The organism is Streptomyces sp. NPDC002926, from assembly GCF_053591755.1.
In genome coordinates this window covers 283046-338281 of the sequence record NZ_JBSFUK010000003.1, presented here as the reverse complement: position 1 = coordinate 338281, position 55236 = coordinate 283046, and the positions used below count along the sequence as shown (strand labels likewise).

The window sequence follows — 55236 nt, the reverse complement described above, 5'->3', positions numbered from 1 at the left end:
GCGCCACCTTCAGCAGCAGATCGTGCGCCTGCTGCCAGTTGCCCGCCGTGAACGCCTCCTCGCCGATCTCCTCGCGGATCGCGGCCAGTTCCTCCGCCGCGACCTTGCGCACCAGGTCCGCGGTGGCGAGCTCGCCGTTCTCGAAGACGACGCCCGCGTTGATCCACTGCCAGATCTGGGAGCGGGAGATCTCCGCGGTGGCCGCGTCCTCCATGAGGTTGAAGATCGCGACCGCGCCGAGGCCGCGTAGCCACGCCTCGATGTAACGGGTACCGACCTGGACGGCGTTGCGCAGACCGTCGTACGTGGGCTTGGCGTCCAGCGAGTCGATGGCGATCAGGTCGCCGGGCGCCACCGAGACGTCCTCTCGGAGGCGGTCCTTCTGGTTGGGCCTGGAACCCAGCACCGCGTCGAACGACGCCATCGCGATGGGGACCAGGTCCGGGTGCGCGACCCAGGAGCCGTCGAAGCCGTCGCCCGCCTCGCGGTCCTTGTCCGCCTTGACCTTCTCGAAGGCGACCTTGTTGACCTCGGCGTCGCGGCGGGACGGGATGAAGGCCGCCATGCCTCCGATGGCGTGGGCTCCGCGCTTGTGGCAGGTGCGGACCAGCAGTTCGGTGTACGCGCGCATGAACGGCGCTGTCATCGTTACCGCGTTGCGGTCCGGGAGCACGAACTTCGCGCCGCCGTCACGGAAGTTCTTGACGATCGAGAAGAGATAGTCCCAGCGGCCCGCGTTCAGGCCGGCCGCGTGGTCGCGGAGCTCGTAGAGGATCTCCTCCATCTCGTACGCCGCGGTGATCGTCTCGATCAGGACGGTCGCGCGGACGGTGCCCTGCGGGATGCCGACGTACTCCTGCGAGAAGACGAAGATGTCGTTCCAGAGACGGGCCTCCAGGTGCGACTCCGTCTTCGGCAGGTAGAAGTACGGGCCCTTGCCGAGCTCGATCAGACGCTTGGCGTTGTGGAAGAAGTAGAGGCCGAAGTCGACCAGCGCACCCGGGACCGGGCTGCCGTCGAGCTGCAGGTGACGCTCCTCCAGGTGCCAGCCGCGCGGGCGCATGACGACCGTCGCGAGCTCGTCGGCGGCCTTGAGGGCGTACGACTTGCCGGAGCGCGGGTCGGTGAAGTCGATCCGGCGCTCGTAGGCGTCGATCAGATTGAGCTGGCCGAGGACAACGTTCTCCCAGGTGGGAGCCGAGGCGTCCTCGAAGTCCGCGAGCCAGACCTTGGCGCCCGAGTTCAGGGCGTTGATGGTCATCTTGCGGTCGGTCGGTCCGGTGATCTCCACGCGGCGGTCGTTGAGCGCCGCCGGGGCCGGGGCCACTTTCCAGGAGTCGTCCGCGCGGATCGCGGCGGTCTCGGGGAGGAAGTCCAGTGTGGACGTGCGGGCGATCTCGGCACGGCGCTCACCGCGGCGGGCGAGCAGCTCATCACGCCGCGGTGTGAACCGCCGGTGCAGCTCGGCCACAAAGGCGAGGGCCTCGTCGGTCAGGACCTCTTCCTGCCGGGGCAGGGGCTCGGCTTCGACGATGGCCAGCGGGGACGGCGCTGGTGCGGACATGAGCTGTCACTTCCTTCAGCGGGCGGTGCCTGGCGGCCGCCGGGCGTACAGATACGGCACTCGGTGCCGCAGGAGCCGAGGTACGGTCGCGGGCGCCGTCTGGGGGTCGGGCGCTTCTGACCAGTGGATAGTAGTTTCCTCATGGTGGAAGTTCAATGGTTTGTTGATATCGAGATTCTCCGAGTCGACAGATCATGGCGCTGAGTGCCACGCCGTTCACTCAAGGTGTGCCAGATCCTCCGCCGTGTCGATGTCGTACGCCTCGGCGATGTCGCCGCACTCGATCAGCGCGAGCGAGGACTCGTGCGCCTTCAGATACGCGCGTGCGCCGCGGTCGCCGACCGCGCTCGCCGCGATGTCCTTCCAGCGGTGCGCGCCGAAGAGGACCGGGTGCCCCCGCTCACCCCTGTACGCCGCCGCCGCGAGCGAGTCCCGGGAGTGGTACGCGGCGCGGACGCGGGCCACCGCCGCCGCGCCGATTCCCGGCTGGTCCACGAGAGAGACGAGCGCCGCGTCCGCCGCCGTGGTCGCCAGCGACTCCAGTCCCGCTCGCAGCGAGGAGCCCATGCCCTCCTCCCACTCGGGGTTGTCGACCAGTACGCAGCCGGAGAGGTCGGCCTCCTTCCGTACCCGGTCGGCCGCCGCCCCGAGCACCACATGCACCGGACCACAGCCGCCCTCGCGCAGCGCGCGTACCGCATGCTCGACCAGCGGCCTGCCGCGGTGCTCGAGCAGCGCCTTCGGGCGTCCGCCCAGCCGCCGCCCGCCGCCCGCCGCGAGCAGCAATCCGGCGACGGCCGGTTCTTTCGGTGGTTGTGCCATAAGGACTCCTTACCTCATTTGCGGGCGAAGCGCCGCGCGGTGCTCGGGTCCGCGCACGGGTCAGGAACCGCCCGTACCGCTCGGGTCGTCTGACGTTGGGAGCGCGGGGTGACCTTGGATAAGGTGCACCTCCGACACCGAAGTTCGCCATGGGGGACGAGAGTTGATGAGTGGGCGCGCACACGGAAGAACGGTCTTCCAGCCGTTGGGCGAAGAGGATCCGCACAACGTCGCCGGGTACAGGATCGCCGCTCGCCTCGGCGCCGGCGGCATGGGCAAGGTCTACCTCTCGTACACGCCGGGCGGCCGCCCCATCGCCATCAAGGTGATCAGGCCGGACTTCGGTCAGGACCCCGAATTCCGCCGCCGCTTCGCTCAGGAGGTGCAGGCCGCGCAGCGCGTGCAGGGCCTGTACACCGCGCCGGTCATCGACGCCGACGCCGATGCCGAGCAGCCCTGGCTCGCCACGGCGTACGTCCCCGGACCCTCCCTCGCCGACGCGGTCAGTGAGCACGGCAAGCTGCCGGTGGAGACCGTGCTGCTGCTGGTCGCCGGAATCGCCGAGGCGCTGCACATCATCCACGGCGCGGGCATCGTCCACCGCGACCTCAAGCCGGCGAACGTCCTGCTCGCCTCGGACGGGCCGCGCGTCATCGACTTCGGCATCGCCCGGGCCGCCGACGCGACCTCGCTCACCAGCAGCGGCGTCACCATCGGCACCCCGTCCTTCATGGCCCCGGAGCAGGCGGCAGGCAGCCATGTCACCCCGGCCACCGACATCTTCGCGCTCGGCCAGGTCGCGGCGTACGCGGCGACCGGCAGCCCGGCCTTCGGCGAGGGCACCTCGCACGGCGTGCTCTACCGGATCGTGCACGAGGAGCCGGACCTCTCCGAACTGCCCGAGCAACTGCGCGAGTTGGTGACCCGCTGCCTCGCCAAGGACCCGGAGGCACGTCCGTCGGTCGCCGACCTGCTCGCCATCTGCCAGACCGCCAACGCGGAAACGGTGCTGCGCCGTCCGGAGGAGTGGCTGCCGGGTGCGGTCGCCGCCGAGATCACCACGCGCAAGGCGGCCCCCGCGCCGCCCGCGACCCCGCCGCCCGCGACCCCGTCGGCCGGGCAGCCGCCGGCCGCCGCTCCGCCCGCCGCCGCTCCGATGGCGAGCCAGGCAGCCGCACCGATGCAGGCGCCGGCCCCCGGCGCCGCACCGGCGACCCCGCCGCCGGTCCCCGCGCCCACCGAGGCCTCCGCCCCGGCCACTCCGCCGCCCGGCTTCGGCCCTCCGCCGCAGACGCAGACGCCGATGTACGGCTACCCGCACGCGCAGGCCGCCCCTCCGCAAACCCAGTCGGCGCCTCCGCAGTACCACCACCAGCCGGTGCAGCCGTACGGGACCGTCGCCGCGCCCGCCGCACCTGCCGCGCCCAAGAAGAAGACCGCCCGCAATCTGGCCATCGCCGTCGTCGCCACGCTGGTGCTCGGCGCGCTGGCGGGCGGCGGTGTGTACTTCGCCCTGTCCGGCAAGGAGAAGGACAAGGGCAAGGACAATCAGTCGCAGGGCCAGGACAAGGGCCAGGCCTCGCCGGACGCGACCCCGCAGGCGGACGCCACCTCGTCGGAGGCACCGGGGCAGGATCAGTCCACGCCGCCCGCGGAGCCGGTGGCCGACCCGACGCCGAAGACCTACACGGGCCTCAATGTGGTGGACGACTACCACATCACGCTCGGCGACGAGCCGGTCAAGCCGGTCGGGGAGGACTCCTCCAACGCCGATCTCTCGTACAACTGGGACCTCGGCTGGATGGACGTCGAGAACGCGAAGCTGATTCTGCTGCGCACCGGTCAGAGCGCCGATCTGAACACCTGCCGCACCGAGACCCGGTACGCGGCCCGGCTCGAGCTCCAGAACCTCTCCAAGGGCGCAAAGTTCTGCGTACTGACCAACTCCGGGAACGTGGGCCTGGTGACCTACCAGGGGCAGTCGCCCGCATCGGATCCCAGCAGGTTCGTCACCCTCGACGTGACCGTGTGGCGCGGCGCCCTCTACCCCGTACAGCCGTCGTCCTGAATTACGTCCGCGGAGTGGCGCGCACCGCGTCGCATGGCGTTAACTGGCCCGCGACCCAGGGTGGCTGACCGACACCCCTGGGTCACCGGCGGCACAACGACGTGCGAGGGGAAGACTTTGTTGCGGAGCGTGGGGCAGACGCGGGTGACCGGGAGCGGCGAGGACCCGAGGGCGACGGAGCTGCGTCTTGCGGTCTCCCGGCTCCACCGTGAACTCGCCGGTCATCCCGCGGAGTTCCCTGACCGCGGCATCGCCGAGGACGAACTGGCCGTGCTGGCAGCGATGGTGGCCGGCGGTGCCCCGGAAATCCCGCGTATGCGCCGCTCGCTTCTGCTGATCGCGGGCGCGATCGGCTCGGTCAGCGCGCTGGCGCCGGCGCTGATGGAGGTACGGAACGCGGTCGACCTCTTCGGCGGGGTGCCGCCGCGGCGGCGCGCATGAGGGCGGGGTCCGTCCGGCCGCCGTTCGTCCTCGATGCCCCCTGAGTCCCGACTCTCAGAGCGCGATGCGGCGTTCGTCCGCGGCGATCGGGAAGTCGTTGATGCTCGCGTACCGGCGTCGCATCAGACCGTGCTCGTCGAACTCCCAGTTCTCGTTGCCGTAGCTGCGGAACCACCTGTCGTCCTCGTTGCGCCACTCGTATTCGAAGCGGACCGCGATGCGGTTGTCGGTGTACGCCCACAGCTCCTTGCGCAGCCGGTAGTCGAGCTCGTACTGCCACTTGTCGCGCAGGAACTCCACGATCTCCGCGCGCCCGCACAGGAACACATCGCGATTGCGCCACTCGGAGTCCTCGGTGTAGCCGAGCACGACCCGCTCGGGGTCACGGCTGTTCCAGGCGTCCTCTGCCGCCCTGACCTTCTGCAGTGCGGTCTCGGCGGTGAACGGCGGGAACGGCGGCCTGTTCGCGGTCATGGCACTCCCCTTCGAAACCGGGAGAACGTGCGTTCTCCCGTCCGTGCCGTAGCCTAGGAGAACGGTGATTCTCACGCAAGGCGGGGGTTGGCATGGAAGCCGCAGCACTCGAGGCCCGCGTCCTCGACGCAGCCGAGACGCTCTTGTACGGGCGGGGGCTGCAGACGGTCGGCATGGATGAGATCCGCGGCGCCTCGGGGGTGTCCCTCAAACGCCTCTACCAGCTCTTCCCCTCCAAGGAGCGCCTGGTGGAGGCCTATCTGCGCCGACGTGACGGGCGGTGGCGCGCGGCGTTGGCGGGCTATGTCGATGCCAGGCCCCCGCAGGAGAACAAGATTCTGGCGGTCTTCGACTGGCTGGAGTCGTGGTTCGAGGAGCCCGGCTTCCGGGGCTGTGCCTTCGTCAACTCATTCGGAGAGCTGGGCGCCACTTCGGAAGGTGTCGCCGCCGCGGCCCGCGATCACATCGACGCGCTGCGGCGGTATCTGGCGGAGCTGGTGGCCGCCGCGGGCCGCCCCGCCCGGTTGTCGGAGCCCCTTCTGCTGCTCGTGGAGGGTGCGATCACGACAGCCGCGATCTCCGGAGGCGGCGCGACGGCAGGCCGGGCCCGGGAGGCGGCGCGCCTGCTGCTGGATGCGGATCGCTCGCAGGTCCCGGCACCGTGAACGCGACTGCGCCGGTGACTCGTGGTCGCCGGCGCAGTCGCGTTCTTCCGTGTGAGTCGTCGAGGGGCCTAGCCCTGTGCCGCCGTGCTCGCGAGCGCCACCGAGAGGTCCTGGGCGACCTCCTGAAGGATCGGGACGATCTTCTCCGTGGCCGCCTCGGTGACCCTGCCCGCCGGGCCCGAGATCGAGACCGCCGCCGCCGTCGGAGAGTTGGGCACCGGGACGGCGAGGCAGCGGACCCCGATCTCCTGCTCGTTGTCGTCCACCGCGTAGCCCGTGCGCCGTACCTGCTCGAGCGCGTCGAGGAAGGCGTCGGGCGTCGTGATCGTCTTCTCGGTGGCGGCAGGCATGCCGGTCCGGGCGAGCAGGGCCCGTACCTCCTCCGGCGGGGTGTGCGCGAGCAGCGCCTTGCCCACACCCGTCGAGTGCGGCAGAACGCGGCGGCCGACCTCGGTGAACATGCGCATGGAGTGCTTGGACGGCACCTGTGCGACATACACGATCTCGTCGCCGTCGAGCAGCGCCATGTTCGCCGTCTCGCCGGTCTCCTCGACCAGGCGGGCGAGGTAGGGGCGGGCCCAGGTGCCGAGCAGCCGGGAGGCGGACTCGCCCAGGCGGATCAGCCGGGGGCCGAGCGCATAGCGGCGATTGGGCTGCTGGCGTACATAACCGCAGTCCACCAGTGTCCGCATGAGACGGTGGATCGTGGGCAGCGGCAGGCCGCTGCTGGCGGAGAGCTCGCTCAGCCCGACCTCGCCGCCGGCGTCGGCCATTCTCTCGAGCAGGTCGAAGGCGCGCTCCAGGGACTGCACGCCACCGCTGGAAGCGGTCTTGGCGGCGTCGGTGGTGCTGGCGCTGGACGTCGGCACGTCAACGGTCCTTTCGGGCAGGCGGGCAAGTCAGCAGCCTACCGGGCGCCTCTGCCCGGCACATCGCTCTCGTCAAGGCGTCTTCGCCGGTCAGGGCCGGTTTGTCCCTGCCTCGGCGGTCACCTACGGAGATCTTCCGCCGGTCTCTTCCGTCAAATCTACCTTCTGCTTCGCGAAATCCCGGTTTCGCGTTGTGGAAACTGTCAAGTACCCGGCGCGGAGCGGGTGGGTCTTGACGGACCGGACTCCGGAGTGAAGACTTCTTCAACAGTTCGTTGAATTTCACGGCATGGCTTCGCTGTACAGAAGGGACGTGAGGGTACGGGTGTCCGACAGGGACGTGAACCTGGTACTGCGCTCGACGCGCGTCATCACCCCGGAGGGGACCCGGGCCGCATCGGTCACCGTCGCCGCCGGAAAGATCGTGGCGGTACTGCCGTACGACGCCGAGGTGCCTTCCGGGGCCCGACTGGAGGACTTCGGGGACGATGTCGTGCTCCCCGGCCTCGTCGACACCCATGTCCATGTGAACGACCCCGGCCGCACCGAGTGGGAGGGCTTCTGGACGGCCACCCGCGCGGCAGCGGCCGGCGGTATAACCACCCTGCTGGACATGCCCCTGAACTCCCTCCCGCCGACCACCACGGTCGAGAACCTCGCCGCCAAGCGGGAGGTGGCCCGCAGCAAGGCGCACATCGACGTCGGCTTCTGGGGCGGCGCGATCCCGTCCAATGTGAAGGACCTGCGGCCGCTGCACGACGCCGGAGTCTTCGGCTTCAAGAGCTTTCTGTCACCGTCGGGCGTGGAGGAGTTCCCCGAGCTCGACCAGGAGCAGCTCGCCCGTTCCATGGCCGAGATCGCCGGCTTCGGCGGGCTGCTCATCGTGCATGCCGAGGACCCGCACCACCTCGCCGCCGCGCCGCAGGAGTCCGGGCCGAAGTACGCCGACTTCCTCGCCTCCCGGCCGCGCGACGCCGAGAACACCGCGATCGAAGGCCTGATCGCGCAGGCCGAGCGGCGGGGCGCCCAGGTGCATGTACTGCACCTGTCCTCCTCCGACGCGCTGCCGATGATCGCGGCCGCCAAGCGGCGGGGCGTGAGGATCTCGGTCGAGTCCTGCCCGCACTTCCTCACCCTCACGGCGGAGGAAGTACCCGACGGGGCAACGGAGTTCAAATGCTGTCCGCCCATCCGCGAGGCAGCGAACCAGGACGCGCTGTGGGAGGGCCTGGCGGACGGGACGATCGACTGCATCGTCTCCGACCACTCGCCCTGCACCACCGATCTGAAGACCCAGGACTTCGCGTCCGCCTGGGGCGGCATCTCCTCGCTCCAGCTGGGCCTCTCGGCGATCTGGACCGAGGCCCGCAAACGCGGCCGCACACTCGAGGACGTCGTCCGCTGGATGTCGGCGGCTCCGGCAGAGCTCGCAGGCCTGAGCCAGAAGGGCGCCATCGAGGCGGGCCGTGACGCGGACTTCGCGGTCCTCGCGCCCGACGAGACCTTCACCGTCGACCCGGCCGAGCTCCACCACCGCAATCAGGTCACGGCGTACGCCGGCAAGACCCTGCACGGAGTCGTCAGGTCGACGTGGCTGCGCGGCGAACGCATCGTGGAGAACGGCACCCTGGCCGAGCCGACCGGCCGGCTGCTCGAAAGGAATATCTGATCGTGTCCATTCCTTCTTTCACCGGTGACGCCGACCCGTTCGCAGGCGGCGACCCGTACGCCGACTACCGCACGGCCGACTTTCCCTTCGCGCACCACGCCGACCTCGCCGACCGGCGGCTCGGCGCGGGCGTCATCGCCGCCAATGACGAGTTCTTCGCCGAGCGCGAGAACATGCTGAAGCCCGGGGCCGCGGAGTTCGACCCGGAGCACTTCGGCCACAAGGGCAAGATCATGGACGGCTGGGAGACCCGCCGTCGCCGCGGTGTGAGCGCCGCGCAGCCGCACCCGACCGACGAGGACCACGACTGGGCGCTGGTACGGCTCGGTGCGCCCGGCGTCGTACGCGGCATCGTCATCGACACGGCCCACTTCCGTGGCAACTACCCGCAGGCGGTGTCGGTCGAGGCCGCGGCGGTCTCCGGTTCACCCTCGCCCGAGGAGCTCCTGGCCGACGACGTGAAGTGGACGGTGCTCGTCCCCCGTACCGCCGTCGGCGGCCACGCGGCGAACGGGTTCGCGGTCGACGTGGAGCAACGCTTCACACACCTGCGTGTCAACCAGCACCCCGACGGCGGCATCGCCCGCCTGCGGGTCTACGGCGAGGTCGCGCCCGACCCGGCGTGGCTCGGCGTGCTGGGCACCTTCGACCTCGTGGCGCTGGAGAACGGCGGCGGTGTCGAGGACGCCTCCGACCGCTTCTACTCCCCGGCCACCAACACCATCCAGCCGGGCCGCTCCCGCAAGATGGACGACGGCTGGGAGACCCGCCGCCGCCGGGACAAGGGCAACGACTGGATCCGCTACCAGTTGGTGGAGCAGGCCGAGATCCGCGCGGTGGAGATCGACACGGCGTATCTGAAGGGCAACAGCGCGGGGTGGGCGGCGGTTTCGCTCCGCGACGGCGATGCGGGGGAGTGGGCGGAGATCCTCCCGCGTACGCGTCTCCAGCCGGACACGAATCACCGCTTCGTCCTGGGTGCGCCGGCGGTGGGCACCCATGTCCGGGTGGACATCTACCCCGACGGCGGCATATCGCGCCTGCGTCTCTTCGGCTCCCTGACGGAGGAGGGCGCGAACCGCCTGGCGGCGCGCCACCAGGAACTGGGGGGCTGAGCCGGGTCCTTCCCTGAACCGGGGCGCCGCCCCGGACCCCGCGCCTCAATCGCCGGCGGGGCTTGATTTCCGCCCCGGGCCCTGCGCCTCATATCCGGCGGGGCTTGATTTCCGCCCGGGATCCCGCGCCTCATTTCCGGCGGGGCTTGCTTTCCGCAGGGTGAGATTGAAGTTCCGGCCGGACGGGTGGGGGAGTCAGCCCGTCCGGCGATTGAGGACACGGCCGCAGGGTGTACGCGGGCCTGGGGCCGAGCCCCCGTCACGCCGCGTGGCCGCCGTCCACCGACAGTTCCGCGCCCGTGATGTACGCCGCCTCGTCGCTCGCCAAGTACGCAACCAGGGACGCCACTTCCTCCGCGCTGCCGAAACGGCCCAGCGCCGTGTCCGCCTTCTGCGGCTCGGCGTACGGGCCGTCGGCCGGGTTCATGTCCGTGTCGATCGGGCCCGGGTGGACCAGGTTCGCCGTGATGCCGCGCCCGCCGAGCTCCCGGGCCAGAGCCTTGGTCAGGCCGGTCAGCGCGGACTTGCTCATCGCGTAGAGCGTGCCGCCGGGACCCGGCACGTGCTGTGCCATGCAACTGCCGATGGAGACGATCCGCCCACCGCGTTCCATCCGGGCAGCCGCCGCCTGCGCGGCGAGGAACACCGCTCGTACATTCACATCGAGCACCTGGTCCACATCGCTTGCGGACAGTTGCCCGATGGGGCCGAGTACGCCGACGCCCGCGTTGTTGACCAGGATGTCGAGCCGCCCGAGCCGGTCCGCGGCCCGGGCGACGGCCGCGCCGGGTGCCTCGGCGTCCGCCGCGTCCGCCCGCAGCGCGAGACCCCGCTGCCCCGTCGCCTCGATCTTGCGGACCACCGCCTGGGCGGCGCCCTCGCCGCGCACGTACGTGATGGCCACATCGACGCCCTCCCGCGCGAGCCGCAGGGCGATCGCCGCCCCCATGCCGCGACTGCCACCGGTCACCAGAGCCGTCCTGGACATCCCGTACCCCTTTTGTCAGTGGTGGTTACGACCTCAAGGAAAGCGGCCCTGCTTCCTCGGTGCTGGCGGCAAACGGACGTTGAATCCCGGTGTGACCCTTCAGAAGAGATCCTCGGCACCGCCATGCAGCCGACTGTCGTCTCCCACGAGGGCCTCGCCACCGCCCTGAAGAAGGCCCAGGGCCGTGACAGGCAGGGCCCGATGGGCGGGCTCTTCTCCACCGACGCCGGTCAGGCTCCCCGGCCCCGCCGGCCGACCGATGAATTCCCGGCGCGGGCAGGGTCTGAGCCTTTGAACGGAACACCGCACACAGGAAGCAGGCACTTGCCATGGGACAGCTCTCCATCACCACCTTTGTCACTCTCGACGGCGTCATGCAGGCCCCCGGCGGACCGAACGAGGACCCCAGCGGCGGCTTCGAGCTCGGCGGCTGGTCCGTGCCGTACGGCGACGACGACTTCGGCCGGTTCGTGACGGAGGTCTTCGAACGGGCGGGCGCCTTCCTGCTCGGCCGCCGTACGTACGAGATCTTCGCGAGCTACTGGCCCAAGGTGACCGACCCCGGCAACCCGATCGCGTCGCGGCTCAACTCCCTGCCGAAGTACGTCGCCTCGCGTACCCTCGAAAAGGCCGACTGGGCCGGCTCCACCGTCATCGACGGTGACCTCGCGAAGGAGGTCGCGGCGCTCAAGGAGAGCACGGACGGCGAGCTTCAGGTGCACGGCAGCGGCAGCCTTGCCCACTTCCTCATGGCCCACGACCTGATCGACACGTTTCATCTGCTCCTCTTCCCCGTCGTCCTGGGCACGGGCCGCCGTCTCTTCGCCAACGGCGCGGTACCGACCGCGTTCCGGCACGTCGGGGCGCGAGTCACGGGCACGGGCGTGGCCATCCACACGTACGAGCTGGCGGGCCGCCCCGAGTACGGCACATACGAGGACCAATAAAGCGTGTAGCACTCACGGGTCCACCCGGGTACGGTGATCGCTCCGCGTGCGAGCCGCCGAAGTCTCCACCCTGCCGGAACCGCTGGAGACCCAGGTGTCGTCGATCGCCGTACCCGCTGCCGCCCTCGCGCCCCGACGCGCCTGGCTCACCGACCTGCCCGTGCTGCTTGTGGCCGTGGTGTGGGGCGCCAGCTATCTCGCGGCGAAAGGCATCACCACCACGCACACGGTCGTCGCCGTGCTGGTGCTCCGCTTCGCGCTCGTCCTGCCGGCGCTGGCCGTGGCAGGCCACCGCAAGCTGCGGGCGCTGACCGGCGCGCAGTGGAGCGGCGCCGCTCTCCTCGGGCTGGTACTGAGCGGAATCTTCCTGCTCGAGACGTACGGAGTCGTGCACACCTCCGCCACCAACGCCGGGCTCATCATCAGCCTCACCATGATCTTCACGCCGCTCGCCGAGGCCGCGGTGAGCAGGACCCGGCCGCCTCGGGCCTTTGTGGCCGCGGCCGGCCTCTCCGTCGCCGGTGTGGTGCTGCTGACCCAGGGCGGCGGCCTCACCACACCTTCGCCCGGCGATCTGCTGATGCTGCTGGCGGCGCTTGCCCGTACCGTCCATGTGCTGGCGATGGCGAGGATCAAGGCGGTGCGGGGCGCGGACTCGCTCTCGCTGACGACGGTCCAACTGGGCAGCGCGGTCGCCGTGTTCGCGCTCCTGGCGGCCGTCCCCGGTACCGGCGCCTCGCCCTGGTCGGTGGCTGCCGGCTTCGGCCCGCGCGAATGGGCCGGGCTGCTGTTTCTCTCCCTCTTCTGCACGCTGTTCGCCTTCTTCGTGCAAATGTGGGCGGTACGTCGTACGTCGCCGTCGCGCGTCAGCCTGCTGCTCGGTACCGAGCCGCTGTGGGCGGCCGCCGCCGGTACGGCGATCGCGGGCGAACACCTCGGCGCGCTGGGACTGGTGGGCGCCGGCCTGGTCCTGGCGGGCACCACCTGGGGCAGGCGCGCGGCCGACCGTGCGGATTGCTAAGTTCTGGCGCCATGCGATCACTTGTGTACGACATAGAGTTCCGGGCGCGTGCCAAGCGAGTCCAGGCCTGGGGCCTCGGGCTGCTCTCCGCTGCGGCACTGCTGTGGGTGTGGTTCGGCGTCCTGCTGCTCACGCCGTACGACGTCGATGGCAGGTACGGCTCCTCGGACTGTGAGTCGCGGTTCTTCACGGAGCGTTCCACCGCCAACGAAGGGGCGGCGAACGGCACCAAATGTGCGGCCGAGCGCGACTGGCCCGAACTGCTCGGCGTCCTCGGCCTGTCCGTCCCGCTCTCCCTCGCCGGCGCCGTGCTCTACACCAGCGGCAGCGTCAGCAATCGCATGAGCGAGCACCTCGCCGAAGTGACCCGACTGAACGAAGCCGCTGCCGCCTAAGCCTTCCGGCGCTGGTCCGCGATCATCAGCACCGCGAAGCCGACCACGGCGATCACAACGTTCGCGAAGGTCTCCCGGCCGTGCAGAAAAGCGAAGTACTCGGTGACGAAACGCGTGAACCCGAGGAAGCGGAACCAGTCCGTCAGCTCGCGGAGCACTCCACAGACACCCACAACCAGCAGCACCATGCCGATGCCTTCGAGAATCTTCCTCATCCGTTGATCGTGGTCCGGTCCGCCGGGCCGTCGCGTCGGCCCTCGGGATGTGCCGCGGCTCCGAAAGTCTGAGCCCGCGCGACTTTGGTAGCCTCCCTCGGCCGCACGGACCCATCCGGCCCCCGCCTGCGTAGCTTTGTCGATATGACGCGCACGGAGTACCCCTGGCTGCTTCCCTCGGCCATGTCCGACCCCAGGGACCCGGACCTGGCCGGCGACCGGAGCAGGGCCAGGCCGCGGCGCACCGCACGCGACTGGATCGTCGACACCTTCGTCTTCGTCATCGCCGCGGTCATCGGCCTGCTTGCCTCTGAGGAGAGCCAGCAGGCCGGTAGCTCCGAACTCGTTGTCTTCGCAGACCAGTTGGTGGGCGCGGCGGCCTGCTGCGCGCTCTGGGCGCGGCGGCGCGCACCGCTCGGGCTCGCGATCACCCTGATCGTCGTGAGCGTGGTGGTGCCGGTCGCCGCAGGAGCCTTGCTGCTGAGCCTGTTCAGCCTGGCAGTGCACCGCCCCTTCAGACCGGTCGCGGTCGTGAGCGCCCTCGCCGTAGCGAGCTCGGTCGTCTCCGCCGTCGTGCGCCCCGATCCGGGCATGTCGCTCCTGGCCTCGTTCATCACCTCGGTGGTCCTGATCCTGCTGATGACCGGCTGGGGCATGCTCGTACGGGCCCGCCGCCAGCTCGTGGTCGCGCTGCGCGAGCGGGCCAGGCGGGCCGAGACCGAGGCCGAGCTCCGGGCCGAGAACGCCCAGCGCCTGGCCCGTGAGGCGATCGCCCGAGAGATGCACGATGTGCTGGCTCACCGGCTGACACTCCTCAGCGTGCACGCGGGCGCCCTCGAATTCCGGCCGGACGCGCCCCCTGCCGAGGTCGCCCGGGCCGCCGGAGTGATCCGCGACAGCGCACACGAGGCACTCCAGGATCTGCGCGAGATCATCGGCGTGCTGCGCGCCCCGGGCGACGGGGACGGGGCGGACCGGCCGCAGCCCACACTCGCCACGCTCGACGCGCTGGTCGCCGAGTCCCGCGAGGCGGGTATGAAGGTCACCCTCGACAACCGCATCACCACCCCGGCCGCCGTCCCCGCGGCCACCGGCCGCACTGTCTACCGGATCGCCCAGGAAGGGCTGACCAACTCCCGCAAGCACGCCCCCGGCACGGAGGTCACCGTCGCCGTGAGTGGTGGCCCCGGCTGCGGTCTCACCGTCGAGGTGGCCAATCCGGCCCCTCTCGGCGAGGTCCCGAAGGTGCCCGGATCGGGCCAGGGACTGATCGGTCTGACCGAACGCGCCACCCTCGCGGGCGGCAGGCTCGAGCACGGAGCGACGGCCGACGGCGGATTCCGTGTCCATGCCTGGCTACCGTGGCCCTCATGACAATTCGGTTGATCGTCGTGGATGACGACCCGCTCGTACGGGCAGGACTGGCCTTCATGCTCGGGGGTGCGGACGACCTCGAGATCGTGGGGGAGGGGGCCGACGGCTCCGAGGTCGAGGCGCTCGTCGACCGGCTCTCGCCCGATGTGGTGCTGATGGACATCCGGATGCCGGTCGTGGACGGCCTCACCGCCACCGAGACGCTGCGCCGCCGCCCCGAGGCGCCCGAGGTCATCGTCCTGACCACCTTCCACGCCGACGAACAGGTATTGCGCGCGCTGCGGGCGGGCGCGGCCGGATTCGTACTGAAGGACACTCCGCCCACCGAGATCGTCGCGGCGGTACGACGGGTGGCCGCCGGCGATCCGGTCCTCTCCCCGGCCGTCACCCGCCAGTTGGTGACGCACGTGGCGGGGAGCACGCACGGGACCCGCAGAGCAGCGGCGACCGAGCGGCTCACCTCGCTGGCGGAACGCGAACGGGAGGTGGCGGTCGCCGTCGGCCGCGGCCGGTCCAACGCCGAGATCGCCGCGACGCTCTTCATGAGCGTGCCGACGGTCAAGACGCATGTCTCCCGCATCCTGGCCAAACTTGGCCTCAACAACCGTGTCCAGATCGCTCTGTTGGCCCATGATGCCGGTCTGCTCGACGAGGAGGAGCCGACGTAGGCTGACGCGATGACAATCGTCGATCTCGGCGAGCACGGAGCGGACTTCATCGCGAATCCGTATCCGTACTACGCCCGACTGCGCGAGTCCGGGCCCGTCCATGAGGTGCTTCTGCCGAACGGTGAGGAGATCTGGCTGATCGTCGGCCATGAGGAGGCGCGGACCGCGCTCGCCGATCCGCGGCTGTCCAAGTCGCCCGCCACGATTGGTGCGACGATGCTCGATGAACGCGTCATCGGCCCGCATCTGCTGGTCCTCGATCCGCCGGACCACACCAGGCTGCGCAAGCTCGTCGTCCGCGAATTCACCGCGCGCCGGGTGGAGAGCCTGCGCCCCCGCATTCAGCAGATCACCGACGGGCTGCTCGACGCGATGCTGCCGGCCGGGCGAGGGGATCTGGTCGACGCGCTGGCCTTCCCACTGCCGATCATTGTCATCTGCGAGCTGCTGGGCGTGCCGACCGCCGACCGAGACGTGTTCCGGAAGTGGTCCAACGAGGTGGTGGCCCCGACAGGTCCCGCGGCCGAACAGGACGCCATCCACGAACTGGCCGCCTACCTCGACGAACTCATCGAGGACAAACGCCGCGGCCGCCCCACCGACGATCTGCTGTCCGCACTCGTCCGCACCCGCGCCGAGGACGACGACCGGTTCTCGGTCGCCGAACTGCGCGCTCTCGCCTATCTCTTGCTGATCGCCGGCCATGAGACGACCGTCAATCTGATCTCCAACGGCGTACGGGCCCTGCTCGACCACCCCCGTCAGCTGGCCGCTCTGCGCGCCGACTTCGGACTCCTGGACGGCGCGGTCGAGGAAATGCTGCGCTATGACGGCCCTTTGGAGACCGGCACACTTCGCTTCACCGCCGTCCCGGTCCCGATCGGCGACACCGTGATCCCGGCCGGCGAGGCGGTGCTCGTCGGCATCGCCGCCGGCGACCACGACCCCGCCCGCTATCCCGCCCCCGACCGCTTCGACATCCGCCGCGACACCCGCGGACACCTCGCTTTCGGCCACGGCATCCATTACTGCCTGGGCGCGCCGCTGGCCCGTATGGAGGGCAGGATCGCCGTCCGTACTCTGCTGGAACGCTGCCCGGACCTGGCCATCAACCCTGCTGCCGGTCCGCTCGACTGGGTGCCAGGCATGCTGATGCGCGGGGTGCGCAGGCTCCCGGTGCGGTGGTAGCGCACGATGGGCGAGTGAGCGCTCGACCGGACTCCTCCGTCACCGACTTCCCAAGGAGCACGATGCCCGGACTTGACCTCGAAGCGGCCCGGAAGGTTCTCGAAAGCCAGCCGTTCAGCCGGCTGCTCCAGGCACGGATCACCGCTTTCGGCGGCGGCGAGGCCGTGCTCGAGGTGGACATCCGCGAAGAGCTGCACCAGCAGAACGGCTATCTGCACGGCGGAGTGCTCGCGTACGCAGCCGACAACTCCATCAGCTTTGCCGCCGGTACGACGCTCGGGCCCGCGGTGCTGACCGGCGGCTTCTCCGTCCAGTACATCCGCCCGGCGACCGGGCGCACCCTGGTGGCCCGCGCCGCCGTCGTGCACACCGGCCGCCGTCAGGCCGTCGTCCGCTGCGATCTGTCCGCGGTGAACGCGGACGGCGAAGAGACGCTCTGCGCCGTCGCTCAGGGCACCGTACTGTCCGCGCAGCAGTCCTGAGGGGGAAACCATGACCACCGAAGCCGCCGTCGTCGATCTTGCCGCGCTGGGCGAGGACTTCACCCGCGACCCCTATCCCGTCTACGCCGGGTTACGGGCGCGGGGCCCGGTCCACCGGATACAGATGCCCGAGGGCTACGCGGCCTGGCTGATCGTCGGACACGAAGCGGGGCGAGCCGCGCTCGCCGATCCGCGGCTGTCCAAGGAGTGGCGCAATGTCTCGCCGGAGCTCGGAATCCGCCAGATCTCCTCGGGTCTCACCATGCTCAGCTCCGACGCGCCGCTGCACACCCGGCTGCGCAAGCTGGTCGTACGCGAGTTCACGACGCGGCGGGTGGAGCAACTCGCCCCGCGCATCCAGGAGATCACCGACCGGCTGCTGGACGAGATGGTGCCCACCGGGCGCGCCGACCTGGTGGAAGCGCTCTCCTTCCCGCTGCCCATGGCCGTCATCTGCGAGCTGCTCGGCGTGCCGTTCCTGGACCGTGACACCTTCCGGTCCTGGTCCAACACGGTGCTCTCCGCGGCGGACCGCGACGCGCGGAGGGATGCGTCCGCGAAGATGACGCAGTACCTGACGCAGCTGCTCGCCGACAAGCGGGAGCAGCGCGGCGACGACCTGATGAGCGCGCTGATCCATACGGCGGACGAGGACGGCGACCGGCTCGGCGCAGAGGAACTGCTGGGCATGGCCTGGCTGCTGCTCGTCGCCGGGCACGAGACCACCGTCAACCTCATCTCCAACGGGGTACTCGCCCTGCTCTCCCACCCTGACCAACTGGCCGCTCTGCGTGCCGACTTCTCGCTGCTCGACGGCGCGGTCGAGGAGATGCTGCGCTACGAAGGACCGCTGGAGACGCCGACGTACCGCTTCACCACCGAGCCCCTGGAGATCGGCGGCACGACGATCCCTGGCGGTGGCGAACTGGTGCTGATCGCCCTGGCGGACGCCGACCGCGACCCGGCACGCTTCCCCGACCCGGACCGATTCGACATCCGGCGCGACAGCCGCGGACACCTCGCCTTCGGGCACGGGATCCACTACTGCCTGGGCGCCCCGCTGGCCAGGCTGGAGGCGCGGATCGCGATCCGTTCGCTGCTGGAGCGCTGTCCCGGCCTGGTGCTGGACGCGCATCCGGCGGCCCTGACCTGGCGGACCGGCATGCTGATCCGCGGGCCGGAGAGCCTGCCGGTCAGCTGGTAGCGAGGTGTAGTCGGTTGGGGTCGGCCGGTCGGCGTGCTCGGTCGGTCGGCCGGTCGGCCCATCCGGTCCGTCGGCCGGGGGGCCGGTCGTCAGCCGGAGGGGATCTCCTCGAGCCGCACCGGACGGCGCTCCCGCCGCGACAGCTCGCACGCCTCCGCGATCCGCAGCGCCGTCAGCGCCTCCCATCCGTCGCACGGGTTCTCCGCCTCGCCCTGAACCATCCGAACGAACGCGTCCAGCTCCGCCTCGTACGCCGGGGCGAACCGCTCCAGGAAGCCGGGCCACGGCTTGTCCGCCGCGGGCGGGCCCTTGGGTTCGGTCGAGCTGATAGGTGTTCGGTCGTCCAGTCCGACCGCGACCGTGTCGAGCTCGCCGGCCAGCTCCATCCGTACGTCGTAGCCCGCGCCGTTGCAGCGGGTGGCCGTGGCGGTGGCCAGTGTCCCGTCGTCCAGAGTGAGCACCGCCGCCGCCGTGTCCACGTCGCCCGCCTCGCGGAACATCGCGGGCCCGGCGTCCGAACCGGTCGCGTACACCTCCACGACCTCGCGGCCCGTCACCCAGCGCAGGATGTCGAAGTCATGGACCAAACAGTCCCGGTACAGGCCGCCGGAGAGCGGCAGATACGCGGCGGGCGGCGGCGTGGGGTCGGAGGTGATGGCCCGTACGGTGTGCAGCCTGCCGAGCGCACCCGACCGTACGACCTCGCGTGCCTTCGTGTAGCCCGCGTCGAACCGCCGCATGAAGCCCAGCTGAAGCAGGGTGCCGGCCTGCTCGACCTCACGGAGCGCGCTGAGCGTGCCAGGCAGGTCCAGGGCGATCGGCTTCTCGCAGAAGGTGGGGAGACCGGCGCGGGCGGCGCGGGCGATGAGTTCGGCGTGGGCGGCGGTCGCCGAGGCGATCACCACGGCGTCCACGCCCCAGGTGAAGATCTCATCGGCACTCGGTGCTGCGGTGGACCCGGTGCGTTCGGCGACTTCGGCCGCCCGTGCCGCGTCGGCATCAGCGACGACCAGTGAACCGACCTCTCGATGGCGGCTGAGCACGCTGGCGTGGAAGGAGCCGATACGTCCCGTACCGATAAGTCCGATGCGCATGGCCTAAAGGTGCTGCCCGGCCGACCGCCATGTCAAGACTTTGTCCTGACAACCGAACCTCACGACTTCCCGTCAACATTCACTGCGACTACGCTCACCCCGTGCCCAAGCAGCCCAGACACGTGACGGACCCGTCCCTGTCTCTCCAGCTGAGCGTGGACCGCACCAGTCCGGTCCCGCTCTACTTCCAGCTGTCGCAGCAGCTGGAAGCAGCCATCGAGAGAGGGACCCTCACCCCTGGCAGCCTGCTCGGCAACGAGATCGAGCTCGCCAACCGGCTCGGGCTGTCCCGCCCGACCGTCCGCCAGGCCATCCAGTCCCTCGTAGACAAGGGCCTGCTGGTGCGCCGCAGGGGCGTCGGCACCCAGGTCGTGCACAGCCAGGTCAAGCGCCCGCTGGAGCTCAGCAGCCTCTACGACGACCTCGAGGCGGCCGGTCAGCGCCCGGCCACCATCGTGCTGCGCAACGCCTTCGAGCCCGCGAGTGCCGAGGTCGCGGCCGCCCTCGGGGTGCCGGAGGGCAGCGACGTCCAGCTGATCGAGCGCCTGCGTTTCGCCCACGGCGAGCCCATGGCCCGCCTGCGGAACCATCTGCCGGCCGGCCTCTTCGAATGCGACACGGAGCGGCTCGAGGCAACCGGCCTGTACCGGATGATGCGGACCGCGGGGATCACCCTGCACAGCGCCCGGCAGTCGGTCGGGGCGCGGGCTGCCACAGAGCTGGAGGCCGAGCTGCTGACCGAGGAGACCGGCGCTCCGCTGCTGACCATGGAGCGGACGACCTTCGACGACACCGGCCGGGCGGTCGAGTTCGGCTCGCACATCTACCGCGCCTCGCGCTACGCCTTCGAGTTCCAGCTGCTCGTCCGGCCGTGACCCGGTCCCTGCCGTGACCCCGCCGCCGACCGCGACCCGGCCGATGGCGACACCGCCGGCCGTGGCGCCGTCCGGCCGGTTTCGGCGCCCGGCGGCGACCCGGCCCACCCGCACGATTCGGTCACGTAAGAATGTCATTCCCGTAAGAATGTTCGGACAAAGTCTTGACGGGGTCGCGGGACCGCCGTAAAAACTCACCCAGCCGCAACCGGGCGGCCGGGAGAAAAGGCGGACCCACCATGCGTACCACCCGCACGGCAGCAGCCCTGCTCGCCACATGTGCCCTGGTCGTCGTCGCAGGATGCAGCAGCTCCGGCGGCAAGGAGGCGAAGGACAGCCCCTCCAAGGGCGGCGGAGGCGGCGAGCCCGCCACCACCGGCCGGCTCAAGATCGCCATGGTGACCCACTCCGGCGAGGGCGACACCTTCTGGGACATCGTCCAGAGCGGCGCCAAGGTCGCGGCCCGCAAGGACAACGTCGAGTTCCTCTACGCCGCCAACAAGGAGGGCAAGGAGCAGGCCCAGCTCGTCCAGACCTACATCGACCAGAAGGTCGACGGCATCGTCGTCACCCTCGCCAAGCCGGAGGCGGTCAAGGAGGTCGTCAAGAAGGCCGTCGCGGCCGGCATACCCGTCGTCACGATCAACTCCGGCGCCGAGTTCTCCAAGGAGATCGGCGCGCTCAGCCACATCGGCCAGGACGAGTCCGTGGCCGGCGAGGCCGTCGGCGAGGAGCTCAACAAGCGCGGCAAGAAGAAGGCGATCTGCGTCATCCACGAGCAGGGAAATGTCTCGCTCGAGGCCCGCTGCGCAGGAGTGAAGAAGACCTTCAAGGGCACCGTCGAGAACCTCAACGTCGAGGGCACCAATATGCCCGCCTCCACCTCCTCCATCGAGGCGAAGCTGCAGAGTGCCAAGGACATCGACGCGGTCGTCACGCTCGGCGCTCCGTTCGCCGCCGCATCCGTGAAGGCCAAGGAGGGCGCGGGCTCCAGCGCCGAGGTCAACACCTTTGACCTCAACGCCGAAGTGGTCAAGCAGCTCAAGGCCAAGCAGATCGGCTTCGCCGTCGACCAGCAGCCCTACCTCCAGGGCTACCTCGCCATCGACGAACTGTGGCTCAACAAGACCAACGGCAATGTGATCGGCGGCGGCAAGCCGATCCTCACCGGTCCCGCCCTCGTCACCGAGAAGGACGTGCCGGCCCTGGAGAAGCTGACCGCCGACGGCACCCGATGACCTACCCGGCATACCCGATGCCCACCCTCCGACCTGCTGTGACACATACTTGGGCGGCCGGGGCGCGTCATCACGTCCCCCGGCCGCACCGAGAATCACAGCGAGTACGGCAAGAAGGGCACGGCGTCGTGGCTAGGGCAAGGACAGGGGTACGCGCGCTCGGCGCGGTGCTGGCGGCGGTACTCGGAGCCTCCCTCGCGGGATGCAGCAGCACCGGCGGCAAGCGTGCGGAGGACGCCCGCAAGGCACAGGCCGCCGCCGGCAGGTCCGCGGTGACCACCCCTCGCTGGACCTTCGCCATGGTGACCCACTCCGGTGACGGCGACACCTTCTGGGACATCGTCCAGAACGGCGCCGAGCAGGCCGCCGTCAAGGACAACATCAACTTCCTCTACTCGCACAGCGACGAGGGCCAGCAGCAGGCCCAGCTCGTCCAGGCGGCCATCGACAAGAGGGTCGACGGCCTCATCGTCTCGCTCGCCAAGCCCGACGCGATGAAGGACGTCATCGTCAAGGCCGAGAAGGCCGGCATCCCGGTGATCACCGTCAACTCGGGCTCCGAACAGTCCAAGGCGTACGGCGCACTCACCCATATCGGCCAGGACGAGTCGATCGCCGGCGAGGCCGTCGGCGACGAGCTCGACAGGCGCGGCAAGAAGAAGGCCCTGTGCGTGCTGCACGAGCAGGGCAATGTCGGCCATGAGCAGCGCTGCGCCGGAGCGAAGAAGACCTTCGCCGGCCAGCTGCAGAACCTGTACGTCGACGGCACCAACATGCCCGACGTCCAGGCGTCCATCGAGGCGAAGCTCCAGGCGGACCCCTCCATCGACTCCGTCGTCACCCTCGGCGCGCCGTTCGCGGATGCCGCCGTCCAGGCCAGGAAGACCGCGGAGAGCAAGGCCGAGGTCGACACCTTCGACCTCAACGCCAAGGTCGCCACCGCTCTGACGGCCGGCACGCTCGGCTTCGCCGTCGACCAGCAGCCGTACCTCCAGGGGTACGAGGCCGTGGATCTGCTGTGGCTCCACAAGTACAACGCCGATGTCCTCGGGGGCGGGCGGCCCGTCCTGACCGGACCGCAGATCATCACCAGGAACGACGCCGCCGAGCTTCAGAAATACACGGAGCGGGGGACCCGATGAGCGCTACCGCACCACCTGCCACACCGGACATGACACCGGAGAAGACCGACGAGCGGCTGCTGCGCACCTCGCCGCTGCGCAAGCTGCTGGGCCGGCCCGAGCTGGGCTCGGTCGTCGGCGCCGTGGCGGTCTTCATCTTCTTCTCGTTCGTCGCCGACTCGTTCCTGCGGGCGTCCAGCCTCTCCACCGTGCTGTACGCGGCCTCGACCCTCGGCATCATGGCCGTACCGGTCGCGCTGCTGATGATCGGCGGCGAGTTCGATCTCTCGGCCGGCGTCCTGGTGACCAGCTCCGCGCTGGTCTCCTCGATGTTCAGCTACCAGATGACGGCGAACGTCTGGGTCGGCGTGTTCGTCTCACTGCTCGTCACGCTCGCCGTCGGGGTCTTCAACGGCTTCATGCTGACCCGTACGAAACTGCCCAGCTTCATCATCACGCTCGGCACGTTCCTGATGCTGACCGGCCTCAACCTCGGTTTCACCAAGCTGATCAGCGGCACGGTCTCGACGAAGTCCATCGCCGACATGGAGGGCTTCGAGTCCGCCAAGAAGCTCTTCGCCTCACAGCTCACCCTCGGTGACGTCACGCTGAAGGTGACCATCCTGTGGTGGTTCGTGCTGGTGGCGCTGGCCACCTGGATCCTGCTGCGTACGCGCTTCGGCAACTGGATCTTCGCGGTCGGCGGCGGCGCCGACGCAGCCCGCGCGGTCGGCGTCCCGGTCAACAGGACCAAGATCGGCCTCTATATGGGCGTCGCCTTCGCCGCCTGGGTCTCCGGCCAGCATCTCCTCTTCTCGTTCGATGTGGTGCAGTCCGGTGAGGGCGTCGGCAATGAGCTGACGTACATCATCGCGGCCGTCATCGGCGGCTGTCTGATCACCGGCGGCTACGGCTCGGCGATCGGCTCCGCGGTCGGCGCGTTCATCTTCGGCATGACCAGCAAGGGCATCGTGTACGCGGAGTGGAACCCGGACTGGTTCAAGTTCTTCCTCGGAGCGATGCTCCTCCTGGCCACCCTGCTCAACGCATGGGTCCGCAAGCGTGCGGAGGCAAGCAAATGACAGCCCTCGTCGAGCTCGACAACGTCAGTAAGTACTACGGCAATATCCGCGCGCTGGAAGGCGTCTCGCTCGAGGTCCACGCCGGGGAGATCTCCTGTGTGCTCGGCGACAACGGCGCCGGCAAGTCCACCCTGATCAAGATCATCGCGGGTCTGCACCGGCACGACGCGGGCACCTTCCTGATCGAGGGGGAGCAGGCGAGCCTCGCCAGCCCGCGCGAAGCCCTGGACCGGGGCATCGCCACGGTCTACCAGGACCTCGCCGTCGTACCCCTGATGCCGGTCTGGCGGAACTTCTTCCTCGGCTCCGAGCCGACCAAGGGCGCGGGCCCCTTCAAGCGTCTCGACGTCGAGCTGATGCGTGAGACGACCCGCTCCGAGCTGCTGCGCATGGGCATCGATCTGCGCGATGTCGACCAGCCCATCGGGACGCTCTCCGGCGGTGAGCGCCAGTGCGTGGCGATCGCCCGGGCGGTCTACTTCGGCGCGAAGGTCCTGGTCCTGGACGAGCCGACCGCCGCGCTCGGCGTCAAGCAGTCCGGCGTCGTACTGAAGTATGTGGCGGCGGCACGCGACGCCGGTCTGGGCGTCGTGCTGATCACCCACAACCCGCACCATGCCTATCTGGTCGGCGACCGCTTCGTACTGCTCAAGCGCGGCACCATGTCCGCAGCCCACACCAAGGACTCGGTCACCCTCGACGAGCTCACCCGGCAGATGGCGGGCGGCAGCGAGCTCGAGGACCTCCGCCATGAGCTGGAGCGGGCGCCGGTACCCACCCACCTCGGCGGCCACCCGGTGAAGGACGAGCCCCCCACCGCGTAGTGCCCGCAGCGGGCCCGCTCCCCACCTCACCCCTGTCCGTGATCGGGGGCGTGGCCCGCGAGCCCCGCGCCTCGAACGCCGGCGAGGCCGGTTTTCGGGGCTCCCCACCGGGCTCAGCCCCCGGGCCCCGTTCCTCGATCGCCGGAGGGTTTCGAGAAATCAACCCTGTCCGGCGATTGAGGACACGCCCGAAGGACGTATCCGGAGGTCTGCGGGCTTGTCCCCGGTTCGGGAAGGGGCGGGCAGCGGGACTCGCCCGGCTCCGGGGCCACCGAACCGGAGCCGCACCCCGACCCGCCGGATGGCAGAATCGGGCCCGGTGGGCGCCGCCCACCCCGGGCCGTGACACCACCCGGCCCCCGACACTCCGCAGGGACATGAGCACGTACCGCGACTTCGCCCACCGGGGCTCCGCCCGCGCCACCGTCCTGAAGACCGTCGGCACCCGCGAGCGGCGCTCTCATCTCACCGCGCCCCGCGTTCCCACGGTCGGCATCGACATCGGCGGTACGAAGGTGATGGCGGGTGTCGTCGACGCCGACGGGGTCATCCTGGAGAAGATCCGCACCGAGACGCCGGACAAGTCCAAGAGCCCCAAGGTCGTCGAGGACACCATCTGCGAGCTGGTACTCGATCTCTCCGACCGTCACGATGTGCACGCTGTGGGTATCGGCGCGGCCGGCTGGGTCGACGCCGACCGCTCCAAGGTCCTTTTCGCGCCCCATCTGGCCTGGCGCAACGAGCCCCTGCGCGACGCCGTCGCGGCCCGGCTCGCCGTGCCCGTACTGGTCGACAACGACGCCAATACCGCCGCCTGGGCGGAGTGGCGCTTCGGCGCGGGCCGTGGCGAGGACCATCTGGTGATGATCACCCTCGGTACCGGCATCGGCGGCGCGATCCTCGAGGACGGCCAGGTCAAGCGCGGCAAGTACGGAGTCGCGGGTGAGTTCGGTCATATGCAGGTCGTGCCCGGCGGCCACCGCTGCCCCTGCGGCAACCGCGGCTGCTGGGAGCAGTACAGCTCCGGCAACGCGCTGGTGAGGGAGGCCCGCGAGCTGGCCGCCGCCGACTCCCCGGTCGCGCACAGTCTCATCGAGCGCGTCGGCGGCAACATTCACGAGATCACAGGCCCGCTCATCACCGAACTCGCCCGCGAGGGCGATGCCATGTGCATCGAGCTCTTCCAGGACATCGGGCAGTGGCTCGGCGTCGGCATCGCCAATCTCGCCGCCGCACTCGACCCCTCCTGCTTCGTCATCGGAGGCGGTGTCAGCGCCGCCGACGACCTGCTCATCGGGCCCGCCCGCGACGCCTTCCGCCGGAATCTCACCGGCCGCGGCTACCGCCCTGAGGCCCGTATCGCCAAAGCCCAGCTCGGCCCCGAGGCGGGTATGGTCGGCGCGGCCGACCTCGCGCGGCTCGTGGCGCGCCGCTTCCGCCGGGCCAACCGGCGCCGCGTGGAGCGCCATGAGCGGTACGAGCGCTATGCGCAGGTCATCCGTAACTCCAGCACCACCCGCCCCACCCAGGAACCGTAGCCATGACCGTGCCCCGACAGTCCACGTCTCCGGACGAGAACGCCCACCCTCCCGAGGACCGGCGCCACAGGCTCCGTCGCCGCTGGCTGACGGCGATCATCATCGTGCTGCTCGTCGGCGTCCCGGCCGGCTATCTGGTGATCTCCGCCGAGCAGAGTCGCGACAGCGGCCGGGACAAGGAGGCCGAGTCCTCGGCCACCAGCCTGCGGGAGACCTGGCCCTCCCAGACGAAGCGCCGCGTCTTCGAGGTGCCGATCCCGCCGAAGTCCACGGACGTCGCCTACTACGAGACGAGCAACTGGAAGACCAGCCGGCTGTTCACGCAGTTCCGCACCACCTCCGCCGGACTCGACCTGTTCCTGGAGGGCGTCGGGACGAGCCGCGCCAAGCTCCACGCCGGCACGGTCACCATCAGCGCGCGCGACGCCGAGACGGCCGGCTGGGACTTCGGCGCCGGGCACGCCGACTGGGCGGGCACCAGCCACCCGCAGAAGGACCCGCGGCCCACCCAGGACATCACCGTCGATCTGACCGATACGGCCCGCCCCAAGGTGTACGTCGTATCGACAGCGACCCCCTGACCGCACGACGAACCATTACTGGATAGCGTGGAGAGGGTGAGTGAGACGCAGACGCCCCCGAAGACCCTGCAGTACCGGATCGATGGTCCCGACGACGCCCCCGTGCTCATCCTCGGCCCCTCTCTGGGCACCACCTGGCACATGTGGGACCGGCAGATAACCGACCTCTCCAGCCGGTGGCGGGTGTTCCGCTTCGATCTGCCCGGCCACGGCGGCGCGCCCGCCCATCCCGCCACCTCCGTCGCCGAGCTCGCCGACCGGCTGCTCGCGACGCTCGACGAGCTGGGCATCCAGCGCTTCGGTTACGCGGGCTGCTCCGTCGGCGGCGCGATCGGCATCGAACTGGCACTGCGCCACCCGCATCGGCTGGCATCCCTCGCGCTGGTCGCCGCGTCGCCCCGGTTCGGCACCGCCGACGAGTTCCGCCAGCGTGGCGTGATCGTCCGCACCAACGGCCTGGACCCGGTGGCGCGCACCGCGCCCGAGCGCTGGTTCACCCAGGGCTTCGCCTCCGCCCAGCCCGCGATCGTCGAGTGGGCCGTGCAGATGGTCCGTACCACCGACCCCGGCTGCTACATCGCCGCCTGCGAAGCGCTCGCGGCCTTCGACGTCCGCGGCGAACTCGGCATGGTCGGCGTCCCCACGCTGGTCCTGGTCGGCTCCGAGGACCAGGTCACCGGTCCCGCCGAGGCCCGCACGCTGGTCGCCGGGATTCCGGACGCCCGGCTCGCGCTGGTCCCGGGAGCCTCCCACCTCGCCCCCGTCGAGCAGCCCGCCGCGGTCACCGATCTGCTCGAACGCCACTTCTCCTCAGCGTGGCAGGACACGCTGTCGGCCATTCCGGTGCCGCCGGTCGTGCCCGCGGTCTCCGCGCCCAGGGCGCCCGTCGCCGAGATCGCCGCGGCCTCGCCCGAGCAGCCCCGGGCCGTGCGGACGGGGCGCCCCGATCCGTACGTCGCCGGGATGAAGGTGCGCCGCGAGGTTCTCGGCGACGCGCATGTGGACCGTGCGACGGCCGCGGCCGACGACTTCACCGGCGACTTCCAGGAGCTGATCACCCGCTATGCCTGGGGCGAGGTCTGGACCCGCGAAGGCCTGGACAGACGCACCCGCAGCGTGGTGACGCTGACCGCACTGGTCGCGGGCGGACACCTGGACGAGCTGGCCTTCCACACCCGCGCCGCGCTGCGCAACGGACTGACCCCGGCGGAGATCCGGGAAGTCCTGATCCACGCGGCTGTGTACTGCGGCGTCCCCGCGGCGAATTCCGCCTTCAAGGTGGCGCAGGCCGTGATCCAGGAGGAGACCACCCCCAAGGCGTAGCAGGATGGGTGCATGAGGCTCACGAAGAAGACGCATGCCTGCATCCGGCTCGAGAAGGACGGGCAGACGCTCGTCATCGATCCGGGCACCTTCAGCGAACAGGACGCGGCCGTCGGCGCGGACGTCATCCTGGTCACCCACGAGCACCTCGACCACTTCAACGAGGACCGGCTGCGCGCCGCCCTCGAGGCGAATCCGGCAGCCGGGATCTGGACCCTGCGGAGCGTCGCCGAGAAGATCTCGGCGGCCTTCCCGGGCCGCGTCCACACGGTCGGCCACGGCGACACCTTCAGCGCGGCCGGTTTCGACGTACAGGTCCACGGCGAATTGCACGCCGTGATCCACCCGGACATTCCGCGGATCACCAATGTCGGCTATCTGGTCGACGGTTCGGTCTTCCACCCCGGCGACGCCCTCACCGTCCCGGACCATCCGGTCGAGACACTGATGATCCCGGTGCAGGCCCCGTGGAACAAGATCTCCGAGATCATCGACTACGTACGTGAGGTGAAGCCGCGACGCGCGATCGACATTCACGACGCCCTGCTCACCGATCTGGCGCGGCCCATCTACGACAGTCAGATCGGCTCCCTGGGCGGCGCGGAACACGGCCGGCTGACCCCGGGCGAGGCGACCGATCTGTGAAGGCCGCGCCCCTGGCTGCCCACCCCCTGGCTGCCACCCCCTGAACGCCGGACCGTCGGCTGTCATACCCCCCGGATAGGCTGTCGGACATGCGCATCGCCACCTGGAACGTCAACTCGATCACCGCTCGGCTGCCCCGGCTGCTGGCCTGGCTGGAGAGCAGCGGCACGGACGTGCTGTGCATCCAGGAGACCAAGTGCACGGAGGAGCAGTTCCCCTTTGAGGCGCTGCGAGAGCTCGGCTACGAGTCCGCGGTCAACGCCAACGGCAGGTGGAACGGCGTGGCGGTGGTCTCCCGGGCCGGCCTGGACGAGGTCGTCAGGGGCCTGCCCGGCGGACCGGATTACGAGAGCGTGCAGGAGCCGCGGGCGATCTCCGCGACCTGCGACGGAGTCCGTGTCCGGTCGGTCTATGTGCCCAACGGCCGCGAGGTCGCCCACGATCACTACGCGTACAAGCTGCGCTGGCTGGAGGCGCTGAAGGCCTCGGTCGCCGAGGACGCGGCGGGCGGGCGCCCGTTCGCGGTCCTCGGCGACTTCAATATCGCACCGACCGACGAGGACGTCTGGGATCCGGCGCTCTTCGAGGGCGCCACGCATGTCACCCCGGCCGAGCGTGCGGCGCTCACCGGGCTGCGCGAGGCCGGGCTGTCCGATGTGATGCCCCGCCCGCTGAAGTACGACCGCCCCTACACCTACTGGGACTACCGCCAGCTGTCCTTCCCCAAGAACAAGGGCATGCGCATCGACCTGGTCTACGGAAACGAAGCCTTCACCAAGGCGGTCAAGGACAGCTATGTCGACCGCGAGGAGCGCAAGGGCAAGGGCGCCTCGGATCACGCGCCTGTTGTTGTCGATCTGGACATCTGACGGAGGTTGACGCGCGCCCTGTGGTGCGTACGGCGGCGGGGATGCGAGGCTGAGCGGTATGAACATCCCTTTCTTGGACAACTGGCTCAAGCGGCACGGCGGTGACCTGGAGGAGAAGGCGCTCACCGCCGGAGCCGAGAACGACCCGGAGAGAGCGGCGGCCATCGCCGAGCTGCTCTCCGAGTGTGAGCTGCTGCGTGTCCGAGCAGGGCAGGCCGGGCTCGAACTGGACGACTCCCCGGCCTCGTTGAGCGCCCTTGACCAGTTGCCGCCACGCTGGCGCGACGACCCGGAGGAACTGCCCTGGCTGGGCAACGACGCGGGTCTCTACCTCGGCACCGTGATCGTCCGTACGGTCCCCGGCGCGACGTGGCACATCTGGCCCGCCGGTCATCCAGTGGTGCGGCTCGTCTCCGGCCGTGAGATCGGCGTGGTGGAAGCGGGTCTTGACTGGGCGGTCAACGGAGCCCCCGAGCTCTCCCAGGTCTACGCCGAAGCGGCCGAAGCCTGACGTCGCGCGGGGCTCGCCGATCCGGCGACGATCATGTACAGCCGTGATTAATACGGCTTATGCCCTATTTATGCGTGTCGACTGCGAAGTCTCTTATCGGGCTGGATAGTTTGCGCTGACCTCGACACAGCTGAGAGTGGGTGGGGCCGCGTATGGCCGTCGATCCGTTGATCGAGCTGCGTAACGTCAACAAGCACTACGGACAGTTGCACGTTCTCCAGGACATCAGTCTCACCGTCGGACGCGGCGAGGTTGTTGTGGTCATCGGCCCCTCCGGCTCCGGCAAATCGACGCTCTGCCGTACGGTCAACCGGCTCGAGACGATCGAGTCGGGTCACATCACCATCGACGGACAGCCGCTGCCCGATGAGGGCCGCGCGCTCGCCAGGCTCCGCGCCGACGTCGGCATGGTCTTCCAGTCCTTCAACCTCTTCGCCCACAAGACGGTGCTGGAGAATGTCTCGCTCGCGCCCGTCAAGGTCCGCCGCCGCAAGAAGAACGAGGCGGACAGGCGCTCCCGCGAACTCCTGGAACGCGTAGGCCTCGCCGACCAGGCTCGGAAGTACCCGGCTCAGCTCTCCGGCGGCCAGCAGCAGCGCGTGGCCATCGCCCGCGCGCTCGCCATGGATCCCAAGGTCATGCTCTTCGACGAGCCGACCTCTGCCCTCGACCCGGAAATGATCAACGAGGTGCTGGAGGTCATGCAGCAGCTCGCCCGCGAGGGAATGACCATGGTCGTCGTCACCCACGAGATGGGCTTCGCCCGCTCCGCCGCGAATCGCGTCGTCTTCATGGCGGACGGCCGCGTCGTCGAGGACCGCAGCCCGGAGGACTTCTTCACCAACCCCGAGAGCGGCCGCGCCAAGGACTTTCTCTCCAAGATCCTCAAGCACTGACGGGGGTGCAGGACTCATGACGCGTACGGGACGTATGAGACGTGCTCTCGTGGCGACGGCACTCGTACTGGCCGTCGCCGCCACCGCGGCCTGCGGAAAGGAGGGCAGCCCGCCCGCCAAGGGCCCGCGGACCGACCGGCTGCCGCAGTACACCGTCGCCACCGGCTTCAAACTGCCCGGCTCGCCGACCTGGAACAAGGCCAAGAAGCGCGGCCATCTCATTGTGGGCGCCAAGGAGGACCAGCCCTACCTGGGTGAGAAGGATCCGGCGAGCGGGCGTTACACCGGGTTCGACATCGAGATCGCCAAAATGGTCGCCGCCTCGATCGGTTTCGATCCGAACACCATTGTGTTCAAGACGATCGCCTCGGCGAACCGCGAAACCGCGCTGCAGAACGGGCAGATCGACTACTACGTCGGCACCTACACCATCAACGACAACCGCAAGAAGCTCGTCGGCTTCGCGGGCCCCTACTACCTGGCCGGCCAGTCCCTCCTCGTACGGTCCGACGAGAACGACATCAAAGGCCCCCAGGACCTGGCCGGCAAGCGCGTCTGCTCGGCCGCCGGATCGACGCCGTACCAGCGGATCGAGGCCGACTACCCGAAGGCCGACCTCGTCGCCTACGACGCCTACTCCGTCTGCGTGGACAATCTGCTGACCTACCAGGTCGACGCCGTCACCACCGACGACGCCATCCTCACCGGCTACGCGGCCAAGGTGCCCGACGAGCTCAAGGTGGTCGGCAAGCCCTTCTCGCAGGAGCCGTACGGAATCGGCGTTCCGCGCAGCGACAACGCCCTGCGCTTCGCCATCGACGACGCCCTCGAGGCCAACGAGAAGAACGGGAACTGGAAGAAGGCCTACGACGCGACACTCGGCCTCTCCGGGGTGCCGGCTCCACAGCCGCCACCGATCGACCGCTACCCGGCGAGCTGAGGACATCGTGTACGTACTGATCGACAACTTCTCCCTGTACGCCGAGGGCTTCTTCGGCACCGTCCAGCTCACGATCTACGCCTCGCTGCTCGCCCTGGTCCTCGGCTTCATCATGGCTTCCTTCCGGGTGGCCCCCGTGCGCTCCCTGCGGGTGCTGGGCACGGTGTGGGTGACCGTGCTGCGCAACACTCCGCTGACACTTCTCTTCTTCGCCGTCCTGCTCGGCCTGCCGCGCTTCGGACTTGTCCTGCCCTTCCAGCTCTTCGCGGTGATCGCGCTGGGCTGCTACACCTCCGCGTTCATCTGTGAGGCGCTGCGCGCCGGCATCAACACCGTGCACAAAGGGCAGGGCGAGGCGGCGCGCAGCCTCGGTATGAACTTCGGCCAGACCCTCAACAACGTTGTCCTGCCACAGGCATTCCGGAGCGTCATCCCGCCGATCGGCTCCACACTCATCGCGCTCGCCAAGAATTCCGCGATCGCCGGCGCGTTCAGCGTCACCGAACTGCTGGGCACGTACAAACCCCTCAGCGAGCTCGGCTACAACATCATCTGGACCTTCGTCTGGATCGCCGTCGGCTACCTGATCATCACCTTGACCATCAGTGCGCTGTTCCACGTACTGGAGAAGCGCTATGGAGTCGCCCGATGACCGATTCCACCGCCCTCTATGACATTCCGGGTCCCAACACCCGTAAGCGACACCTCACTTACGGCATCATCTCGACCGCCGTGATCGTGGCCCTGTTCGGCTGGATCCTCTATCTGCTGTTCGACACGGGACAGTTCACCGCCACCAAGTGGACTCCGTTCGAGTACAAGGGCATTCAGGAACTGCTGCTGCGGGGCCTCGGCAACACGCTCAAGGCCTTCGCCTATGCCGCGGTGTTCTCGCTCGCCCTGGGCGGTCTCCTCGCCGTCGGCCGGCTCTCGGACCACCGGCCGGTGCGCTGGGTCGCCACTGTGGTGGTGGAGTTCTTCCGCGCCATGCCCGTACTGGTGATGATCTTCTTCATCTTCGTGGCGCTGAAGGTGCAGCCGCTGCCCGCGCTGGTGGCCGGACTGACGCTCTACAACGGCTCGGTGCTCGCCGAGGTGTTCCGGGCGGGCGTCAACTCGGTCGAGCGAGGACAGCGGGAGGCCGCCTACACCCTCGGGATGCACAAGTCCCAGGTCATGTCATACGTCCTGGTGCCCCAGGCGGTCCGCGCGATGCTGCCGACGATCATCAGTCAACTGGTGGTAGCACTGAAGGACACCTCGCTCGGCTATTTGATCACCTATGAGGAGTTCCTTCACGCGGGCAAGCTCATCGCCTCGAATCTCGACTACGATTTGCCGTTCATCCCTGTGGTGATGGTGATCTCGCCTATCTACATCGGGATGTGCATGCTGCTCTCCTGGTTCGCCAACTGGATGGCCGGGTGGCAGCGGCGCAATCCGAAGACAGAGGCCGCGGATGTCGCCTCGGCCGAACCAGGGACGCTGCTGCCGGGAGTGCAGTAGCTCAGGGGCAATGGCCCGCCCGGCAGCAGCCGGTGATCACTTCTCGTGCAGCGGGACCGACAGATATGACGGGTCGGCTGCGGACGAGGAGAAGGTCAGCTGCGCGCCGGACGGGTTGTGCTCGATGTAGAGCGGGTCGACGGTGTCGACGACCACGGCGAGACGGTGGCCGGCCGGTACGTCGTAGGCCGTGGAGAACAACTCCAGGTCGACGGTGAACGGCTTTCCGGGTGTCTCGCCGTGGAAGGTGTACGGCGCGTTGCTGACCAGCTTGCCGAGGCCGAGCGGGCCCACGTCGTAGAGATACGCGACGAGGGTGCCGCTCTCCTTGGTACTGGTGACCGTGGTGTGCAGCTTCGTGGTGCCGCGCACCCGCTGCTCGGAGCCGTACCGCTCCGACTGCCAGACCGCCGCGAAGGCGCGCGGCAGCAGCGGGATCCACGCCATCGGGGGCAACTTGGCGAACTGGTCCAGGATGCTGGAGAGGAAGATGACCCCGCCGTCGGCGCCCGAGTCGATGTTGGCGAAGATCTTCTTGGTGCCGTCCAGGTTGATCTTCCGCTCCGTAGCCGCCACCGACTTCCAGTCCGGATAGCTTTCGTACGCGCCGGTGGAACGGGACTTGAGGCGGACCGGCTGCTCGCGCTCCACGCCGTTGTCGACGCCCTTGAGGTAGTGGTCCAGCCACCGGTGGGCGCTGGTCCAGGTGTCGTTGGGCAGCCCGAACAGTCCGCTTCCCTCGGCCGTGGCGTGGTCGCCGGGGCGAAACTCGAGGCGCTTGGGGCCGGTGAGCTTCTCGTAGAAGTCCGCGTACTGGTTGGGCGGGAAGATCGTGTCGCCCCAGGCGTTGCCGAGCATGATGGCGGCGCCGTTGGCGTTGATCCGGTCCACGTAGGTGCTGGGGGATCGCTTCTTCCCCCAGGCGATCAACCCCTGCTCCTTGGTGAGATCGGAGGAGAAGAAGTCCGCCGTGATCCGACGGAACTCCTCGCTCGGCCGGCCGGTGACGTACCCCGCCCCGGCGAGCAGCGCCGTGGCCTGCTGATGCTGGGTGCGGCTGCTGTAGATGGACTCGACGAGGTCGGCCCAGCCGCTGAGCGCCGCGACCGCCTTGATCCGCTTGTCGTGGCCGGCGGCCAGCAGACAGATGCCCGCGCCGTACGAGACGCCGGCCATGCCGATCCTGCCGGGGTCGGCGGGGGTGTTCGCGAGCGCCCAGTCGATCACCTTGGAGGCGTCGGCGATGTCGGACGGCCCCGCCACCTCGATCGTGCCGCCGGACTGCCAGAAGCCGCGGACGTTGTACGTCACCACGACATAGCCCGAGTCGGCGAGTTGCCTGGCCTGGGCGAGGTATTCGATCTGGGGCAGGCCCCAGCTCGTGGGCAGCACGATCACGGGGTACTTCCGTGTGCCGTCCGCGCCGGCGGGCGTAACAACATTGCCCTTGAGTGTGGTGCCGCCATCACCCGCGATGTCGACGAACCGTACGTCCGGCCCGGCGGATCGGGCCTGGATGCCGGCCATCCGGGCGCCGGGTGCCACTCCGGCGGCTGCCCCTACGGCCGGTCCGGCGAGAAGCGCCACGGAGACCGTACCGATCGCGGTCGTACGCAGAGCCTTGCGCGACTGTCCCACGGGTCACTCCTCACTCGTGTCAATGCAAAGTGACCCGACGGTAACCGCGGAGGCTTACTTGAGGTAACTGCCCGGTAAGTTACGCATGAGTAACGATTATTGACGTCCCGTCAGTAGGAGTGGGCCCGGCCGCGGCGGAACGCCCCATTCGCCCCGTCACTCGGTCCAGGACGGATTCCCGTCGCCGTGGCCGTTGCCGAGCGCCCGCGTGCCCTCGGTGTCGTCGCCGGCGATCTCGACTGGCCGACCTGGCCCCGGGGTACCCTCCAGACCCGACCCCGGTGATCGTCCTCGCGGGCTGCCGCGCCGGCCGCCCGGCAGCGGCGGCCAGGACCGGAATGCAGCCGACCTCTGGTGTTCCCGTGGCGGACGTCCCAAGCTCTCCGTGTGGAGAATCCAGAGGGCGGCACTCCGCCGCCGGTGCTGATGACCCTCCGGCTGCGACGACAGGTCGAGTGGGTGCCCGTCGCGGCGCTCGTGCTCGCAGTCGTCTGGGGCATCGCCGCCGGGTCCATCGTCGACGGCCCCAATGGCACAGCAGGCGGGATCGCCATGGCGGTGGTCGGGGTGCCGATCGCCGTCCTCGCGGTCAGCTGCGTGGGCCATCTGGTGCGGCCGCTGCGGGTCAGCGCCGACGCGGCCGGGCTGACCGTGCGGCTGCCGGTCTGGCCGGCCAGAACCGTGCCCTGGTCCGGTATTTCGCGGGTGACCGCACTGCCGCAGTACGTCATCGTCGGCTGTCGCGCACCGGTCGGGAAACTGCCGCGGACCTGTCGGCTGCGGGCCGCGTACCGCAGGCTCGCTCCCGCCCCGAACAGTGCGGCGAGCGGCCAGGGGCTCTGCTTCGAGACGCAGGTATTCGACCTGGATCCGGCCGAACTGCTCGACGCCATCAGGCGGTATGCGCCGGTGGGGCTCAGGATGACGGACGAAACGCGCCGGTAGACTTCCACAAGCCTCTCTCCGTCCTTGCCCGGCCGGGCAGTTGACACCGATCGTGGTGGTGCGGGCCTCTTTCGGGGCGATCGAGAGATGCCGTGATCCGGTTTCATCCGTACCGCGGAGACTTCCTTCGGGCGGACGGCCGCGTACGGGGCGTATGACAATGCCTGCATGACAGGGCCCGATCAGAGCGTGCCGGATGTCTTCGATCCGCGGATCTACGCCGCCGGACTGCCCCACGACGCCTTCCGCGAGCTGCGCGACCACCACCCCGTGGCCCGCCAGGAGGAGTACGAGGTGCTCGGCTGGCCCGCGGGATCCGGCTTCTGGGCGGTCACCCGCCACGCGGACGTCGTGCGGGTCCTCAAAGACGCAGGTACCTTCTCGTCCCACCTCGGCGCCACCCAGATCCGCGACCCCGACCCGGCGGATCTGCCGTTCATCCGACGCATGATGCTCAACCAGGACCCTTCGCCCCGCTTCGCGGGGGAGGCCCCGTCGGACCACGGGAGACTGCGGCGACTGGTGAGCCGCGCCTTCACCCCGGGACGCATCGAGCGCTTCACCGCGGCGGCCAGGGCTCGCGCGCGCCAACTGCTGTCCGCGGCCCGGGACATGGGGCCGGTCTTCGACCTGGTCAGTACCGTCACCGACGACTACGCCCTGCTCAACCTCTCCGATCTGCTGGGCGTCCCGGAGAGCGACCGGGGACTGCTGCTGAAGTGGACCGAGCGCGTCATCGCCTACCAGGACCCGGACGAGCCGCCGGTGCTCGGACCTGACGGCAGGCCCGTCAATCCGCGCTCACCCGCGATGCTCCAGGAAATGTTCGGCTACGCGCAGCAGCTCGCCGCCTACAAGCGACGCAGGCCCGCCGACGACGTCATGACCTCGCTCGCGCAGTCGGAACTCTCCGGCGCCGAGCTGGAGATGTTCTTCTTCCTGCTCACGGTCGCGGGCAACGACACCGTTCGCAGCGCCGCTCCCGGCGGCTTCCTGACCCTGGCGGATCACCCGGACGAGCAGCGCAGGCTGCGGGCCGGAGAGGTGGCTCCTGACAGCGCCGTCGAGGAACTGCTGCGCCGCCACCCGCCGGTCCTCACCTTCCGCCGCACCGCCGACCGGGACACCCGGCTCGCCGGGCAGCGGATTCGCAAGGGCGACAAGGTCGTCGTCTTCCACGCCTCCGCCAACTACGACGAGCGTGTCTTCGAGGCCCCGCACGGCCTCGATCTCTCCCGCTCGCCGAATCCTCACGTGTCTTTCGGTGACGGCCCGCATATCTGTCTCGGCGCCCACTTCGCCCGGCTCCAGCTGCGCGTCCTGCACGAGGAGGCACTGGATGTGCTGCCGCCACTGACGACGGCGGGCCCGCCGCGCCGGCTGGTGTCCAACTTCATCAATGGCATCAAGTCGCTGCCGCTGACCGAGGCCTGAGCGCGCGCCTTTCGAGGTCGGCAGGTCAGACGTCGTCGCCGGCCGAGGAGAGGGAAGATCCTTGGGGACTGCCGCCTCAAGGGCGATGGACTGCCTGGGCGTTACTCCTAGCTCGCGGCGCGGTGGGAGCTGCGCGTGGCCGGAGCGGGCGCCTGAGCCATCCGGGTCACATCGGCGACCAGCTCCACCACATCGGGGCCGTACGCCTGCGAGTTGACGACCTTGAGCAGGAGGCAGAAGGAGTTGCCGCCGTGCTTGCGGGCGAGTTTCTCGTGGTTGCGGGCCAGATAGCGGGTGGCCGCCTGGTTGGTGATGGCGCGCTGGCCGCAGAAGAGAAAGACGGGCCGTGCGTCCTGCCCCGCCGTGAGGCGCGCCAGCATGACGTACTCGGCGACGCCCGGCTCCATGCGGTAGCGCTCCGAACCGATCTGGAAGGCGCCCTGGTCGGGGCCCGGCTCAGGGTCCGTGTTGACCTTCACGCCGGGGAGCAGCGACTGCAGATGGGCGGCCATCCGGCGATTGGAGAACGGGCCGCCCACACAGAATTCCGTACGCTCGCCGAAGCCCTGCTGGGCTGTGTCGTGCCAGACGATCTGGGCGTGTGAACCGCAGTCCTTGATCAGCGCGGAGAGCTCGAGCAGCGCGAAGACGTCGAAGCGGTGCACGGAGCCGTCGCGGCCGGCCTCGCGGTTGACGACGAGAAGGGATTCGGAGTTACCCGGCAGCCCGAAGAAGGACTGCTTGCGGTGGAGTCTTCGCCGCCAGAGGTACGTGCGGGCGAGCCAGCCGAGTGTGGCGCTGACCCCGGCGGCCACCACGCCGAGCACGATGTTGCGTACGTCGTCATTCATGGGCGGGCATGTTAGCGGTCTTGCGGACCAATGTTCGAGGCGGGCCTGACGGGGCGGTCACAGTGAAGTTACGCTGCGCGGAGTTGCATTGACTGGAGGTACGGATGCGTCGCTCTGCCGCACGGAATGTGTCGATTCTCGCCGTTGCCGCGGCCGTGGTCTCGATCGGTGCCGCGGCGCCGCCGAGCCACTCCCCGCCGGTGACATCACCGGTCAAGACACCCGTGGCGGCCGGCTACGGCGGGGCCGTCGCGAGCGTCGACGCGGACGCCTCGGCCGCCGGCATAGAGGTGCTGCGGCGCGGCGGCAACGCCGTGGACGCCGCGGTGGCCACCGCGGCCGCCCTCGGCGTCACGGAGCCGTACTCCGCGGGCATCGGGGGAGGTGGTTTCTTCGTCTACTACGACGCCGAATCCCGTACGGTCCACACTGTCGACGGCCGCGAGACCGCGCCCCGGTCCGCGGACGCCTCTCTCTTCCTCGAGAACGGCAAGCCGATCCCGTTCGAGGAGGGCATGACGAGCGGTCGCGGCGTCGGCACGCCGGGCACCCCGGCGACCTGGGACACCGCGCTGGACGCCTGGGGCAGCAGGCCGCTGCGGCAACTGCTGCGGCCCGCCGAGCGGCTGGCGAAGGACGGCTTCACCGTCGACGCCACCTTCCGCTCGCAGACCGAGGCCAACAAGGCGCGCTTCGCGGACTTCCCGGACACGGCGAAGCTGTTCCTGCCGGGCGGGCAACTGCCGGTGGTCGGCTCGGTCTTCAAGAACCCGGATCTTGCGCGTACATACGAGGAGCTGGGGCGCAAGGGCGTCGGTACGCTCTACCGCGGCGAGCTGGCCAAGGACATCGTCCGTACGGTGCGCAAGCCTCCGGTGGCCGCGGGCGCGGCGCGGGTCGTGCGGTCCGGCGACCTGACGACGGAGGATCTGCGGTCGTACGGGACGGAGCGGCGGGTCCCGACCAAGGTCGGCTACCGGGGTCTTGATGTGTACGGCATGGCGCCGGCCTCGTCGGGCGGTACGAGCGTCGGCGAGGCGCTCAACATCCTGGAGCGGACCGACCTTTCGAAGGCCACGCAGGCGCAGTATCTGCACCGCTTCATCGAGGCGAGCAGGATCGCGTTCGCGGATCGCGGGCGATGGGTCGGCGACCCGGCCTTCGAGGACGTGCCGACGAAGGAGCTGCTGTCGCAGCGGTTCGCGGACTCGCGCGGATGCCTGATCAAGGACAACGCGGTGCTCACCAGTCCGCTGGCTCCCGGTGACCCCCGCAGGCCCGCGGCGTGCGGGACGTCGGGGACGGCAGCGCCCACCACGTACGAGGGCGAGAACACCACCCATCTGACCGCCGCCGACAAGTGGGGCAATGTCGTCGCGTACACCCTGACGATCGAGTCGACCGGTGGCAGCGGAATCACCGTGCCCGGGCGCGGCTTCCTGCTCAACAACGAGCTCACCGACTTCTCCTTCGCTCCGGCCGACCCGGCCGTCCACGACCCGAATCTGCCGGGCCCGGGCAAGCGTCCGCGCTCGTCCATCTCCCCGACGATCGTGCTCGACCACGGCCGTCCGGTGCTTGCGGTGGGCTCCCCGGGCGGCGCGACGATCATCACCACGGTGCTGCAGACGCTCACGGGCCGTCTGGACCGGGGGCTGCCGCTGGTCGACGCGATCGCGGCGCCACGCGCCAGCCAGCGCAACCAGGCGACGACGGAGCTCGAACCGGCGTTGTGGAACAGCCCGCTCCGCGCCGAGCTGGAGGCGATCGGCCATGCCTTCCGGCAGAACCCGGAGATCGGCGCGGCGACGGGCATCGAGCGGCTGCCCGACGGGCGGTGGCTCGCGGCTGCCGAGAAGGTGCGGCGGGGCGGTGGCTCCGCGATGGTCGTCCACCCGAGCGGTACTCAGTCCGGCGGCTGACTGAACGGCTGACCGAAAGGCGAACGCCCGCGACCCCCGGTCTCAACAGCCGGTCGGGTCACGGGCGTTGTGCTGTCTGTCCGGTGGGGCGCCAGGGGTTGACGCTAGAGGGCGGTCAGGATGCGCGGGCCGTCGTCCGTGATCGCCACCGTGTGCTCCGCGTGGGAGGCGCGGCTGCCGTCGGCGGTACGCACCGTCCAGCCGTCGTGTGCCGTGTAGTGGTCGTCGGTGCCGCCGCCGATCACCATCGGCTCGATCGCCAGCACCATGCCGTGCCGCAGCGGCATTCCCCGGCCCGGGCGCCCCTCGTTGGGGACGCCCGGGTCCTCGTGCATATGGCGGCCCACACCGTGGCCGCCGAAGCCGTCCGGGATTCCGTATCCAGCCTTCCGGCATACCCGGCCGACGGCATGGGCGATGTCGCCGATGCGGTTGCCGACGACGGCCGCCGCGATGCCCGCCTCGAGCGCCTTCTCGGCGGTACGGATCAGTTTGGTGTCCTCGGCGCGGGCACGGCCGACGGTGAAGCTGACGGCCGCGTCGCCCACCCAGCCGCCCCGGATCGCGCCGCAGTCGATGCTCACCAGGTCGCCGTCGCGCAGCCGGTAGTCGTCGGGGATGCCGTGCACGATCGCGTCGTTGACGGAGGCGCAGATGACGGCGGGGAAGGGGGTGGGTGCCCACTCCGGGCGGTAGTCGAGGAAAGGCGATCCTGCGCCGGTCTCGCTGAGGACCGCACGGGCGGCACGGTCGAGGTCGCGGAGGCTGACGCCGACGGCCGCCGCCTCCCGGACCGCCGTGAGTGCCTGGGCCACGATGCGGCCCGCCTCGCGCATCGCTTCGATCGACGTATCGGTTTTGATCTCCAACATGCCAATTACTATACCGGCTCTCCCGGTATTTTAATACCGGCATTAGAATAACGGCATGGTGCGTACTCCTCTCACTCCCGAAGAGCGTGAACGCGGCGAACGCCTCGGCCGTTTGCTGCGCACGGCGCGGGGTGACCGCAGCATGGTGGAAGTGGCCGCGGCCGCCAGGCTGTCCGCCGAGACTCTGCGCAAGATCGAGACGGGCCGCGCCCCGACCCCAGCCTTCTTCACCGTTGCCGCGCTCGCCGCGGTTCTCGGCCTGTCCATGGACGAGCTGGTCGTGAGCTGCGCGCCGGCGCCCGCCGCCTGAAATTCTCGATGCCGCTCAGGCGCCCGAGCAGGTCCGTCGGCCGTCGGCGGCAAAGCGGCCCGCGCCCGCCGGCGCGTACCGCCGGGTCGCGCCTGCCGCCGGGGCGCCCACCCCACGCCGAACAATTGCCCGGTCAAGACAGGCGGACGTGTCTGAGCGGCACTGAGGGGAACGGCCCGATGGGCGGAGCGGACGAGGCGGACGGGCGTTGTTCGGCCGGCCGGGACCGGTGATCTCCGCGAGGCCCCTGGCTACTCCGACGCACGCCCCGGACCCGGCACGGCGTAGTCTCTCGCTGTGACTCCTGAGGATTTCGCCGACGCCAAGTACATCAGTGTGACCACGTTCCGCAAGGACGGGACGGGCGTCGCCACGCCCGTGTGGTTCGCGGTGGAGAGCGGTGAGATCTTCTTCTGGACCCGCTCCGACTCCTGGAAGGTCAAGCGCCTGCGCAACAACAGTCACGTCGTTGTCACGGTCTGCGACGTACGCGGCCGGATCGCGGACGGCGCCCCGAGCGCGGAGGGCGCGGCGCGGCTGTTGGACGAGGTCGGGATGGGCACGGTCCGCAAACTCCTCGCCCGCAAGTACACCTGGCAGTTCTGGCTGGTCGACTGGCCCGCGACGATCGTGCGACGAGGGAAGCGGCCGCACACCGGAATCGCTGTAACTATCTGAAAACTGTCCGTAGCAGCCCCGTAACACGCCTGCGGTCGAATGCCTCCGGACCGGATGTTTCCGGGCGGTGGCGCAGGGGCGGCGATGACGGTGCATCAACTTCCGGTAACGGGCGGGATCTTCGCGCGGTATTTGAGAGATCTGACCGCGCTGCTCGACCCGGGTGACGGCTGGTACGGGATTTTCTGCCAGCGTGACCCGGATGGGATGCGAGCCTGCCTGGACGGCACCGAGATCCCGCCCTGGGACGTGGTGGAGTCGCTGCTCCAGGATCTCGCGACGGGACGCGGGGCGCAGTTCGCCGAGGCCGAATCCGTACGTGCGAGACGCCTCCATACGGCCTCGGCGGCGGCGCACGACCGGCTGCCGGGCGGGCGCGAGGCGTTGGAGGAACGGCTGGAGCTGATGCGCCGCGAGCAGGTGTACGCGACCGGCCGGGCGGAAGAGCTGCTGAGCCGCCTGGCCGGGGAACCGGAGGGCACACCGGCGTCGGAGCAACTCGCCAACGAGCTGGCCTGGACACGCGACGACCATGCGAGGGCGACCGCCCGGCTGAGCGAGCTGCGGGGCCGGCTCGCGGTGATACCCGACGGGCCCGGTGCGGACGGGGCGGCGCCCGCCGCGCCGGAGGGGTACGCGCACACCGCACCCGCGGACGGCCCGCCCCGGTGGGGCTCCGAGGCCGCCGAGGCTCCCGGATCCTCCTCGGTGTTCGGTGGACCCGCGCGCCCGGCGGACGGACCGAGCGGGCCGTACGGTCAGGGCGGCAGGCCGGAGCACGGCCGGGAGACGGACGACTGGTCCGGCTTCACCCAGCGGTACGAGCCCACCGCGGGCCAGGCGCAGGCAGCCGTCGCCGACGGCTGGGACGCCCTCCGGGAACGGCCGGGCGCGGACCCGTACGACGCGTACCCCCGTCCGGACAGCGACGTCACTCGCCGCCCGCCGGGCAGGCCGTCGCTGCCCGGTCCCACCGCGGACTGGTTCCGGCCGGAACCCGCGGCCGGGCCCGGACACCCGGCGGAGCCCGGTCCCACCGCGTCCGGCGGCACCGGTCCCACCGCGTCCGGCGGCACCGGCCCCGCCCGCCCCGAGGCACAGCCCGTCCTGCCGGTCGCCCCACCCGCCCGCTCCGAGGCTCGCGCCGCCAAGAAGCGGCGGCCCCGTGGCGGCGCCCGGTTCGCCGGCGTCGAAGGCAGCGGGGAGGAGATCGCGGCCGTGCCCGTACTGCCGGCGACCGGCGACGTCCCGCGCGGTGCCAGATACGGCGGCGCCGCACCCGGTCAGGAAACGCCCGCCGCCCCCGCCGCCCCGGAGGGCGCGAGCAGGGCCGCGCGGGAGACCGTCGCCGCGCTCGGCCGGCTCCGGGCGGAGGGGCGGAGCGGTGAGGCGCACGTCATGATCTGCGAGGCTGCGGCCCGGCCCGCCCCCTGGCTGCCCTCTCTCGCGGCCGAACTGCACCGCGCCGGCCTCGACGCCGACTGGGCCACCCTGCTGTGGGAGGTCGCCTCGCAGCCCGCCCTGCGGCTCGCCTCCGCCGCCGGAGCACTCGCCGCCGCCGGCCGGACCGAGGACAGCCGGCAACTGCTGAGACAGGGTGTGGCCCGCCCCGCGGACGACATAGCAGCCGCCGTACTCGCCCTCGAGGAGGAGAGCCGGAATCCGGAGGCGAGGGCTTTACTGACCGCCTACGTACAGGTGCACACCGCCGAGGACACGGCCAGAATCGCCGAACGGGATCCGCGCCGTCTTGTGCCGCGGCTGCTCGACGTCGCACGCGCCCAGTCCGCGGCGCACGAGCGCGATCTCGTTCACGCGCTGCGCGTGGCGGGGCATCTCGGCGGCTGAAACGGTTCGGTGTGGACCGCTCGGGTGTGAAACAAGATCGACTCTGCGGGTTAACGACGATGGTCTTGCCCCGCCGTGTGACGGGGCTTACGTTCTCCTCCTACGCACCGCATCTACGTGCGTAGAAGCTCTCTGACGCGCCGTCGAAGGAGCAACTCATGGCCAATGTCGTACGCGCCGCACTGGTCCAGGCGACCTGGACCGGCGACACCGAATCCATGATTGCGAAACATGAGGAACACGCCCGCGAGGCGGCCCGCCAGGGCGCCAAGGTCATCGGTTTCCAAGAGGTGTTCAACGCGCCGTACTTCTGCCAGGTCCAGGAGCCGGAGCACTACCGCTGGGCCGAGCCCGTCCCGGACGGCCCGACCGTCCGCCGGATGCAGGAACTCGCCCGCGAGACCGGCATGGTGATCGTGGTCCCGGTCTTCGAGATCGAGGGCGCCGGCTTCTACTACAACACCGCCGCCGTGATCGACGCCGACGGCTCCTACCTCGGCAAGTACCGCAAGCACCACATTCCGCAGGTCAAGGGCTTCTGGGAGAAGTACTACTTCAAGCCGGGGAATCTGGGCTGGCCGGTCTTCGACACGGCGGTCGGCAGGGTCGGGGTGTACATCTGCTACGACCGGCACTTCCCGGAGGGCTGGCGTCAACTCGGCCTGAACGGCGCCCAGTTGGTCTACAACCCATCCGCCACCTCACGCGGGCTCTCCGCGTACCTCTGGCAGCTGGAGCAACCCGCGTCCGCCGTCGCCAACGAGTACTACATCGCCGCCATCAACCGCGTCGGCCAGGAAGAGTACGGCGACAACGACTTCTACGGCACCAGCTACTTCGTCGACCCGCGCGGCCAGTTCGTCGGTGAGGTCGCCAGCGACACGAAGGAGGAGCTGCTCGTACGGGACCTCGACTTCGACCTGATCGACGTCGTACGACAGCAGTGGGCGTTCTACCGGGACCGCCGCCCCGACGCGTACGAAGGACTGGTGCAGCCGTGACCAACCTGCACGACCGGCACAAGGCCGTCATCCCCGACTGGGTCGCTCTCTACTACCAGCAGCCGATCGAGCTCTCCCACGGCGAGGGCCGCCATGTCTGGGACGCGAACGGCAAGCGCTACCTCGACTTCTTCGGCGGCATCCTCACCACCATGACCGCCCACGCCCTCCCCGAGGTCACCAAGGCGGTGAGCGAGCAGGCCGGACGGATCATCCACTCCTCCACGCTCTACCTCAACCGTCCGATGGTCGAGCTCGCCGAGCGGGTCGCGACTCTCTCCGGCATCCCCGACGCGCGGGTCTTCTTCACCACCTCGGGCACCGAGGCCAATGACACAGCCCTGTTGCTCGCGACCGGATACCGCCGCTCCAACCAGATCCTGGCCATGCGCAACAGCTACCACGGCCGGTCCTTCTCCGCGGTCTCCATCACCGGCAACCGCAGCTGGTCGCCCACCAGCCTCTCCCCGCTGCAGACGCTGTACGTGCACGGCGGCGTCCGCACCCGCGGCCCCTACGCCAAGTTGTCCGACGCGCAGTTCATCGAGGAATGCGTCGCCGACCTCGAGGATCTGCTCGGGCAGACCCGCGATGTCGCCGCGCTGATCGCCGAGCCCATCCAGGGCGTCGGCGGCTTCACCTCGCCGCCCGACGGTCTCTACGCCGCCTTCCGCGAGGTTCTCGACCGGCACGGCATCCTGTGGATCTCCGACGAGGTGCAGACCGGCTGGGGTCGCACGGGCGAACACTTCTGGGGCTGGCAGGCGCACGCCGAGAAGGGGCCGCCGGACATGCTCACCTTCGCCAAGGGCATCGGGAACGGCATGTCCGTCGGCGGTGTCGTAGCCCGCGCCGAGATCATGAACTCCGTGGACGCCAACTCCATTTCGACCTTCGGCGGCTCCCCGATCACCATGGCGGCGGGCGCCGCCAACCTCTCGTATCTGCTGGAGCACGATCTCCAGGGCAACGCCCGCCGTGTCGGCGGTCTGCTCATCGAGCGGCTGCGGGCCGTCGGAGCGAGTGCTCCGTCCGTACGGGAAGTGCGCGGCCGCGGCCTGATGATCGGCATCGAGCTGGTCAAGCCCGGCACGGACGAGGCGAACCACGAGGCGGCTTCGGCCGTCCTGGAGGCCGCCCGCGAGGGCGGGCTGCTGATCGGCAAGGGCGGCGGCCACAACACCAGCGTCCTGCGTATCGCCCCACCGCTGTCACTGACCGTCGCGGAGGCGGAAGAGGGGGCCTCGATCCTTGAACGGGCCCTGCACAGCGTCTAGTTCTGCCTACCTCAGCCTCCACTTCAGCCTCCAGTTCAGCGTACGAGAGGGAGCGCACCAGCATGAGCAGCACCCGCACCCTGATCCGCGGCGGTCTGGTCATCACCGCCGCGGACGAGATCCACGCGGACGTACTGATCGACGACGGCCGAATCGCGGCGCTCGCCGCCCATGGCTCAGCGGTGTCCGAGGCATGGACCGCCGATCGCACCATCGACGCGACGAACAAGTACGTCATCCCGGGCGGCGTCGACGCCCACACCCATATGGAACTGCCTTTCGGCGGGACCTTCGCCTCCGACTCCTTCGAGACCGGGACCCGGGCCGCCGCCTGGGGTGGCACCACCACCATCATCGACTTCGCCGTCCAGTCGGTCGGGCACGCCCTGCGCGAAGGCCTGGACGCCTGGTACGCCAAGGCCGACGGCAAGTGCGCCATCGACTACGGCTTCCACATGATCCTCTCCGACGTCAATGAGTCGTCGCTGAAGGAGATGGACAAGCTGGTGGAGGAGGGCATCACCTCCTTCAAGCTCTTCATGGCCTACCCCGGCGTCTTCTACAGCGACGACGGCCAGATCCTGCGCGCCATGCAGCGCTCCGCCACCAACGGCGGGCTGATCATGATGCACGCCGAGAACGGCATCGCCATCGACGTCCTGGTGGAGCAGGCGCTGGCCGAGGGCCGCACCGATCCGCGCTACCACGGCGAGGTGCGCAAGGCCTTGCTGGAGGCCGAGGCCACGCACCGCGCCATCCAGCTGGCGCGCGTCGCCGGAGCTCCGCTGTACGTCGTCCATGTGTCCGCCGAGGAAGCCGTCGCCGAACTGGTGGCAGCCCGCGACAAGGGACTGAACGTCTTCGGCGAGACCTGTCCGCAGTACCTCTTCCTGTCCACGGACAACCTTGCCGAGCCGGACTTCGAGGGCGCGAAGTACGTCTGCTCCACGCCGCTGCGGCCGCGCGAGCACCAGGCCGCGCTCTGGCGCGGGCTGCGGACCAATGACCTCCAGGTCGTCTCCACCGACCACTGCCCGTTCTGCTTCGTGGGCCAGAAGGAACTGGGCCGCGGCGATTTCTCCAAGATCCCCAACGGGCTGCCCGGCGTGGAGAACCGGATGGATCTGCTCCACCAGGCGGTCGTCGACGGACACCTCACCCGTCGCCGCTGGATCGAGATCGCCTGCGCGACACCGGCCCGGATGTTCGGCATCTATCCGAAGAAGGGCACCATCGCCCCCGGCGCCGACGCCGACGTCGTCATCTACGACCCGCACGCCGAACAGACCCTCTCGGTCGAGACCCACCACATGAACGTCGACTACTCCGCGTACGAGGGCAAGCGGATCACCGGCCAGGTGGAGACCGTGCTGTCGCGGGGCGAAGTGGTCATCGACGGGCGGGAGTTCACCGGCCGGGCGGGACACGGCCAGTACACCGCGCGCGGCACCTGCCAGTACCTCATGTAGCCACCTCACTCACCCGGGCACCAGGCACCTTGTCCAGGAACTCATCTAGGAGCGGCCAGGCCATGGACTTCGGACTTGTCCTGCAGACCGACCCGCCGGCCTCGGCCGTCGTCGGACTGATGCGACGCGCGGAACGCAACGGCTTCCGCTACGGCTGGACCTTCGACTCGGCGGTGCTCTGGCAGGAGCCCTTCGTCATCTACAGCCAGATTCTCGAACACACGGAGACGCTCACCGTAGGACCGATGGTGACCAATCCGGGCACCAGGACCTGGGAGGTCACCGCCTCCACGTTCGCGACGCTGAACGACATGTACGGCAACCGCACCGTGTGCGGTATCGGACGCGGCGACTCCGCGATGCGTGTCGCAGGACGCAAACCCAACACCCTGGCCAGGCTCGGCGAGGCGATCGGCGCCATCCGCGATCTGGCCGAGGGCCGGGAAGCCGTCGTCGACGGCCAGCCACTGCGGCTGCCATGGGTGCGGGACGGAAAGCTGCCGGTGTGGATGGCGGCGTACGGCCCGAAGGCGCTGGCCCTCGCGGGCCAACAGGCCGACGGGTTCATCCTCCAGCTCGCCGACCCGTATCTGACCGCGTCGATGGTCACGGCCGTACGCACCGCCGCCTCCGACGCCGGACGTGACCCCGACTCCATCGCCATTTGCGTCGCCGCGCCCGCGTACGTAGGCGACGACCTCGCACACGCCCGTGAACAGTGCCGCTGGTTCGGCGGAATGGTCGGCAACCACGTCGCCGACCTGGTCTCCCGCTACGGCGAGCACTCCGGCCTGGTGCCCGAGGCTCTCACCGCGTACATCAAGGCACGCGAGGGGTACGACTACAGCCACCACGGGCGCGCCGGGAACCCGTCCACGGACTTCGTCCCGGACGAGATCGTCGACCGCTTCTGTCTGCTGGGCCCCGCAGAGGCGCATATCGAGAAGCTGAAGGCGCTGCGCGAGCTGGGCGTCGACCAGTTCGCGGTCTACAACATGCACGACGCGAAGGAAGCGACCATCGACGCGTACGGCTCCGAGATCATCCCGGCACTCAACCGCTGAAAGGTCCAGCAGCCATGACCGCGACCGTCCCGCCCTCCCCGTCCGGGGGATCGATACAGGACATGTCGGGACGCGTCGAGCTCGCGCCCGGCGAGGTCCCCGCCGACAATCGCTTCGTCAACGACGATCTGCTGCCCGTCCCGGTCGCGAAGCGCCGCTGGACGACGTACAACTTCGCCGCGCTGTGGGTCGGCATGGCCCACAACATCCCGTCCTGGCTGCTTGCTTCGGGCCTGGTCACACTGGGGATGGACTGGAAGCAGGCGGTGTTCACCATCGGCCTCGCCAATCTGATCGTGCTGGCGCCGATGCTGCTCACCGGACACGCGGGACCGAAGTACGGCATTCCCTTTCCCGTGCTCGCGCGGGCGTCCTTCGGACTGCGCGGCGCGAATCTGCCCGCGCTGATCCGGGCCGGGGTGGCCTGCGCCTGGTTCGGCATCCAGACCTGGATCGGCGGGCAGGGCATCTTCATTCTGCTCGGCAAGATCTTCGGCGGCTGGGCCAAGGCCTCCGAGGTCGGCGGGCAGCCGTGGACGCTCTGGGTCTGCTTCCTGCTCTTCTGGGTGCTCGAACTCGCCATCATCTTCCGGGGGATGGAGACGCTGCGGCGGTTCGAGAACTGGGCCGCGCCCTTCGTCATCGTCGGCGCGCTGGCGCTGCTGGTGTGGATCACCGTGAAGGCGGGCGGCCTCGGACCGCTGCTCGACCAGCCCTCCAAGCTCGGCTGGGGCGCGGACTTCTGGCCGGTCTTCTTCCCGTCGCTGATGGCGATGATCGCCTTCTGGTCGACGCTGTCGCTGAACATCCCCGACTTCACCCGCTTCGGAGCCGGCCAACGCGCCCAGATCTGGGGGCAGTCGCTGGGTCTGCCGACGACGATGACGCTCTTCGCCCTGCTGTCGGTCTTCGTCACCTCCGGCTCCCAGGCGGTGTACGGGGCGGCGATCTGGGACCCGGTCGAACTCGCAGCCAAGACGGACAATGTCTTCGGACTGCTCTTCGCGCTCGTGACGGTGCTGATCGCGACGATCTCGGTGAACATCGCGGCGAATGTCGTGTCGCCCGCCTACGACCTGGCGAATCTGGCGCCGAAGCTGATCAACTTCCGCAGGGGAGCGCTGATCACGGGCGTTGTCGGCGTGCTGATCATGCCGTGGAAGCTGACCGAGACTCCCGAGCTCTATATCTTCACCTGGCTCGGCCTGGTGGGCGGACTGCTCGGCACGGTCGCGGGCATCCTCATCGCCGACTACTGGCTGATCCGCCGCACCGTCCTCGACCTGGCGGATCTCTACAGGCCCGGGGGCCGCTACTGGTACACCTCCGGCTGGAATCCGCGCGCAGTCGCCGCGTTCGTGGTCGGCGGGCTGCTGGCGGTGGGCGGTTCGCACTCGGAGCAGGGCAAGGGGCCGTTCCCCGAGGACGGGCTGATCCCCTTCCTGAAGCCGCTCGCGAACTACGGCTGGGCGGTGGGGCTGGCGGCGTCGCTGATGCTCTATGTGGTGCTGATGCTGCCGGAGCGGGGCCGTGCGGCGCATTCGGGCGCGTCCGGGGTGTGAGAACGAACCCGCTGCGGGGCGGCCTTGTCGGGGCTCCGCCCCGAACCCCGCGCCTCAATCGCCGGCGGGGCCGGTTTCTGCTCCCGTCGGCCGGGCAGGTCCAGCCTGTCCGGCGTTTGAGGACGAACCCGGCGGCCGGGCGGCCCGGTCGGGGCTTCGCCCCGAGCCCGGGCATCAATCGCCGGCGGGGCTGACTTCGCTTCCCTCAGCGGCTGCCGCGCTGCGCCTCGACGATGTCCCGGACCGTGCGGTCCGCGCCGCTCGCGCGGCGCTGGACGCGCTCGGAGAAGCCAGGGAACTGACCGCCGATCGCGGTGAGCACCTTCATCTCGACCGGTGCGACGTTCACTTCGGCCCGGTTCTGTTCGACGGCGCGGAAGACGCCCGCCACGACCTGCCGGGGTGAGACCGTGCGCAGGCCCGCAGGGGCCTCCGCGCCGGTCGCCGCGAACATGCCCGCGTCCCTCACGAACCCGGGCTGGACGATCGATACGCCGACCCCATGGTCGTGCAGATCCTGGCGCAGTGAGAGTGCGAAGCCGCGCAGGCCGAACTTGGTGGCGTCGTACAGCGCGGAGTACTTCGTCGCCGTCTTGCCCGACATCGAGCCGACGAACGCCAGATGTCCCCGTCGCGCCTCGACCATGGCGGGGGCGAGCAGCCGGGCCAGCATCGCGGGGGCGCGAAGGTTCACCGCCAGGGCACGGTCGATCTGCTCGGGTGTGTAGTCCAGCAGGTCGCCGCTGGAGGGGAGCGCGGCGTTGGCGATCAGGATGTCCGTACCGGCGGCCGCGGCGGCGAGCCGTTCCACATCCGCCGGGTCCGCGAGGTCGGCGACGATCGTGCGGGCCCCGTACCGGTCGGCGAGCGGTTCGAGCGCGTCGGCCCGGCGCCCGGTCAGCACCAACTTCGCACCCTTTTCAGCGAGTTCGGCGGCGAGTGCGCCGCCGATACCGCCGGTGACCCCGGTCAGCAGAACGGTTGCTCCGGTGATGCGCATCTGGTTACCCTCCAGTTCTGTTCGTTCGAACGAACAATAGGGAGGCGGGGCGGTCGTGTCCACAGATGAATTCGCCGGACTGGCGGAACACGTACGGATGTTGAGGGACGGTCGGACCACGTCAGAAGAGCTGGTGACCAGCGCGATCGAGCGTATCCAGGCCAGCCAGAGCACCATCAACGCCTTCCGCTGGGTGCGCGGAGAACAGGCGCTGGTCGAAGCCCGTGACGCGGACCGGCGGTTGGCGGCGGGGGAGCGGCTGCCGCTCCTCGGCGTGCCGCTCGCCGTCAAGGACGACACCGATGTGGCCGGATTGCCCACGCTCTTCGGCTGCGACGGTCAACTCGCCCCGGCCGCCACGGACGGTGAAGCGGTACGGCGCCTCCGCGCGGCCGGCGCCGTGATCGTCGGCAAGACCAACTCCTGCGAACTCGGCCAGTGGCCGTTCACCGAGGGCCCCGCCTTCGGAGCGACCCGGAACCCCTGGTCCACCGACCACACCCCGGGCGGCTCCTCCGGCGGTTCCGCGGCCGCCGTCGCCGCAGGGCTCGTGCCCGCGGCGCTCGGCTCGGACGGCGCCGGGTCGGTCCGTATCCCCGCGGCCTGGTCCCATCTCGTCGGCATCAAGCCACAGCGCGGTCGCGTCTCCCTGTACCCCTACACCGACGCCTTCCAGGGCCTCGCGGTGAACGGCCCGCTCGCCCGCACCGTCGCCGACGCCGCCCTGCTCCTCGATGTGGTGCAGGGCCCGCACCCAGAGGATCTCCACCGGCCGGACGCGATCGACGCCTCCGCCGCCGCCCGCCGGGATCCGGGCCGGCTGCGCATCGCGCTCGCCTGGCGCCCACCGCTGACCCTCACCCGCGCCATGCCCCACCCCGAAGTGCGCCGCGCCGTCACCGCACTCGCCGAGGCCCTCGCCCGCCTCGGCCACGAGGTGGAGGAGGCCAGGCCGCGCTACGGGCTGATCGGCCTCGCCTTCGTGCCGCGCGCCACCGCCGGGATCGCCGAAGTCGCGGCCCTGCACCCCGATCCCGCTCTCCTCGACCCGCGCACGCGCAGCGCCATGCGCAACGGCCGACGGCTCGGCGGCCGTGTGGTGCGGGCCGCCCGCGCCCGTGAGGCGCGTCAGCACCAGAGGATCGGCGCGATCTTCGACAGCTACGACGTCGTGATCACCCCGACCACCGCGGCGCCGCCGCCGCGGATCGGCACCTTCGACCGAATGGGCGCCTGGCGCACCGACTCGACGATGGCGGCCGCGTGTCCGTACGCCTGGCCCTGGAACGTACTGGGCTGGCCCGGCGTCAATGTGCCGGCCGGCCTCACCGCGGACGGGCTGCCCGTCGGCGCCCAGTTGCTCGGGCCGGCCGGCAGCGAGGAGCGACTGATCTCGCTCGCCGCCCAGCTCGAGGCGGACCAGCGGTGGCACGAGAAGCGGCCGCCCGCCCCGGTGATCAGGGGGAGCGTGCCGGTGGAACAATGACCGTCATGTCCAACCCCGCCCGCTCCGCCCCGACCCGGCAGCGCATCATCACCGCCGTCCTGCACATCATCGGCAAGGACGGCGTCGCGGCGGTCACCAACCGGCGGATCGCCAAGGAGGCGGGCGTCTCGCTCGGCTCGGTCACGTACCACTTCGAGACCCAGCACGAGCTGCTGCGCGAGAGCCTGCTGCACTTCGTGCGCGAGGAGACCCGCCGCTTCACCGAGCTCGCCGACCAGTGCCAGAGCGACGGCGTCGATATCGAGGGTGCCGCCGCGCTGGCCGGGCAGGTGGCGGGCGGCACGTCCTTCGACAGCGAGCACATCGCGCCCTTCGAGCTGTACGTCGAGGCCGGCCGGGACGAGCGGCTGCGGGAAGCGGCCGCCGAGGCGTTCGCGGCGTACGACCGGCTGGCGGCGCAGATTCTCACCGGCCTCGGCGTCCCGGACGCCGAGCGTCTCGCCGCGACCACGGTGGCGCTGGTGATGGGCCTGCAACTGCGCAGACTGGCGACGGGCGGGCCGGCCGAGGACCTCGTCGACGCGCTGCTGCTGCTCGCGCGGGGCGCGGTCAGCCACGACGTCGGGCGGTAACCGGCCGCATCGCGGCGCGCGGCATGACCCTGCGGCCGACCTGAGCGAACTCGTCGAGCGTGCCCGCACGAGGGCATTGCGGTCGCCGTGACGCCGGGCGGCGACGAACACCCGCCGGCCCTCGGACATGGACCGTGGCCCGCATCACCGAGACCTCCCGGCCGCCAGGGGTCCGAACGGGACCTGCCGCGCCGGTAGTTGATCGGTTGCCGGACCGGACCGGTCAGTCGCGGTTGAGCACGAGATCCACGACCGGGCGGTACGTGTCATCCTGCGCGCCGCCGAGTGTCGCGTGGGCGGCGATACGGAAGATCAGGGCGCGAACGAGCAGTTGACGCCAGTCGGGCAGATGCGCCCACCGGTCGAGCAGCCCGGGCCCGGCCTCGTACAAGCACAGCGCGTCGACGGCGACGACCGCCGAAGCCCAGGCCGCGGGCCGCCAGTAGGGCGGCCAGTCGATGATCGCGGGCGGCAGGCCGGGCTCGAAGACCACATTGCCCAGCAGATCACCGTGGATGATCTGGGCAGGGGCCGAGACGGGGCGCAGTGCGGCGAGCAGTGGTTCGAGCAGCGGGAAGTCCGGGGCCTGCCGGGTCTCCTGCCAGGCCAGCCGCTCGGCATGCGACCAGGGGTTGTCGCGTACGCCGAGGAACCGCGGCCGGGGCAGGTCCGCCAGTGCCGCGTGGAATGCCTCGCCCGCCCGGATGACGTCGTCCGCGCGGTGCGGGTCGCTGGATCCGCCGATCAGCCGCCAGGCCTCCCAGCCGTGCGCCGCCCAGGATCCGTCGGCCGCCGGGACCGGCCGGGCCACCCGGAAGCCGGGGGTCTCCGGCAGATGGTGCAGTACACCCGCGCGCCACGCGGTCTCCGGCGCCGTCGCAACGGGCTTGAGCACCAGCGTGCCGGAGCGCCAGGCCGAACCCTGGCCGCCGGGGAGAAGGGCCGGCGCTTCGGCTGCGCCGAACGCCGTGAGCACAACGGAAGGCGGGGCAGGGGAGGCGGGGGATCGGCTCATGGACGGGGAGCGTAGGCGGGCAGCCTGCACAGATGCCGAACACTCGCCTCTTACCCGATGAATTCGTGGTGCCTCAGCGAACTCGACTGCGGGCCATGCCGTCTCGAACCGCTGGGGCCCGAGCGCGGCGAACCCGACCTTGCCGCGTGGACGTCGAGCAGCGAGCAGTACGTTCGTGGGTACGGGGCCGCCCCTGGGAGTCTCGACCAGCCGCTCCACGGGCCGTCAGCGCCTGGCCACCGCCGACCGGTTCGCCGGGATCCGCTACCGCTGAGGTTCGGTGCCGCGGTTCAGTACGGGTGCCGGTCGGGCTTCGAGCTCCACGCCTCGTACGCCGCCGCGCCCAACTCGGGGTGGATCTGCTCGATTTGGATCCTGCGCTCGTCGAGGGGCTTCATGAAGTCCTCGTACTGGAAGGCGTCGTCGAATCCGATCTCGCGCGTGGCCTTCAAGTCGCAGCTGAAATAGACGTTGTCGATCCGCGACCAGTAGATGGCGCTCATGCACATCGGGCACGGGGCGCCGCTGATGTAGATCGAGCACCCTTTGAGCATCCGGGCCCTCTCCGGTATCGGGTCGGGAGATCCCTCCGGGCGGTCGATGTATTCCAGCGTGCTCTCGTTCTGGTGCTCCGGGGCTATGGAGGGCGCCTCGGGGTTGAGCCGCTGAACCGCTTTGCGAATGGTCTCCACTTCGGCGTGCGCGGTGGGGTCGCCGGTGAGGAGTACGCGATTCTGCCCGCGGGCCAGGATCTCGCCGTCACGGGTGATGACCGCACCAAAGGGGCCGCCCCATCCCTCTTCCACGGATTCGGTGGCCAGTCGTACCGCCTCGGTCAGAAACTCCTTGTGCCCCATGGCAAACCTCCGCTTCATCGCTCACTGAGGTGGAATCCCCCAATTGTCCGATAACTCCCCTACGTAGTAGGCTACTCCGTATGGGTGTTACTGCAAGCCGGGTCCCGGGCAGCGACGGGGCGACCGTGGTGACCTCCCAGAAAATCCGGGAGGGCCGGGTTGACGCCTATAAGCGCTGGCAGGAGAAGACCAACCACGTAGC

55 protein-coding genes and 1 pseudogene (2 of these 56 only partly in view) are annotated in these 55236 nt (G+C 69.9%); 43 read left to right on the top strand and 13 right to left on the bottom strand.

Annotated features, from left to right (window positions below):
• Nucleotides 1-1564, bottom strand: partial view of a malate synthase A gene (gene aceB, locus ACWDZ6_RS07915; protein ID WP_389181175.1) — the 5' portion only. It extends 59 nt beyond the left edge of the window; only the first 1564 of its 1623 coding nucleotides appear in the window; the start codon lies at nt 1562-1564; its stop codon lies off the left edge, out of view.
• Between the two features lie 216 nt (nt 1565-1780).
• Nucleotides 1781-2386: a nucleotidyltransferase family protein gene (locus ACWDZ6_RS07910; RefSeq protein WP_451502161.1), complete on the bottom strand. Its 606-nt coding sequence runs from the start codon at nt 2384-2386 to the stop codon at nt 1781-1783.
• 166 nt (nt 2387-2552) lie between these two features.
• Between ACWDZ6_RS07910 and ACWDZ6_RS07905 the strand changes: the two genes are divergently transcribed.
• Together ACWDZ6_RS07905 and ACWDZ6_RS07900 are read left to right on the top strand one after the other, a co-directional pair.
• Entirely contained in the window at nt 2553-4454 is a 1902-nt protein-coding gene (locus tag ACWDZ6_RS07905; protein ID WP_451502160.1) for a serine/threonine-protein kinase, read from the top strand.
• Nucleotides 4455-4571: 117 nt separating this feature from the next.
• Nucleotides 4572-4895, top strand: coding sequence for a DUF5955 family protein (locus ACWDZ6_RS07900; protein WP_451502159.1), 324 nt, complete (start codon nt 4572-4574; stop codon nt 4893-4895).
• A gap of 54 nt (nt 4896-4949) precedes the next feature.
• Here the strand turns inward: ACWDZ6_RS07900 and ACWDZ6_RS07895 are convergent, their stop codons facing one another.
• On the bottom strand, nt 4950-5369 hold the full coding sequence (locus ACWDZ6_RS07895; RefSeq protein ID WP_451502158.1) for a DUF1348 family protein: 420 nt from the start codon (nt 5367-5369) through the stop codon (nt 4950-4952).
• A gap of 92 nt (nt 5370-5461) precedes the next feature.
• Between ACWDZ6_RS07895 and ACWDZ6_RS07890 the strand changes: the two genes are divergently transcribed.
• Entirely contained in the window at nt 5462-6034 is a 573-nt protein-coding gene (locus ACWDZ6_RS07890) for a TetR/AcrR family transcriptional regulator (RefSeq protein ID WP_451502157.1), read from the top strand.
• Between the two features lie 68 nt (nt 6035-6102).
• Here the strand turns inward: ACWDZ6_RS07890 and ACWDZ6_RS07885 are convergent, their stop codons facing one another.
• A complete protein-coding gene (locus ACWDZ6_RS07885) occupies nt 6103-6903 on the bottom strand; it encodes an IclR family transcriptional regulator (protein ID WP_366735648.1) in 801 nt (266 codons plus the stop codon).
• 325 nt (nt 6904-7228) lie between these two features.
• On the opposite strand from ACWDZ6_RS07885, the gene allB reads away from it, so the two are divergent.
• Nucleotides 7229-8572, top strand: coding sequence for an allantoinase AllB (gene allB / locus ACWDZ6_RS07880; protein ID WP_451502341.1), 1344 nt, complete (start codon nt 7229-7231; stop codon nt 8570-8572).
• Nucleotides 8572-9687 carry an allantoicase gene (gene alc / locus ACWDZ6_RS07875; protein WP_451502340.1) on the top strand — a complete coding sequence of 372 codons (1116 nt, stop codon included), beginning with the start codon at nt 8572-8574 and terminating at the stop codon, nt 9685-9687. Before allB ends, alc begins: the two co-directional genes overlap by 1 nt.
• Nucleotides 9688-9946: 259 nt before the next feature.
• On the opposite strand, the gene ACWDZ6_RS07870 is transcribed toward alc, so the two are convergent.
• Nucleotides 9947-10675, bottom strand: coding sequence for an SDR family NAD(P)-dependent oxidoreductase (locus ACWDZ6_RS07870; RefSeq protein WP_451502156.1), 729 nt, complete (start codon nt 10673-10675; stop codon nt 9947-9949).
• 147 nt (nt 10676-10822) lie between these two features.
• On the opposite strand from ACWDZ6_RS07870, the pseudogene ACWDZ6_RS07865 reads away from it, so the two are divergent.
• The 4 genes and pseudogenes from ACWDZ6_RS07865 to ACWDZ6_RS07850 all read left to right on the top strand — a co-directional run.
• Nucleotides 10823-10906, top strand: a pseudogene (locus ACWDZ6_RS07865) (AIM24 family protein); the annotation flags it as partial.
• 98 nt (nt 10907-11004) lie between these two features.
• On the top strand, nt 11005-11622 hold the full coding sequence (locus ACWDZ6_RS07860; protein ID WP_451502155.1) for a dihydrofolate reductase family protein: 618 nt from the start codon (nt 11005-11007) through the stop codon (nt 11620-11622).
• Nucleotides 11623-11716: 94 nt separating this feature from the next.
• Nucleotides 11717-12643, top strand: a complete 927-nt coding sequence (locus tag ACWDZ6_RS07855; protein ID WP_451502339.1) for a DMT family transporter — start codon at nt 11717-11719, stop codon at nt 12641-12643.
• An 11-nt stretch (nt 12644-12654) separates the two neighbouring features.
• Nucleotides 12655-13038, top strand: coding sequence for a hypothetical protein (locus ACWDZ6_RS07850; protein WP_451502154.1), 384 nt, complete (start codon nt 12655-12657; stop codon nt 13036-13038).
• On the opposite strand, the gene ACWDZ6_RS07845 is transcribed toward ACWDZ6_RS07850, so the two are convergent.
• Nucleotides 13035-13253: a hypothetical protein gene (locus ACWDZ6_RS07845; RefSeq protein ID WP_451502153.1), complete on the bottom strand. Its 219-nt coding sequence runs from the start codon at nt 13251-13253 to the stop codon at nt 13035-13037. The genes ACWDZ6_RS07850 and ACWDZ6_RS07845 overlap by 4 nt on opposite strands.
• 144 nt (nt 13254-13397) lie before the next feature.
• Here ACWDZ6_RS07845 and ACWDZ6_RS07840 point away from each other — a divergent pair, with 144 nt between their 5' ends.
• From ACWDZ6_RS07840 to ACWDZ6_RS07820, 5 genes are all read left to right on the top strand, one after another.
• Nucleotides 13398-14627 (top strand): sensor histidine kinase, encoded by a 1230-nt coding sequence (locus ACWDZ6_RS07840; RefSeq protein ID WP_451502152.1) that lies wholly within the window; start codon nt 13398-13400, stop codon nt 14625-14627.
• Nucleotides 14624-15295 (top strand): response regulator, encoded by a 672-nt coding sequence (locus ACWDZ6_RS07835; RefSeq protein WP_451502151.1) that lies wholly within the window; start codon nt 14624-14626, stop codon nt 15293-15295. Before ACWDZ6_RS07840 ends, ACWDZ6_RS07835 begins: the two co-directional genes overlap by 4 nt.
• A gap of 9 nt (nt 15296-15304) precedes the next feature.
• Nucleotides 15305-16483 carry a cytochrome P450 family protein gene (locus ACWDZ6_RS07830; RefSeq protein WP_451502150.1) on the top strand — a complete coding sequence of 393 codons (1179 nt, stop codon included), beginning with the start codon at nt 15305-15307 and terminating at the stop codon, nt 16481-16483.
• Between the two features lie 62 nt (nt 16484-16545).
• A complete protein-coding gene (locus ACWDZ6_RS07825; protein ID WP_326653574.1) occupies nt 16546-16965 on the top strand; it encodes a PaaI family thioesterase in 420 nt (139 codons plus the stop codon).
• Nucleotides 16966-16975: 10 nt separating this feature from the next.
• Complete coding sequence (locus ACWDZ6_RS07820) at nt 16976-18169, top strand: cytochrome P450 family protein (RefSeq protein ID WP_451502149.1); 1194 nt, start codon at nt 16976-16978, stop codon at nt 18167-18169.
• A gap of 89 nt (nt 18170-18258) precedes the next feature.
• Here the strand turns inward: ACWDZ6_RS07820 and ACWDZ6_RS07815 are convergent, their stop codons facing one another.
• The gene (locus ACWDZ6_RS07815) at nt 18259-19263 is read right to left on the bottom strand and encodes a Gfo/Idh/MocA family protein (protein WP_451502148.1); all 1005 of its coding nucleotides are present in this window, start codon (nt 19261-19263) and stop codon (nt 18259-18261) included.
• A 155-nt stretch (nt 19264-19418) separates the two neighbouring features.
• Between ACWDZ6_RS07815 and ACWDZ6_RS07810 the strand changes: the two genes are divergently transcribed.
• The 15 genes from ACWDZ6_RS07810 (at nt 19419) to ACWDZ6_RS07740 (ending at nt 33212) form a co-directional block, all read left to right on the top strand.
• Nucleotides 19419-20138, top strand: coding sequence for a GntR family transcriptional regulator (locus ACWDZ6_RS07810; protein WP_326655463.1), 720 nt, complete (start codon nt 19419-19421; stop codon nt 20136-20138).
• 239 nt (nt 20139-20377) lie between these two features.
• Complete coding sequence (locus ACWDZ6_RS07805) at nt 20378-21376, top strand: sugar ABC transporter substrate-binding protein (RefSeq protein ID WP_351457291.1); 999 nt, start codon at nt 20378-20380, stop codon at nt 21374-21376.
• A 128-nt stretch (nt 21377-21504) separates the two neighbouring features.
• A complete protein-coding gene (locus ACWDZ6_RS07800) occupies nt 21505-22518 on the top strand; it encodes a sugar ABC transporter substrate-binding protein (RefSeq protein WP_451502147.1) in 1014 nt (337 codons plus the stop codon).
• Entirely contained in the window at nt 22515-23579 is a 1065-nt protein-coding gene (locus ACWDZ6_RS07795; RefSeq protein ID WP_451502146.1) for an ABC transporter permease, read from the top strand. Before ACWDZ6_RS07800 ends, ACWDZ6_RS07795 begins: the two co-directional genes overlap by 4 nt.
• The gene (locus tag ACWDZ6_RS07790) at nt 23576-24403 is read left to right on the top strand and encodes an ATP-binding cassette domain-containing protein (protein WP_451502145.1); all 828 of its coding nucleotides are present in this window, start codon (nt 23576-23578) and stop codon (nt 24401-24403) included. Before ACWDZ6_RS07795 ends, ACWDZ6_RS07790 begins: the two co-directional genes overlap by 4 nt.
• A gap of 377 nt (nt 24404-24780) precedes the next feature.
• Nucleotides 24781-25941, top strand: coding sequence for an ROK family glucokinase (locus tag ACWDZ6_RS07785; RefSeq protein ID WP_451502144.1), 1161 nt, complete (start codon nt 24781-24783; stop codon nt 25939-25941).
• 2 nt (nt 25942-25943) lie between these two features.
• Entirely contained in the window at nt 25944-26522 is a 579-nt protein-coding gene (locus ACWDZ6_RS07780) for a hypothetical protein (RefSeq protein ID WP_451502143.1), read from the top strand.
• 36 nt (nt 26523-26558) lie between these two features.
• Nucleotides 26559-27845, top strand: a complete 1287-nt coding sequence (gene pcaDC / locus ACWDZ6_RS07775) for a bifunctional 3-oxoadipate enol-lactonase/4-carboxymuconolactone decarboxylase PcaDC (protein WP_389181118.1) — start codon at nt 26559-26561, stop codon at nt 27843-27845.
• 12 nt (nt 27846-27857) lie between these two features.
• Nucleotides 27858-28490: an MBL fold metallo-hydrolase gene (locus ACWDZ6_RS07770; protein WP_451502142.1), complete on the top strand. Its 633-nt coding sequence runs from the start codon at nt 27858-27860 to the stop codon at nt 28488-28490.
• Between the two features lie 89 nt (nt 28491-28579).
• Nucleotides 28580-29359 (top strand): exodeoxyribonuclease III, encoded by a 780-nt coding sequence (locus ACWDZ6_RS07765; protein WP_451502141.1) that lies wholly within the window; start codon nt 28580-28582, stop codon nt 29357-29359.
• Nucleotides 29360-29417: 58 nt separating this feature from the next.
• A complete protein-coding gene (locus ACWDZ6_RS07760; RefSeq protein ID WP_351457271.1) occupies nt 29418-29870 on the top strand; it encodes a DUF6278 family protein in 453 nt (150 codons plus the stop codon).
• Nucleotides 29871-30022: 152 nt separating this feature from the next.
• Nucleotides 30023-30766: an amino acid ABC transporter ATP-binding protein gene (locus ACWDZ6_RS07755; RefSeq protein WP_451502140.1), complete on the top strand. Its 744-nt coding sequence runs from the start codon at nt 30023-30025 to the stop codon at nt 30764-30766.
• Nucleotides 30767-30800: 34 nt separating this feature from the next.
• Nucleotides 30801-31706, top strand: coding sequence for a glutamate ABC transporter substrate-binding protein (locus ACWDZ6_RS07750; protein ID WP_451502139.1), 906 nt, complete (start codon nt 30801-30803; stop codon nt 31704-31706).
• 7 nt (nt 31707-31713) lie between these two features.
• Nucleotides 31714-32358, top strand: a complete 645-nt coding sequence (locus ACWDZ6_RS07745) for an amino acid ABC transporter permease (protein WP_389181105.1) — start codon at nt 31714-31716, stop codon at nt 32356-32358.
• Nucleotides 32355-33212, top strand: coding sequence for an amino acid ABC transporter permease (locus ACWDZ6_RS07740; RefSeq protein WP_451502138.1), 858 nt, complete (start codon nt 32355-32357; stop codon nt 33210-33212). The genes ACWDZ6_RS07745 and ACWDZ6_RS07740 overlap by 4 nt, the downstream gene beginning before the upstream one ends.
• Nucleotides 33213-33248: 36 nt before the next feature.
• On the opposite strand, the gene ACWDZ6_RS07735 is transcribed toward ACWDZ6_RS07740, so the two are convergent.
• Nucleotides 33249-34850: a CocE/NonD family hydrolase gene (locus tag ACWDZ6_RS07735; protein WP_451502137.1), complete on the bottom strand. Its 1602-nt coding sequence runs from the start codon at nt 34848-34850 to the stop codon at nt 33249-33251.
• A 387-nt stretch (nt 34851-35237) separates the two neighbouring features.
• Between ACWDZ6_RS07735 and ACWDZ6_RS07730 the strand changes: the two genes are divergently transcribed.
• Both ACWDZ6_RS07730 and ACWDZ6_RS07725 read left to right on the top strand, forming a co-directional pair.
• Nucleotides 35238-35795 carry a hypothetical protein gene (locus ACWDZ6_RS07730; protein ID WP_451502136.1) on the top strand — a complete coding sequence of 186 codons (558 nt, stop codon included), beginning with the start codon at nt 35238-35240 and terminating at the stop codon, nt 35793-35795.
• Between the two features lie 168 nt (nt 35796-35963).
• Complete coding sequence (locus ACWDZ6_RS07725; protein ID WP_451502135.1) at nt 35964-37229, top strand: cytochrome P450; 1266 nt, start codon at nt 35964-35966, stop codon at nt 37227-37229.
• Nucleotides 37230-37336: 107 nt separating this feature from the next.
• Here ACWDZ6_RS07725 and ACWDZ6_RS07720 read toward each other — a convergent pair whose 3' ends face one another.
• Nucleotides 37337-38080: a hypothetical protein gene (locus ACWDZ6_RS07720; RefSeq protein WP_389181089.1), complete on the bottom strand. Its 744-nt coding sequence runs from the start codon at nt 38078-38080 to the stop codon at nt 37337-37339.
• 104 nt (nt 38081-38184) lie between these two features.
• Here ACWDZ6_RS07720 and ggt point away from each other — a divergent pair, with 104 nt between their 5' ends.
• A complete protein-coding gene (ggt, locus tag ACWDZ6_RS07715; RefSeq protein ID WP_451502134.1) occupies nt 38185-40002 on the top strand; it encodes a gamma-glutamyltransferase in 1818 nt (605 codons plus the stop codon).
• Nucleotides 40003-40106: 104 nt separating this feature from the next.
• On the opposite strand, the gene map is transcribed toward ggt, so the two are convergent.
• Nucleotides 40107-40874, bottom strand: coding sequence for a type I methionyl aminopeptidase (map, locus tag ACWDZ6_RS07710; RefSeq protein WP_451502133.1), 768 nt, complete (start codon nt 40872-40874; stop codon nt 40107-40109).
• Between the two features lie 55 nt (nt 40875-40929).
• Between map and ACWDZ6_RS07705 the strand changes: the two genes are divergently transcribed.
• The 8 genes from ACWDZ6_RS07705 (at nt 40930) to ACWDZ6_RS07670 (ending at nt 50083) form a co-directional block, all read left to right on the top strand.
• Nucleotides 40930-41184 (top strand): helix-turn-helix domain-containing protein, encoded by a 255-nt coding sequence (locus ACWDZ6_RS07705; RefSeq protein ID WP_326653602.1) that lies wholly within the window; start codon nt 40930-40932, stop codon nt 41182-41184.
• A 297-nt stretch (nt 41185-41481) separates the two neighbouring features.
• Nucleotides 41482-41862 carry a PPOX class F420-dependent oxidoreductase gene (locus tag ACWDZ6_RS07700; RefSeq protein WP_451502132.1) on the top strand — a complete coding sequence of 127 codons (381 nt, stop codon included), beginning with the start codon at nt 41482-41484 and terminating at the stop codon, nt 41860-41862.
• 84 nt (nt 41863-41946) lie between these two features.
• Nucleotides 41947-43710: a hypothetical protein gene (locus ACWDZ6_RS07695; RefSeq protein WP_451502131.1), complete on the top strand. Its 1764-nt coding sequence runs from the start codon at nt 41947-41949 to the stop codon at nt 43708-43710.
• 158 nt (nt 43711-43868) lie between these two features.
• On the top strand, nt 43869-44711 hold the full coding sequence (locus ACWDZ6_RS07690) for a nitrilase-related carbon-nitrogen hydrolase (protein ID WP_389181073.1): 843 nt from the start codon (nt 43869-43871) through the stop codon (nt 44709-44711).
• Nucleotides 44708-45988 carry an aspartate aminotransferase family protein gene (locus ACWDZ6_RS07685; protein WP_451502130.1) on the top strand — a complete coding sequence of 427 codons (1281 nt, stop codon included), beginning with the start codon at nt 44708-44710 and terminating at the stop codon, nt 45986-45988. The genes ACWDZ6_RS07690 and ACWDZ6_RS07685 overlap by 4 nt, the downstream gene beginning before the upstream one ends.
• A 62-nt stretch (nt 45989-46050) precedes the next feature.
• The gene (gene hydA, locus ACWDZ6_RS07680; protein WP_451502129.1) at nt 46051-47457 is read left to right on the top strand and encodes a dihydropyrimidinase; all 1407 of its coding nucleotides are present in this window, start codon (nt 46051-46053) and stop codon (nt 47455-47457) included.
• 62 nt (nt 47458-47519) lie between these two features.
• Nucleotides 47520-48521: a TIGR03842 family LLM class F420-dependent oxidoreductase gene (locus tag ACWDZ6_RS07675; RefSeq protein WP_451502128.1), complete on the top strand. Its 1002-nt coding sequence runs from the start codon at nt 47520-47522 to the stop codon at nt 48519-48521.
• A 14-nt stretch (nt 48522-48535) separates the two neighbouring features.
• Nucleotides 48536-50083, top strand: a complete 1548-nt coding sequence (locus ACWDZ6_RS07670) for an NCS1 family nucleobase:cation symporter-1 (protein WP_451502127.1) — start codon at nt 48536-48538, stop codon at nt 50081-50083.
• A 205-nt stretch (nt 50084-50288) separates the two neighbouring features.
• On the opposite strand, the gene ACWDZ6_RS07665 is transcribed toward ACWDZ6_RS07670, so the two are convergent.
• Nucleotides 50289-51083 (bottom strand): SDR family NAD(P)-dependent oxidoreductase, encoded by a 795-nt coding sequence (locus ACWDZ6_RS07665; protein ID WP_451502126.1) that lies wholly within the window; start codon nt 51081-51083, stop codon nt 50289-50291.
• A gap of 97 nt (nt 51084-51180) precedes the next feature.
• Here ACWDZ6_RS07665 and ACWDZ6_RS07660 point away from each other — a divergent pair, with 97 nt between their 5' ends.
• On the top strand, nt 51181-52569 hold the full coding sequence (locus ACWDZ6_RS07660) for an amidase (protein WP_451502338.1): 1389 nt from the start codon (nt 51181-51183) through the stop codon (nt 52567-52569).
• Nucleotides 52570-52574: 5 nt separating this feature from the next.
• Nucleotides 52575-53162, top strand: coding sequence for a TetR/AcrR family transcriptional regulator (locus ACWDZ6_RS07655; RefSeq protein ID WP_326653611.1), 588 nt, complete (start codon nt 52575-52577; stop codon nt 53160-53162).
• A gap of 223 nt (nt 53163-53385) precedes the next feature.
• Here the strand turns inward: ACWDZ6_RS07655 and ACWDZ6_RS07650 are convergent, their stop codons facing one another.
• Nucleotides 53386-54177 (bottom strand): TIGR02569 family protein, encoded by a 792-nt coding sequence (locus tag ACWDZ6_RS07650; RefSeq protein ID WP_451502125.1) that lies wholly within the window; start codon nt 54175-54177, stop codon nt 53386-53388.
• Between the two features lie 290 nt (nt 54178-54467).
• Entirely contained in the window at nt 54468-55034 is a 567-nt protein-coding gene (locus ACWDZ6_RS07645) for a nucleoside deaminase (RefSeq protein ID WP_451502124.1), read from the bottom strand.
• A 125-nt stretch (nt 55035-55159) separates the two neighbouring features.
• Here ACWDZ6_RS07645 and ACWDZ6_RS07640 point away from each other — a divergent pair, with 125 nt between their 5' ends.
• Nucleotides 55160-55236 carry the beginning of an antibiotic biosynthesis monooxygenase gene (locus ACWDZ6_RS07640; RefSeq protein WP_451502123.1) on the top strand. 856 nt of this gene lie beyond the right edge of the window, so the window shows 77 of its 933 coding nt (coding positions 1-77); its start codon is at nt 55160-55162; its stop codon lies off the right edge, out of view.

Excerpts from the sequence above, each read along its gene's own strand:
- ACWDZ6_RS07910 (WP_451502161.1), bottom strand. The coding sequence starts at position 2,386 with ATGGCACAACCACCGAAAGAACCGGCCGTCGCCGGATTGCTGCTCGCG.
- ACWDZ6_RS07905 (WP_451502160.1), top strand. The coding sequence starts at position 2,553 with ATGAGTGGGCGCGCACACGGAAGAACGGTCTTCCAGCCGTTGGGCGAA.
- ACWDZ6_RS07895 (WP_451502158.1), bottom strand. The coding sequence starts at position 5,369 with ATGACCGCGAACAGGCCGCCGTTCCCGCCGTTCACCGCCGAGACCGCA.
- ACWDZ6_RS07890 (WP_451502157.1), top strand. The coding sequence starts at position 5,462 with ATGGAAGCCGCAGCACTCGAGGCCCGCGTCCTCGACGCAGCCGAGACG.
- ACWDZ6_RS07870 (WP_451502156.1), bottom strand. The coding sequence starts at position 10,675 with ATGTCCAGGACGGCTCTGGTGACCGGTGGCAGTCGCGGCATGGGGGCG.
- ACWDZ6_RS07860 (WP_451502155.1), top strand. The coding sequence starts at position 11,005 with ATGGGACAGCTCTCCATCACCACCTTTGTCACTCTCGACGGCGTCATG.
- ACWDZ6_RS07850 (WP_451502154.1), top strand. The coding sequence starts at position 12,655 with ATGCGATCACTTGTGTACGACATAGAGTTCCGGGCGCGTGCCAAGCGA.
- ACWDZ6_RS07845 (WP_451502153.1), bottom strand. The coding sequence starts at position 13,253 with ATGAGGAAGATTCTCGAAGGCATCGGCATGGTGCTGCTGGTTGTGGGT.
- ACWDZ6_RS07840 (WP_451502152.1), top strand. The coding sequence starts at position 13,398 with ATGACGCGCACGGAGTACCCCTGGCTGCTTCCCTCGGCCATGTCCGAC.
- ACWDZ6_RS07835 (WP_451502151.1), top strand. The coding sequence starts at position 14,624 with ATGACAATTCGGTTGATCGTCGTGGATGACGACCCGCTCGTACGGGCA.
- ACWDZ6_RS07830 (WP_451502150.1), top strand. The coding sequence starts at position 15,305 with ATGACAATCGTCGATCTCGGCGAGCACGGAGCGGACTTCATCGCGAAT.
- ACWDZ6_RS07825 (WP_326653574.1), top strand. The coding sequence starts at position 16,546 with ATGCCCGGACTTGACCTCGAAGCGGCCCGGAAGGTTCTCGAAAGCCAG.
- ACWDZ6_RS07820 (WP_451502149.1), top strand. The coding sequence starts at position 16,976 with ATGACCACCGAAGCCGCCGTCGTCGATCTTGCCGCGCTGGGCGAGGAC.
- ACWDZ6_RS07815 (WP_451502148.1), bottom strand. The coding sequence starts at position 19,263 with ATGCGCATCGGACTTATCGGTACGGGACGTATCGGCTCCTTCCACGCC.
- ACWDZ6_RS07805 (WP_351457291.1), top strand. The coding sequence starts at position 20,378 with ATGCGTACCACCCGCACGGCAGCAGCCCTGCTCGCCACATGTGCCCTG.
- ACWDZ6_RS07795 (WP_451502146.1), top strand. The coding sequence starts at position 22,515 with ATGAGCGCTACCGCACCACCTGCCACACCGGACATGACACCGGAGAAG.
- ACWDZ6_RS07790 (WP_451502145.1), top strand. The coding sequence starts at position 23,576 with ATGACAGCCCTCGTCGAGCTCGACAACGTCAGTAAGTACTACGGCAAT.
- ACWDZ6_RS07785 (WP_451502144.1), top strand. The coding sequence starts at position 24,781 with ATGAGCACGTACCGCGACTTCGCCCACCGGGGCTCCGCCCGCGCCACC.
- ACWDZ6_RS07780 (WP_451502143.1), top strand. The coding sequence starts at position 25,944 with ATGACCGTGCCCCGACAGTCCACGTCTCCGGACGAGAACGCCCACCCT.
- ACWDZ6_RS07770 (WP_451502142.1), top strand. The coding sequence starts at position 27,858 with ATGAGGCTCACGAAGAAGACGCATGCCTGCATCCGGCTCGAGAAGGAC.
- ACWDZ6_RS07765 (WP_451502141.1), top strand. The coding sequence starts at position 28,580 with ATGCGCATCGCCACCTGGAACGTCAACTCGATCACCGCTCGGCTGCCC.
- ACWDZ6_RS07760 (WP_351457271.1), top strand. The coding sequence starts at position 29,418 with ATGAACATCCCTTTCTTGGACAACTGGCTCAAGCGGCACGGCGGTGAC.
- ACWDZ6_RS07755 (WP_451502140.1), top strand. The coding sequence starts at position 30,023 with ATGGCCGTCGATCCGTTGATCGAGCTGCGTAACGTCAACAAGCACTAC.
- ACWDZ6_RS07750 (WP_451502139.1), top strand. The coding sequence starts at position 30,801 with ATGAGACGTGCTCTCGTGGCGACGGCACTCGTACTGGCCGTCGCCGCC.
- ACWDZ6_RS07740 (WP_451502138.1), top strand. The coding sequence starts at position 32,355 with ATGACCGATTCCACCGCCCTCTATGACATTCCGGGTCCCAACACCCGT.
- ACWDZ6_RS07725 (WP_451502135.1), top strand. The coding sequence starts at position 35,964 with ATGACAGGGCCCGATCAGAGCGTGCCGGATGTCTTCGATCCGCGGATC.
- ACWDZ6_RS07720 (WP_389181089.1), bottom strand. The coding sequence starts at position 38,080 with ATGAATGACGACGTACGCAACATCGTGCTCGGCGTGGTGGCCGCCGGG.
- ggt (WP_451502134.1), top strand. The coding sequence starts at position 38,185 with ATGCGTCGCTCTGCCGCACGGAATGTGTCGATTCTCGCCGTTGCCGCG.
- map (WP_451502133.1), bottom strand. The coding sequence starts at position 40,874 with ATGTTGGAGATCAAAACCGATACGTCGATCGAAGCGATGCGCGAGGCG.
- ACWDZ6_RS07705 (WP_326653602.1), top strand. The coding sequence starts at position 40,930 with ATGGTGCGTACTCCTCTCACTCCCGAAGAGCGTGAACGCGGCGAACGC.
- ACWDZ6_RS07695 (WP_451502131.1), top strand. The coding sequence starts at position 41,947 with ATGACGGTGCATCAACTTCCGGTAACGGGCGGGATCTTCGCGCGGTAT.
- ACWDZ6_RS07690 (WP_389181073.1), top strand. The coding sequence starts at position 43,869 with ATGGCCAATGTCGTACGCGCCGCACTGGTCCAGGCGACCTGGACCGGC.
- hydA (WP_451502129.1), top strand. The coding sequence starts at position 46,051 with ATGAGCAGCACCCGCACCCTGATCCGCGGCGGTCTGGTCATCACCGCC.
- ACWDZ6_RS07675 (WP_451502128.1), top strand. The coding sequence starts at position 47,520 with ATGGACTTCGGACTTGTCCTGCAGACCGACCCGCCGGCCTCGGCCGTC.
- ACWDZ6_RS07670 (WP_451502127.1), top strand. The coding sequence starts at position 48,536 with ATGACCGCGACCGTCCCGCCCTCCCCGTCCGGGGGATCGATACAGGAC.
- ACWDZ6_RS07665 (WP_451502126.1), bottom strand. The coding sequence starts at position 51,083 with ATGCGCATCACCGGAGCAACCGTTCTGCTGACCGGGGTCACCGGCGGT.
- ACWDZ6_RS07660 (WP_451502338.1), top strand. The coding sequence starts at position 51,181 with ATGTTGAGGGACGGTCGGACCACGTCAGAAGAGCTGGTGACCAGCGCG.
- ACWDZ6_RS07655 (WP_326653611.1), top strand. The coding sequence starts at position 52,575 with ATGTCCAACCCCGCCCGCTCCGCCCCGACCCGGCAGCGCATCATCACC.
- ACWDZ6_RS07650 (WP_451502125.1), bottom strand. The coding sequence starts at position 54,177 with ATGAGCCGATCCCCCGCCTCCCCTGCCCCGCCTTCCGTTGTGCTCACG.
- ACWDZ6_RS07645 (WP_451502124.1), bottom strand. The coding sequence starts at position 55,034 with ATGGGGCACAAGGAGTTTCTGACCGAGGCGGTACGACTGGCCACCGAA.